Below are 54,923 nucleotides of genomic sequence, written 5' to 3'. Positions count from 1 at the left end.
TGCCGCCGCCGGTCGTCGGGCCGGACGTGGTGGCGGGCGGCTCCGGGCGGGACTGCTGCGGCGCCTCGCCGCCCTGGCCGGCGCCCTGGGTGGCGGTGGGCCGCTGCTCCTCGACGCGGCCGGTCTCGCGGACCGTCCCGGTGGGGCCGGCGGTGCGGCCCTCCTCAGGCTCCTCGGTGGCCGACGCGGAGGCCGACGGGGTGCTGGACGCCGAGGACGACGGCCGCGGCTCGCTGGGGGCCGCCTCGCGGGACGGGGAGCCCTCGCCCTCCGGCTCCTGCGGCAGGGGGCGGCCCGGCAGGTGGTTGGTCGGGTCGGCGTTCGGCCCCGGCACCGTGATCAGGTCGGAGGAGCGCACGGCTCCGCCGAGCAGCGACCCGACGAGCAGGGTCAGTCCGACGACCACCGCGGTAGCGATCGCGCCGCGCCGCAGGACGCGGCGGCGCAGCGCCCACAGCGCGGAGCGCGGTCCGAGGGTGCGCCACGCCTCGCCGGCGAGGCGGCCGTCGACGGAGTAGACGGGCGCCCCGGCGATGATCAGCGGGGACCAGGCGGCCAGGTAGATGATGTCGGGCGCGTCGTACGCGGGCACGGCCCGCCAGCTGACCGTCAGCAGCAGCGCCGCCGACAGCAGCGCACCGAACACGGCGGCGACCCGCTGCCAGAGGCCGAGGACGGTGAGGACACCGACGACGACCTGGGCGAACGCCACGCTGAGCCCGGCGCCCACGGGATGGGCGAGGGCGAAGTCCCGCAGCGGCTCGGCGAGCGGCCAGGGGTGCAGCGAGTTCAGCCAGTTGACCATGGAGCCGCGCTCGCCGCCGTCGAAGTAGACGGGGTCGCAGAGCTTGCCCATGCCGGCGTAGACCGAGATGAAGCCGAGGAACACGCGCAGCGGCAGCAGGACGCCGCCGAGGTTCATGCGGCGTCCCGGGTAGTAGGCGTGCCGCTGGTCGGCCTGGGCGGTGCGCTCGTCGTACGGGTCGTCGTCCGGGTGGCCGGCGGCGCCGTGCGGCTGCGGGTCGTCGAGCGGGGTGTCGTACGCGCCCTCGGCGCGCCGCATGGGCGGCAGCAGCGGGGACTCGGTGGCGTGCGGCCCGCGGGGGCCGCCGACGACCGGCGTGGGGCGGGTGTCGTCGTCGGCGAGGGCGATGCGCGGGATGACCTGCGTCGCTCCGGCGTCCCGCGGGGCGACGCCCGGGGGTCCGGCGAGCGCGTCGACGGCCGCGGAGTCCCGTACGGCCTGGAGGAGGCCCGTCGCGCCGGGGTCTCCGGGCGAGGACTTGCCGGACCACACGACGGGCCGCCGCCGGGCGGCGCCCGGCGCCGCGCCGCTGAGGGCGGGGACGCGGGCGGGGTCGGAGAAGCGGGGCTTCCGGACCGGGGCGAGCTGTACCCGGAAGCTGGCGTGGTTCACGATGACCTGCGCGGGGTCACTGTTCACCTTGACCATGCTCAGCGCAGGCTGATCATCGAACCCGGGCCGGGGCGTTCTGGTGTCCACACTCATCTAACCGAGTGATGAGCGTTTAGGACACTGCCTTGACAGCGGGGAAATGTCCGAGACCCGTCAAGATCATGACGGGTCCCGGCGGGACGGGCCGGGCGGCCCGGTCAGACGCGGCGCCTGGCCGCCTCGTAGAGGACGACACCGGCCGCCACACCGGCGTTCAGCGACTCCGCGCCGCCCGGCATCGGGATGGACACCCGGACGTCGCAGGTCTCGCCGACGAGGCGGGACAGGCCCTTGCCCTCGCTGCCGACGACGATGACGACCGGACCGCCGAGGGCCTCCAGCCCGGACAGCTCCACGTCGCCGTCCGCGGCGAGGCCGACGACGGTGAGGCCCGCCTTCTTGTACGCCTCCAGGGCCCGGGTCAGGTTGGTGGCGCGGGCGACCGGCGTACGCGCGGCCGTACCCGCCGACGTCTTCCAGGCCCCGGCGGTCATGCCGGCGGCGCGCCGCTCGGGCACGACCACGCCGTGGCCGCCGAACGCGGACACGGAACGCACGATGGCGCCGAGGTTGCGCGGGTCGGTGACGCCGTCCAGCGCGACGATCAGCGGGTCCTCGCCCTCGTCGAACGCGGCCGCCGCCAGGTCCTCCGGGTGCGCGTACTCGTACGGCGGGACCTGGAGGACGAGGCCCTGGTGGTTGAGGCCGCCCGTCATCCGGTCCAGCTCGGCGCGGGGGGCCTCCATGAGGTTGATGCCGCCGCGGTCCGCGGCCAGCTTCAGCGCGTCACGGACCCGCTCGTCGTTGTCGATGAACTGCTGCACGTACAGCGTGGAGGCGGGCACGCCGTCGCGCAGCGCCTCGAAGACCGGGTTGCGGCCGACGACCATCTCGGCCTGGCCCTTGCCGCCCCGGCGGGCGACGGGGCGCCGCTGGGCCTGCCTGGCCTTGGCGTTGGCGACGCGGTTCTTCGCGTGGCCCTTGCGCATGTGCGCGGGCGGCGTCGGCCCCTTCCCTTCGAGGGAGCGACGCCGGTTGCCACCGCTGCCGACCGTCGCGCCCTTCTTGTTGCTCGTGCGGCGGTTCCTGCGCTGGCTGTTCCCGGCCATGATGTCTACCTGTCGTCGTCAAGCTGTGAGCGTACGTGTCTACGTAAGTGTGCCGCCCGGGCGGGCCGGGCGGCACGTCAAGGGTGCGTCAGCGGGCGCCGAGCGTCCACCGCGGGCCGTCCGGGCCGTCCTCGACGACGAGCCCGGACTGCGCGAGCTGGTCGCGGATCGCGTCGGCGGTGGCCCAGTCCTTGCGGGCGCGTGCCGCCTGCCGCTGGTCGAGCACCACGCGCACGAGGCTGTCGACGACGCCGTGCAGGTCCTGGTCACGGTCCTGGTCGCCGGCCCACTGCGGGTCGAGCGGGTCGAGCCCGAGGACGCCGAGCATGGCCCGCACCTCCGCGAGCCGGGCGACGGCCGTGTCCTTGTCGTCCTCGGCGAGGGCGGTGTTGCCCTGCCGGACGGTGGTGTGGATGACGGCGAGGGCCTGCGGGACGCCCAGGTCGTCGTCCATGGCCTCGGCGAAGGCCGCGGGCACCTCGGCGGCGGGCTCGACGGTCCGCCCGGCCTTCTCCACGGCCCGCTGCACGAACCCCTCGATGCGGGAGTACGCCGCGTCGGCCTCGCGCAGGGCCTCCTCGCTGTACTCGATCATGGAGCGGTAGTGCGGGGTGCCGAGGTAGTAGCGCAGGACGACGGGCCGCCACTGCCTGACCATCTCGGACACGAGCACCGAGTTGCCCAGCGACTTGGACATCTTCTCGCCGCTCATGGTGACCCAGGCGTTGTGCAGCCAGTAGCGGGCGAACTCGTCACCGTACGCCTTGGCCTGAGCGATCTCGTTCTCGTGGTGCGGGAACACCAGGTCCAGGCCGCCGCCGTGGATGTCGAAGACCTCGCCCAGGTACTTGTGCGCCATGGCGGAGCACTCCAGGTGCCAGCCGGGCCTGCCGCGGCCCCAGGGGGTCTCCCAGGACGGCTCGCCGGGCTTGGCGGCCTTCCACAGCGCGAAGTCGCGGGGGTCCCGCTTGCCGGTCTCGCCCTCGCCGGACGGCTGGCGCAGGTCGTCGAGGTCCTGCCGGGACAGCTCCAGGTAGCCGGGGTAGGACCGCACGTCGAAGTAGACGTTGCCGTCCGCCTCGTAGGCGTGGCCCCGCTCGATGAGCCCCCGCATCATCTCGACCATCTCGGTGACGTGGCCGGTGGCGCGCGGCTCGTAGGTGGGCGGAAGGCAGCCGAGGGCCGTGTACCCGTCGTTGAACGCGCGCTCGTTCTCGTACCCGATGGACCACCAGGGGCGGCCCTGCTCGGCGGCCTTCGTGATGATCTTGTCGTCGATGTCCGTGACGTTGCGGACGAACGTCACGTCGTAGCCGCGGTAGGCGAACCAGCGGCGCAGGATGTCGAAGTTCAGCCCGGACCTGATGTGCCCGATGTGCGGGGCCGCCTGCACGGTGGCGCCACACAGGTAGATCGAGACGCAGCCCGGCGAGAGCGGGGTGAAGTCGCGGATCTGGCGGGCGCTGGTGTCGTACAGCCGAATAGTCACGCATCAAGAGTAGTGGGCACCCGTGCGTGCGGGTTTCACACGGGCGTCTCCAGGGGCCCGGCCGGCGGCGGGCGCGGGGCCGTCGCGGAACACCGGGGGCGTGTGGTCCGTGACCGTGCGCCCCCGGGCGCCGCGCGCCGCTACGGGACCCGGTACACCAGTGCGGTCGCGAGCGCCGCCAGGCCCTCGGCGCGACCGGTGAGGCCCAGGCCGTCGGTGGTGGTGCCGGAGACGGAGACCGGCGCACCGGCTGCCGCGCCGAGCGCCTTCTGCGCTTCCTCGCGCCGCTTGCCGATCTTGGGCCGGACACCGATGACCTGGACGGCGATGTTGCCGATCTCGTAGCCCTCGGCGCGGACGATGCGGGCGGCCTCGGCGAGCAGGGCCGCCCCGGAGGCGCCGGACCACTCGGGCCGGTCGGTGCCGAAGTGCGCGCCGAGGTCACCGAGGCCGGCGGCGGAGAACAGGGCGTCGCAGGCGGCGTGGGCGGCGACGTCGCCGTCGGAGTGGCCGGCGAGCCCGTATTCCTCCCCCTCCCACAGCAGGCCGGCGCACCACAGTGCGCGGCCGCGCTCGAAGGCGTGGACGTCGGTGCCGATGCCGACCAGCGGCATCACGGGCAGGTCAGAAGCCATCGGTGACCCTCCTGCGGGCGAGTACGGCCTCGGCCAGGACCAGGTCGAGGGGCCGGGTGACCTTGAACGCCTCCTCGTGGCCGGGGACGGCGACGACGGGCAGGCCGAGCTTCTCCACCATGCTGGCGTCGTCGGTGACGCCGTCGGTGACCTCGTCGTGGGCGCGGACGAGGGTCGCACGGTCGAAGCCCTGCGGGGTCTGGACGGCGCGCAGCCGGGCGCGCTCGGGCGTGCCCAGGACCGGTTCCGGGGCTCCGCCGGGGGCCGGGTCGACCTCCTTGACCGTGTCGGCCAGCGGCACGGCCGGGACGACGGCCGGCGCGCCCCCGTCCCGTACCGCCTCGATGACGGCGTCGACGGTGTCGACGGGCACCAGGGGGCGGGCGGCGTCGTGCACGAGGACGATGCCGACGTCGTCGGGGAGCGCGGCGAGGCCGAGCCGGACGGACTCCTGGCGGGTCGCGCCGCCGGGGACGACGGAGACCTCGGTGCGCTCGGGTGCCGGGTACTCGTCGAGCAGGGCCCGCACCCCGGCGACTCCGTCGGGCGGTGCCACCACCACGACGTGGGACACGGCGCGGGACGCGGACATGGCCCGGACGGCGTGGACCAGGATCGGGATGCCGCCCAGCGTGCGGAGCGCCTTCGGGGCGCCCGGGCCGAGCCGTACGCCGCGGCCGGCCGCGGGGATGACCGCGGCGGTACGGGCGGGACGTGCTGCGTCTGTCATCGTTGCACTCCGGCAGGTTTGTTCACTCGGCCGACATGGGTATGGACTGGGCGCGCCCCCGGCTGTACGACCGGGGGGAGTGCTGGGCGCGTCGCCTCGACCGGACCCTTCCGTGACGCTGGTGGGGGCGGGTGCACAGCAGCAGTGGTGCGGCTCCCTGGCCCGGACATGCCGCAGCGCCCGGCGACGATGCTGTGGGACACAGCATGTCATCGGGCACCGCGGCAATGATGGACCGATACGGGGAGGCGCCGGGCGCCGGGGCGTTCAGCGGTCGCGGCGGGCGGGTGCCCGCCGGTGATGCGGTGGCGTCGTTCGGCCGCCCGCGCCCTCGTCCGTGCGGATACTCAGGAGGCGAGGACCTCGTCGAGCAGGGCTTCGGCCTTGTCCTCGTTGGTGTTCTCGGCGAGCGCGAGCTCGCTGACCAGGATCTGGCGCGCCTTCGCCAGCATGCGCTTCTCTCCGGCGGAGAGACCGCGCTCACGCTCGCGGCGCCACAGGTCGCGTACCACTTCGGCGACCTTGATGACGTCGCCGGAGGCGAGCTTCTCGAGATTTGCCTTGTAGCGACGGGACCAGTTCGTCGGCTCCTCGGCGTAGGGTGCACGCAGCACCTCGAAGACCCGGTCCAGTCCGTCCTGACCGACCACATCGCGTACGCCGACGAACTCTGCGTTGTCCGCTGGCACACGTACCGTCAAGTCGCCCTGGGCGACCTTGAGCACCAAGTAGGTCTTGTCCACGCCTTTGATCTGACGAGTTTCGATAGCCTCGATCAGCGCGGCCCCGTGATGGGGATAGACCACGGTGTCGCCAACCTTGAACGTCATGTGACAGGTACCCCTTCCGTGGCTATCCAGGGTAACACGAGAACGGCCTCTTCTGAATGGCGTTTTCGCAGGTCAGGGCATATCTCGGGGCTTGACAACAGTGTCGCGAACGTGCTGCGGAGGCCGAGCGGAGGCGGGTATTCGCAGGTCGGAGCCACTCTGTGCACAGTCGGAAACGACCACGCTACGCGCGTCCGGAGCGCCACCTGCCAGGCGAAACATCCCGGTTTGTCTGGTTCGGAGTCGTCCAGTTCGCGTGCTCCGTTCGGATGTCGGTCACACGCACGGAGGAAGGAGCGATGAACTTTCCCGAATTTGATCACGCGTGGCTTTTCCGCGGGGAATGCGGGGGAGCCGTGGAATTGATCAAGCGGGCTTATCCCACCGGGAACACGAGCGGCGGACGAGGCGCCGCCGCGCGGTGCGGGGCGGGACGGCGGGCCTCGGGAGTGCGGGCGGCGGGATGGCGGGCTGCGGTGACAAAGGGGGCGGCACACGGCGAGGGCGGTGACGGCGCGGGGCAGCGGACGCCGGGCTCGTCCGGGAAGCAGCGGGCCGTGGAGCGGTGGGGCGGTGCGGCGCGGTGCTGCGGGTGGTGCGCCGGGAGACGTCCTGCCGCGGAGAAGCGGCGGGGCGCGCGGGACCGGCCCGGCCCCGCGCGCACGGCGCTTGCAGGGGTGACAGGGGCGGGTCGGGTGCGGGGCGGCAACCGGGGGTCGGTAACCTGAGGCCGCTACACCGACCGTGCCCCGTCAGTCCGTACGTCCTAGGAGTTGCCGCCGCCGTGAGCCGCAGCCTTCGACGCGGCGCCCTCGCCGCCACCGCCCTCGTGATCTCGCTCGCCTCGCTCACCGCATGCGGTGCGGGCAACGACGCGCAGACCCTCGGCATCAGGCCGGACAACGCCGCCACGTCCGTCGGCACGATCAAGGTGCAGAACGCCGTGGTCATCACCCAGCCGGAGGCGGGCGCCCAGGGCCCCTCCGTCGTGTCGGCGACCCTCTTCAACGACGGTGACAAGGCCGAGACCCTGGAGGCCGTCACCCTCCCGGGCACCGAGGCGACCGTGAAGCTGACGCCGGCGGAGGGCTCCGGCCCGGTGACCATCCCCGCGGGCGGCTTCCTCGTCCTCGGCGGCGAGGGCAACGCCGCCGCGCAGATCGAGAACGGCAGCGAGGTCACCAAGGACGGCGACGCCCAGGAAGTGGTCTTCCAGCTCAGCCGGACCGGTGACGTCGGGCTCCAGGCGTTCGTCGTGCCCGCGAGCGGCTTCTACAAGGACTTCGGCCCGTCGGGTGCGCCGAGCGCGGCAGGCACCACCTCGCCGTCGCCCGCCACTTCCCCGGCCACCTCGCCGAGCCCCGACGCGAGCACGTCGCCCGAGGGCTCCCCGGCCGCCACCGGCTCCCCGGCCGCGGGCGCCGAGGGCGAGGAGCACGGCGACGACCACGAGCACTGACGCTCGCCCCGTACAGACGCCGAAGGGCGCCGCACCGGCCGGTCCGGTGCGGCGCCCTTCGGCGTACGTGGCGTAGCGACCCCCGCGCGAAGGCGCCCGACGGCCCGCACGCGGGGAGACCGGCGTGCGTGGCCGTACGAGGGCCCGCGCCCCGCGGGCCCTCGGCAGACGGGCACGCGCGGCCCCTCAGGGGTCCTCCGGGGCAGGCGGCGTACGCGGCGGTGTCTACGGCTCGAACTTGTAGCCCAGGCCCCGCACCGTCACCAGGTACCGCGGCGCGCCGGGGTCCGGTTCGATCTTCGCCCGCAGCCGCTTCACGTGGACGTCGAGGGTCTTCGTGTCGCCGACGTAGTCCGCGCCCCAGACCCGGTCGATGAGCTGCATGCGGGTGAGCACCCGGCCCGCGTTGCGCAGCAGCATCTCCAGCAGGTCGAACTCCTTGAGCGGCAGGTCCACCTTGGTGCCGTCGACGGTGACGACGTGGCGGTCCACGTCCATCCGCACCGGCCCCGCCTCCAGGGCGGCGGGCGCGGTCTCCTCCGGCTCGCCGCGGCGGCGGAGCACCGCGCGGATGCGGGCGACGAGCTCGCGGGAGGAGAAGGGCTTGGTGACGTAGTCGTCGGCTCCTATCTCCAGCCCCACGACCTTGTCGATCTCGCTGTCCTTCGCCGTGACCATGATGACGGGGACGTTGGAGCGGCTGCGCAGCTGGCGGCACACCTCCGTGCCGGGCAGCCCCGGCAGCATGAGGTCGAGCAGGACGAGGTCGGCGCCGTTGCGCTCGAACTCGTCGAGTCCTTCCGGCCCGGTGGTCGCGACGGCGACCTCGAATCCCTCCTTGCGGAGCATGTAGGACAGAGCTTCGCTGAAGGACTCCTCGTCCTCGACGACAAGCACTCGGGTCACGGAAGGACCTCCGGGGCTGAGAGTGGTTCACGGTTGATCATGGAACTCGTGCGGTCCGGTCCGCCCGCGCCCGCGGGGGCGGACCTGCCGCGGCCGCGGCCGCGGGCCATGCCCGCCTCGGGGAGGCGGAGGGTGAAAGTGGAGCCCTGGCCCTCGCTGGACCAGACGGTGACCTCGCCCCCGTGCGAGGCCGCCACGTGCTTGACGATGGCCAGGCCGAGGCCCGTGCCGCCGGTGGCACGGGACCGCGCCGGGTCGACGCGGTAGAAGCGCTCGAAGATGCGCTCCTTGTCCTTGTCCGGGATGCCGATGCCCTGGTCGGTGACGGCGATCTCGATCAGGTCGCCGCCGGGCGCGGTCACCCGGCGGGCGGCGATGCCCACGCGGGTGTGGGCCGGGGAGTAGTTGACGGCGTTCTCGACGAGGTTGCCGAGCGCCGCGGCGAGCTGCCCGCGGTGGCCCCACACGTGGAGGTCCGCGGTGCCGCCGGCGGCCATGGTGATGTTCTTGGTGGTGGCGGTGTGCCGGGACCGGTCGATGGCCTCGGCGACCAGCTCGTCGACCCGTACGGGCTCGGCGTCCTCCAGCGGGTCGTCGTTCTGCACCCGGGAGAGGTCGATGAGCTCCTGCACCAGGTTGGTGAGCCGGGTCGCCTCGATCTGCATGCGCCCCGCGAAGCGGGTGACCGCCTCGGGGTCGTCGGCGGCGTCCATGACCGCCTCGGACAGCAGCGACAGGGCACCGACCGGCGTCTTCAGCTCGTGGCTGACGTTCGCGACGAAGTCGCGCCGCACCGCTTCGATGCGGCGGGCCTCGGTGAGGTCCTCGACCAGCAGCAGCACCAGCCGGGACCCGAGCGGTGCGACGCGCGCGGAGACGGCGAGGGCCTCGCCGCGGCCGGTGCCCCGGCGGGGCAGGTCCAGCTCCACCTGCCGTATCTCGCCGTCGCGGCGCGTCTCGCGGGCCATCTGGAGCATCTGGTCCACGGCGAGCTTGCCGCCCCTGACCAGCCCCAGGGCGTACGCCGCGGAGCTGGCCTTGACGACGGAGTCGCTCTCGTCGAGGACGACGGCGGAGGAGCGGAGCACGGACAGGACGGTGTCGACGCCGGGCGGCAGGACCGCCTCCGTGTGCAGTGAGCTGCGGGTGAACCGCGACTGCTCGCGCTCGCTCCAGCGGAACGCCAGCATGGCGATGACACCGGTGAGCAACCCGGCGATCGCTGCCGCTGCGGCGACCGCCGCGTTCACGTCCATGCGTCCAGGTTAGGCATGGCCAGCGACACTCTCCCAGCCGTCCGAGTCGCTGCTCGAACACTCGTCGCCCAGAGTTCACCGAGGGGACCGTGCCGGTTCACTTGGGAGGGAGGCGCCCGACTCGTCGGGACCCGAGCGTGAGAGCGTGGGGTCCGAGCCCCACCCGGACCCCGTACGTCAGGAAAGAGGGACACCCCATGCGGGACGCGTACCACGAGGAACTCGACTCGATCGGCGAGGCGCTCGTCGAGATGGCACGGCTGGTCGGGTCCGCGATCGGGCGCGCCACGACGGCGATGCTCGACGCGGACCTGAAGCTCGCGGAGGCGGTGATCGCCGCCGACCAGCGGATCGACGACCTCCAGCACGAGCTGGAGGCCCGGGCGATAGCACTGCTGGCCCGCCAGCAGCCGGTGGCGACGGACCTGCGGATCGTCGTCACGTCCCTGCGCATGAGCGCGGACCTGGAGCGCTCCGGCGACCTCGCCCAGCACGTGGCGAAGCTGGCCCGGCTGCGCTTCCCGGAGCGGGTCGTGCCGAACGACCTGCACGCCACGATCCTGGAGATGGGCCAGCTGGCGCAGCGCCTCATGGCGAAGGCGGCCGAGGTCATCATCACGAAGGACGTCGACCTGGCCCTCCAGCTGGAGCAGGACGACGACGAGATGGACCTGCTGCACCGGACGCTGTTCCAGCACCTGATGGACGACCGCTGGAAGCACGGCATCGAGACCGCCGTGGACGTCACCCTGCTGGGCCGCTACTACGAGCGCTTCGCCGACCACGCCGTGTCCGTGGCGAAGCGTGTGGTGTACCTGGTGACGGGCGAGCACGCCGACGAGCTCCAGCCGGACACCCCCGTCGAGGGCGTGTGACCGCACGGCGCCCCCGCCGGTCGCCGCCGCGCGCCCGGCGCACGGGAGCACCGAGCGCATCAGTGCGCCGTTGATGCGCCCTGCCGGGTGGGCATGCAATGGGTGAGGCGACGACGTCCGTACGCCGTGATGACGTACGACCGTTCAGGAGGAACCCATGGCAGATTCCCCCACGACCCACGCCGAGCACGACAAGGCACCTGTCGAAGTGCGCGACGCGCGGTCGGCACACCGGCTCCCCCTGCTCGGCGGCTGCGGCTGCGGTTCCGGCTGCGGCTGCGGCTGCCAGTCGGGCGGACCCTGCCAGTGCGGCGGCTGCTGCGGGTAGCTGGGCGCGCTGTGCCCCGCCGCCGGGGCCTGTCCGGCACGCACCGGACGGGCCCCGGCCGCGCGCCGGGCCCGAACCTGCGGCCGTCCTGGGCGGGGGCGGACGGTGGCGCTCAGTAGGTGAAGGCGAGGCACTCCGGGCCCGCCCTCGGGACCCGCTGTACGGTCCGGCGGCGCCACGGCAGCACTTCGACGTCCCGCCTGTCGGCGCAGACTGTGCGCAGCCTCTTCCTCAGCCGGGGGAAGCCGCCACGGTCCCAGAACAGCACGGCGGCACGGCCCCGCCTCACGGACCGGCTCCGGACCGCCTTCGTACCGGCCCGTCAGGCCCGCACGGCGTAGCGTGCTCGGATCCGCTTCAGCTGACCTGCCCAGAAGACCAGCCGCTCGTCCGCCGACGCGCTCACCGACAGAAGTCCCTGCTCCTTGGCCAGTTGGTAGAAACCGGAGCCGGCGTCGTTGGCGTTCAGGTAGATCACTAGCGCTGACAGCATCAACGGTGGGTCGGTGGGCTCGCGCCTCTGGTCGTCCTCCACGATCAGCCCCAGCAGGTGCCCCATGGCGGCGCGTTCGTCGGCCCGTTCGAAGTCGAAGGGACGGCAGCCGGTCCGCCGGGCCAAGGTCGCGTTCAGCTCGGTGTACGAGGTGGTCGTGTCGAGCTTGGCCCGCTCGATCAGGAACTTGCGCCCGGCCTGCACCAACTCGTCCCACTCGCTGTCCGCGCGACCGTACCCCGACATGCCACCGCCCCCTGTGCGACATCGTTCCGTAGCCGGGAAGGTACCCTCCGCGCCCACCCTCCGCAAAGGAGACGTCTTCGGGCAGTCTCCAGCTGTGCGGCTCGACGAGGAGGCGTGGAAACCAGCTCCGGCTGCGGTGGATGTTCGCCCCCGTGCCCGAGCAGCGGGACCGCACCCGCAAAGCCGTGGCTGCCGTCTTCGAGGGCGCATAGGCTCCCCGTCGCTGAGGAACGAGGGTGAGATGGCCGGCGAAGAGTCCACTGAGTACCACACGCTGCTCTGCGACGACCCGTCCCACGAGGTGGTGCTCGTCGACTGTGGGACCCGCGAGACGGAGGTGATGCTGGCAGTACGCAAGGTGACCGGGCAGAGCTTGTGGCACAGCCGGGCCCTGGCGCGCCAGGCGCCCGTCGCCCTCCTCGGGGGTCTGCCGGCATCCAGGGCCCGTTCCGCCGTCGCGGTGCTCGAAGGGGCCGGAGCCCGAGCGGAGTGGAGACATGAGCCAGCCCCCGGAGAGGGCACGGCTCCATCGCCCTGACAGCCCGGAGACAGCGAGAAGCCCCCCGTCGCGGGATCACCGCGGCAGGGGGCTCACGTGTGGGCGGTTACTTCTTCTTGCCCTGGGTCTCGCCAACCGGCTTTTCGAGCTGGGCATTTACTCAAGCGCAACGCTCTGAACTGCGGTCGAGTGGTTGTCATTGGTGAACGCTGGTGGCCTTCGAGGGCCCTTTGACGGCCCAGAGACGGCCCCGGGGACGGTGCCTACGCCCCCGTAAGAGCGCGGGCGACCTCACCCATATCGAGGACAACAACGTCCGCACCGACTGATCTGAGAGCTTCCTGCTTGCCCGGCTTGTTGGCATAACCGACACTCATTGCCCCGGCAGCCCCGGACGCCTCGATGTCCGTCACGGAGTCGCCGATGAGGACGGCCCGCCGCGCAGCAACGCCAAGCAGCGATGCGGCTTCGAACAGGAGATGCGGCGATGGCTTCATGCGATCCGGCCGCAGGATCGGCCTGCCAATCACCGCTTCGACGCTGTCCGACAGCCCCTGCGACGACAGGTAGGCGTGCACGCACTCGGCGGAGTTGTTGCTGACGACAGCCACCTGTCGCCCCGACTCGCGCGCGGCCTTCAGGGCTTCAGTGGCTCCGCTGGTCGGAACACCCGCAACGCTGACGGCGCGGACCTCCGCTGCGGTCAGCGCGGTCTCGACGGCGCTGAGGACGTCCTCCCCTCCCTGCCGCGAGAGCTGGTGGACCACCATCGGGTCCTCGGTCGCGCGCGCTGCGTCGCCAAGAGCTGGGGCGATCTCGGCGAGCAGGGCCGCTAGGTCCTTTGCGACGTCCGGTGCGGGGACCCCCCGAAAGACGTCGCAGATCGGACCATCGAAATCGAAGAGAACTGCGTCGCATTCAGCGAGCAGGGCGGTCAGAGCATCAGAGTGCATCCGGGGTGGCCTCCCTACCGATCGTCTCCCACACGCTGTCGAACCACATCTGCGCCTGTTCCACCTGCTGAGCTCCGCTGGACGCGTCGCCATCATTCATGGAGTGGTGGAACAGGATCGTGTCGATGCCCATCAAGTCGTAGATCTCGATGGCTTCGCCCTGCGCAACCACCTTGTTGGGCCGGATCGGGTAGTACCCGAAGAACACATCCTCCTTGTTGATCACGTAGAGCTTGAAGAACTGCGTACCGCTATGGAGCCGGACGCTCACGCTGCCTTCCTGGACCAAGCCCAGGTGCGCCAGCTCACTGATCGAGTCCGAGATACTGCGGGTGTAGCCGAGCATGATGTCGTGCATGCGGGCCCGCAGGCGGGGGTCGTCGGCGCCGTCCTCACGGCGTACAGGTGCCGCCTGCGGAACCGCCATGTCGGGAACGAGGATCCGGATTCGGATGCTCGCGGGTGTCAGGCGTCCGGTCCGGATCTTGTCGAGCGGCTCCCGCAATGCCCCATGGAGCGTCTCGCTGGAGAACCCGGCGAAGTCGATGGTCACGTTGCGGCTGGAGAATGCCTGCTCGACGTAGGGGCGCAGACCTGCCGGCCGCTCAGTCCGATGCCGGACGAAGACACCGCTGCCCTTGCGTGAGACGACGAGCCCTTCGTCTTCTAGGTCGCGAAGCGCTCGCTGAATCGTGGCGCGCGCGAACCCATAGTGCTCCGTCAGCTTGGCGTGCGACGGCAGTTTTTCCCCGGGCCCGAGCTTCCTGGTGCGGATTGCCGCGCCCAGGCTGCGGGCCACCTGCTCATACGGCGGTCGGTCGTCATCTGGGTCCAGCGGCTCAAGCTCGAAGGTCATGCCTTCGATGCTACGGCGAACCTGACTATCTGGACAGCCTGGATAGCCATGTATTGACGTGACTAGCCAGGATGGCTACGTTGTTCTCGTGCCCACCGGGCTAGCCAGGTAAGTCAGGCTAGGCGGCTGCGCTGTGGTGTCTTTATCGGCGCAGCTCAGGGGGCAAAGGGGCCCGGGACAGATCGGGCCGAGGGTGCCGGATAGCCGCAGCGGTTGGGCGGTCCTTGTCAGTCCGGACGGCAGATCTCTGCCTAAAGCGGGGCCCTAGCGGCTGTTCCTTGAACCGGCAGGCGCGTCCCCGAAAGAGATCACTGATCTACCCAACTCCGCAGCCACTCGGCTGCGGCCGGTTGCCTCCTCCGCCCGTCTCGTACGGGCGGGGCCGAGGGGAGCCGGAAACCCCGCTCCAACGGCGCGAGCCCCCGGTGTCCTACCACCGGGGGCTCTGTTCGGGCCGTTCCTGTGTGAGAGGAACACACCCAATGAAGTCCATCGCTGCACTTCAGGCCGTTGTTACGGCCACCTCGTTCGACGGTGAGCCGTCGGATGAGGAGCTGGACGCGATCGAGCAGGAACTCCCGCTGATCCTGGCAGAGGTTGACCTGCTCGACGCCCAGATCATGACGATCGACCGTCCGGCCACCGAGCTGGACGTCCGGCGGATCCGTCGGGCTCGCCACCGGGTCCTGACGGAGCGCCGGGACCTGACCAACCGCGCCGGCACGGTGCTGTCGGGCGGTGCGGCATGAGCAGGCTCACCGACCTCAGCGGCGACGTGACCGGACTGCTGACCGCGATCGTCGAAGCGCTGGACATGCCGGTGCCGTCGATCCAAGAGGCCGACGAACGGGAGCACTACCGGCTGCTGGAGCGCCGCTCGGCGGACGTGCGGATCGCCCTGGCGGTCCTGCTGCGCCACCCCGGCTCCGGTGCCCTGGACGACACCGCCCGGGACATCCGCGACCGGACGGCGTACGACCCCGTCACCTACACCACCCCGTACCGCTCCCAGGAGCGGGGGGCCGACGAGTGAACCGCGTCGGCAAGACCCTGCTCGTCCTCGCGCTGGTCGCCGTGGTCGCCATGGCGTTTCGGGTCTCGTGGAACGCGCTGCGGGACGTGGCCACCGCCGTCGGCGCGGACAAGACCGGGGCGACGCTCTACCCGTTCGTGGTCGACGGGCTGATGGCCCTGGCCCTGGTCGCCACCCTGGTGCTGACCGACCGGGCCGACAAGAAGTTCGCCCTGCGGGTCCTGGCCGCCTACACGGTCGCCTCGCTGGTGCTGAACTTCGTGCACGGGCTGGTGCCCGAGCTGCACGGCCGATCGGTCGACTGGACCCGACTGGCCGACTGGGACCCGGTCAACTGGCTGCTCGTCCTGCTCGCCACCTCACTTCCGGTCGGGTCGATCTACTTCGGCTCCGATCTGGTCGCCAAAGTCCTGCACCACCGATCGATCGACCCCGCACTTGCGGAGGAATCCACACAGACCGATACAGAACGGTCTACCCCTGACCTGCCCGCACCGGCCCTCACCCCGGTCCCGGCCCTGGCCGCGCAGGCGGAGGCCGATCGGGTCGAGCAGGTCGATTCTCCGGCCGAGACCGCCCCCGTCGATCCGGTCGCCGCCCGTGTCGTGGCGGCCGATCAGTCGGGCCCGCGTCGGGTGACCGGTCGGGTGCCCGACGCGGCTCGATCGACTCGCCCGCGCCGTACGGCCGATGAACTGATGTCCGAGGCACGGCAGGTGACCGAAGCATGGTCGGTCGAGCAGTTGACGGCCGAGGGCATCCGCAAGGCCCTGCGCACCTCGCCGGACAAGGCCCGGATGCTCCGCGACACCCTGCGCGCCGAACGCACCGCCAAGGCGGAGCCGCAGCCGCTCGGAGCCGCCTCATGACCGCCCTGCCCGTCTACCGCTGGCGCCTGGCCCCGGAGGGTCTGGCCACCTTTCGGCAGCTCCGCGCCCTGGGGCTGCGGCCGGGCGGTCAGCCGGTGGTGGCCCAGCTCGAACGGCCCCGCCGTCGGCGCGGTCCGCTGGTCGCCTACCTCTACCGCGTCGACCTGGCTCGCCCGGTCCGGCCGATGACCCCTGCCAAGCGGGCGGCGCTGGAGCGGGCGAACGCGGCCCGCCGGGTGTGCCCGGAGTGCGGGCGGGACGCCGGATACCGCATCCCGCCGACGCTCGGCATGTGCACCCCCTGCGCCTACCCCAACACCACGGCCGCGTGAGCGGCAGCAAGGAGAACCCCGTGTTCGCGACCGTGTTCGTGCTGCTCTACGTCGGTCACCTGCTGGCCGACTACCCGTTCCAGACCGACCACCAGGCCGCCCACAAGGCCGACCACAGCGCCGAAGGCTGGCGGGCCAACCTGGCCCACGCCACCACCCACGCCGCCGCCTGCGGCCCCGCCCTCACGGTCGTCATCGCCGTCCTCGACGTCACGGTCAGCCTTCCGGCCGTCCTGGTCGCGCTGGTGTGGATCGGCTCCACGCACGCGTTCATCGACCGCCGCTGGCCCGTCCGCTGGTGGATGAACCGGATGCGGCAGACCTCATGGGCCGAGCACGGCGGCGCCGCACACGTCGACCAGACCGCCCACATCCTCGCCCTCGCTCTCGCCGCCCTCACGCTGGCCGCCTAAACCCCGAAGGAGACGGTCATGAACCACCTCCCCGACCCGGTCCGGGTCGTCCAGCTCCCGGACGGCACCTATACCTACGCCGATCACCTCCCCACCCCCATCCAGCCCACCGCGACCCCGCAGGTGGTCCATCAGCACATCCACCAGGCGCCGCCCGACCGGACGGTTCAGCGGATCGCGCTCGGCTCCGGCATCGGCGCCGGCACGGTGGCGGCCGGGGTCTACTTCGGCCCCCTGCTCGTCGGCGCGCTCACCGCGATGGCCGCGAACCTCGCCCTGCTCGCCTTCCTCGCCGCCGTCCTGGCCTGGGGTGTCGTCACGGTCGTGAAGTCGATCGGCGGGCCGGAGGGGCAGGCCGCCGCCAAGTCCATCGGCAAGGCCCGCCGCTCCCGGAAGGGGAATTGACGTGGTCCAGGCCGGAGACACCGTATTGATCGTCGCGTGCGAGGACGACCCCCGCGCGATCGGCAAGACCGGCCGGGTCCTGGACGAGGTCCCGCCCGGCCCGCTCACGAACGGTCGCTGGACTGTGGACCGGATCGCGTTCTGGATCGCCCCGGTCCTGGTCCACGCCCACGAAATCCGGAAGGTGGGCTGACATGGCCGCCCAAGATCCGTACCCGAAGCTAACCGCCAAGGAGCACGCGCAGGTCGGTTGGTACGTCGCCCGCATGGCCAAGCGCTGCGTGGCCGGTGAGGACGTCGACCGGGCCGACCTGGAACGCAAGGTCGACCGCATCCTCGACAACGCCCGCAAGCGGGAGGCGAAGTGAGTACTCCTCGCATGACCTGGCGGTTCAAGCTCCAGGCGACTGACAGCAAGGGACGTCTGGGCACGCATCGTGGCCTGGTCGACTCCCACAGCGAGCAGGCCGCCCGCGAGGCCGTCATCGAGGCGGTGCAGGTCACCGGCTACCAGCCCTGCACCCCGGTGACCCTCAAGCGCCGCAAGTAGCTACGCCCCGGGGCGGTCGATCGCGGCCAAGCATCCCGACCGCCCCGGGCCTTTCCCCTCCACCCTTTCGAGCGGCAGGAGTACCCCCAGCATGACCGACAACGTCGTCCCCCTCTTCAAGGACCCCGACCCCGAACAGCCCACGGCGCCGCCCGCACCGTCCCTGACGAGCGTGCCGGAGCGCGCCGTCAAGCCGCGTCCGGTGCGGGTGTTCGCCCGCACCGGACGCGCCGTGGTCGGTGCGGTGAAGCACGAGCGGACCCGGCAGGTGGCCCGCGTCAGCGTCCGGCACGGTTCCTACGTGATCGGCGGCACGCGGATCGTGGCCCGCCGGGCGTGGGACGGGCGGACCGGCGCCCGCTACGAACGCCTCCTCCGCGCGGCCGAAGCGGCCGGGAATTACGAAGCCGCAGGCGAGTGGGAGGAGCGGCTGCACCGCTTCCGCACCGAGCGTCACAAGCGGCGCATGGACCTGCTCACCGCCCCGGAGAAGCTGGTCAAGGGCGCCGCCTACGGCGCCGGCGGATCGATCGGCGTCCTGATCGCGATCGGCATCGCCCTGGCCATAGCGAACAAGGACGTCACCGACGTCATCACCCCGCTCATGGCCCTGGTGGAACTGATCCGGCTGCTCGTCACCCTGGTCACCATCCTCTGGGGCCCCCTCGTCGCCGTCGGCCCCTGGCTCGCCCTGGCCGGGGTGTGGGCGGTCGGACGCCACCGTGGCGCCGCACCGCAGTGGGCTCTTCCCGCCCACTCGCGCAGCGATGACGCCGGAGCGCCGATCACGCCGTCCATCGTGGTCACCGCGTTGCGGGACCTGGGGGTGGCGCCGCTACGCAAGGCCATCACCGAGATGGGCGACGCCGGTGCGGCCATGCTTGGGCCGATCCGGATTGCCGGATGCGGCGTCGAAGTCGATGTCACCCTCCCGTCCGGTGTCTCCACGCAGGAGGTGCAGGGGCGCCGCAGGAAGCTGGCGGAGAACCTGGCGCGGCATGAGCACGAGGTGTTCATCCCCCTGCCCACCGCCGCCCGCACCGTGCGGCTGTGGATCGCGGACTCCGGCGCCCTGGACGAGCCGATCGGCCCCTCCCCGCTGGTCACCGACGAGACGCTGACCGCCGACTACACCAAGGGCAAGGCGCCTTGGGGCCAGGACCTGCGCGGGGACGCGGCGGCCCTGAGCCTGTATCAGCGGCACCTGCTCATCACCGGCCTGTCCAACCAGGGCAAGACCGCCGCCCTACGCGCCCTCGCCCTGTGGCTCGCCCTGGACAAGTCCGTGGAGTTCCGGGTGGCCGACCTCAAGGGCGCCGGGGACTGGGCCATGTTCGACGAGCTCGCCACGATCCTCATTCAGGGCCCGACCGATGAGCACGTCATCGAGGCCACCGAGATGCTTGAAGGCCTGGTGGTGGAGATGGAGCGTCGTCTCCAGGCGCCGCCCGGAACGAAGTTCCACCCGCTGATCGGCCTGGTGGATGAGGCGCAGGTGGCGTTCATGTGCCCGGTCAAGGATGACGAGGGGCGGCCCTACGGCGGGTCGAAGGCCACGTCCCGGTACTTCATGGCCGCCCGCAAGGTCCACAACCAGGGCCGGGCGGTGAACGTCACCCTGTGGCAGGGCACCCAGGACCCCACCGACCAGAACCTTCCCAAGCTCGTCCGCGAAGGCGCCCACACCCGCGCCTCCCTCGCCCTGGGCACTGAGTCGCAGGCCCGGATGGCCCTTGGGGACAAGGCGGTCGACGGCGGCGCCGCACCCAACCTGCTCCGCCCCGGCCTCGACAAGGGCACGGTCGTGGTCGCCTCCGACGGCATCAAGATCCCCGCCGGACAGGCCTCCATCACCGTCCGCACCCACTACATCGACACCGAGACCGCAACCGCCATCGCGGAACGCGCGAAGGCCCTGCGGGACGGGGTCACCACCCTGCACGTCATCGACCAGGGCGAGGACCGGGACGCGCTCGCGGACATCTTCGGCGTCCTCGGGGACGCGCCCCGGGTGCTGACGGCCGATGTCCTCAAGCGGCTGTCCGCGCTCAGCGAGAAGACCTACGGCACCTGGACGCCGGGCGACCTCAAGCAGGTGCTGGAGGAGGCCGGGGCGGGGCCGTACAAGTCCGACGGCCGCATGGTCGTCGGCCGCGAACGGGTCGCCCGCGCCCTGTCCAACCGCGACGGATCGGGTTCCGCTTCCGCCGAAGCCTGACAGGGAAGCACCCCCCGAACCGGCAGGGAGGCAGGGAGAACTCCCTCAGCCCCTCCCTGTCCCGCCTCCCTGGATCTGACCTGCGAAAACATTGATTTAGGGAGGCAGGGAGGCACCCTGCCGCCACCTGCGGAAACCCTCGCCACGAGCCATCCGGCAGGGGGTGACCGTGCCTCCCTGAACGACCGCAACCAGCGATTCCGGTTGCGGTCTCCACGAACGCCGAGAGCGGCCCCACAAGTCCGCCAAGACCGGGCCGCTCTCGCCTTCCAGCACGCCTCAACGAACTGGAGAAACCCAGCATGCCTCATCCGAACCAGGCCCGACGAGACCGCGCGGGGGTGCCCGCGTGAACAGCATCCCCACCACCGCCTTGGGCCTCGCCAAGCAGGGTCTTCCGGTGCTGCCCCTGCGGGTCGACAAGCGCCCCTTCGGCAACTGCCGTGCCTGCGAGGACCTCGCCTGCGGGGGACGGCCGAACATGCGGGTCCCCGGGCCGTGCGTGTGCCCGTGGCCGTGCCACGGCTGGGCGGCGGCCACCACCGACCCCGCCATCGTCGGCTCCCCGCAGTGGGCGGCGGCATGGCGGCGGGCGCGGGCGATCGGCTACCACCCCGGCGGCGCCGGCGTGACCGTGGTCGACCTCGACAACCCGGCCGCCGTCGACTGGGCCCGCTCCGCCCTCCCGCCCACCACGACGGTGGCCTCCACGCGCGGGGAGCACTGGATCTACCGGGGCACCGTGCGATCGGTGAACGCCGTCCGCGAGGGCGTCGACATCAAGTCGGCCATGTCCTACGCCCGCTGGCTCGGCCCCGGCACCGGCACCATGACCGACATCCCGGCAGTCGTACACGAGCTGGTGAAGGTGAAGCCCCCCACCCGGCCCGCACCCCGCCCGGTGGCGGTGCCCACCCCGGCCGGGGGCGGGCGGTGCCCGCACCGCTCCCCCGTCTACCTGGAGCGCGGGATCGCCATGGCTGAGCAGCGCATCAGCACCGCCACCAGCGGAGTGCACACGGCGGTCTACCGGACCTTCCTGGCGGTGCTCTCCGTCCATGGCCGGTGCGGCTGCCTGACCGAAGCGCACATCGGGCGCCTGTTCACCGCCGCCCAGGCCAAGGGCGAGTCCGCCCGGCACTGCACCGACGCGTGGGCCAACGCTTCTACGGCTTTGGGGATGTAGCCATGTCCGAGGACGAGAAGAACCCGGCCCGCCAGATCATCAGCGACTACGCGCGGGAGCACTTCCGCTACTTCCGCACGGTCGACGGCACCGTCTACGCCCAAAAGAACGGGCACCCCGTCGCCCGTCCGATCCGCTCCCAGGGCACGACCGGGAGCCACCGGCAGGAACTCATGGTCGGCCTGTTCCGCGACGGGCTCGGCGTCTTCAACGGAACCGCCTTGAAGGAGGCACTGGACTTGATCGAAGCACTCGCGCTCACCGAGGACGTCCAGCCCATCCACATCCGCGTCGCCCCCGGCTTCGACGGCGCCACCTGGCTCGACCTCGGCCGCGACGACGGCCAGTCCGTGCGTATCCACCCCAACGGCTGGGAGATCCGCACCCCCGCCCCCCGCGAAGTCTGCTGGCGACGCACCCAGCTCACCGGCGAACTGCCCCTGCCGGTGAAGGGCACCGACGGCAAGGGCATCGACCGACTGATGCGGCTGTGCAACTTCGCCAGCGCCCAGGGCGAGGCCCTGGCCCTCGCGTGGCTCGTCGGCTGCCTCGGCCCCGACGCGCCTGTCCCCGCCCCGTTCCTCACCGGCCCGCAGGGGGCGGGCAAGTCCACGGCGGGGAAGATGCTGGTGCGGATCATCGAGGGTATGAGCGGCGACCTGCGGCGCGCGCCGAAGGACGAGGAGAACCTGATCACCGCCGTCGCGGCCGGGTGGATCACCGGCCTGGACAACCTCTCCCACCTCGGCCCGGACCTCTCCGACCTGATGTGCTGCATCGTCACCGGAGCGGAGAACATCAAGCGCGCGTTGTTCACCGACGGCGACGTGGTCCGCTCCCGCTACCGTCGGCCGATGCTGCTCACCGGCATCGACGTCGGCGTCATCCGCCCCGACCTCGCCGAACGCCTCCTGCCCCTGCGCCTGGAGCGGCCCCGGGTGCGGCGAACGGAGGCGGAGCTGTGGGGCGAGTTCGCCGAAGCCCTGCCGGTGATCCTCGGCTCCGTCCTCGACCTGGCCGTCGAGGTGCGTGCGGCGCAGGCCGACATCCCCACCGACCTGCGGATGGCGGACTTCGCCCACCTGTGCGCGCAGCTCGACACGGCCCGGAACTTCGGCGCCCTGGACGCCTACCGAGCGAGCCTGGACGACCTCAACGACGACGTCATCGAAGGCGACCTCCTCGCCCAAACCGTCCTCAAGCGCGCCGCCGACATCGAGCCCGGCACCGAGGTCCGCATGACGTCCGCCGAGTGGCTCCACAGCCTCACCCAGCTCTACACCGACGAAGGAGAGTTCCGCCCCCTCCCCAAGGGCTGGCCCACCACCGGCAAAGTCCTCTCCGACCGCCTCAAGCGCCTCCAGCCCGTCCTCGCCGCACGCGGCCTCCTCGTCGACTGGGGCCGCACCAAAACGGCCCGGTACATCGAGATGACCCGCCCCATGCCCCCGGCCGACGAGCAGCAGACCGCGTTCTGACCCGCCCCTGTCGCGACCGCTCGCGCACAAGCAAGAGGAGCACCCCGGCCCCTGGCGAGGCGGTGCTCCTCTTGCTCTTCGGCGGCTTGCCGCCGCTCAAAGGGCGTGCCGCTTTGCGGCTCCCCATTCGCGTCTGAAGGCGCGCACGACAACAGAAACGACCCCGTCTTTTTCCTAAGTAGAAAGACGCTGCGTCACCTACGTCACCACGGCCCCCGAAACCGCACCTGACCTGCACCGACAGGGGTGACGCAGAGCCCGAATCTCTGCGTCATCCTGCGTCATCTGCGTCACCCCGGTGACGGACGGCCGCGTCACGGGTGACACAGGCCTCCAACCCCTGCGTCACCTGAAACCGCAGGTCAGCCCCCCGAATGACGCAGATGACGCGATGACGCAGAAATCCTGACCTCGGACACACATCGCTCTCCCGACGCCAAGCCGACGCTCGGAGGACCCGTGAAACCCGACTCCGACCCCCGCGCCGTCCTCCGGGGCGGGCTCCCCGACCGCTACCTCACCCCTGAGGACATCGCCGCGATGTTCTCCGTCCCGATCGAGACCGTCTACCACTGGCGCAAGCAGCGCACCGGCCCGCCCGGCTTCCGCGTCGGCCGCCACGTCCGCTACGACCCCGCCGCCGTGCAGACGTGGGTCACTCAGCAGAGCGAACACGACGCCGCCTGACGCACTTCCCACCGGCCCGTGCCGCCCCCACCAGGGCGGCACGGGCCTTTCCGTACACCCGAAAGGACCCACAGCACCCCATGGCCGGTCACATCCAAGACCGCTGGTACAAGACCGAGACCGACCCCAACGGCAAGCCCCGCCGAACCAAGAGCGACCGCTACGGCATCGGCCTGCGCTACCGAGCCCGCTACATCGGCCCCGACGGCACCGAGAAGTCCAAAAGCTTCCCTGACAGGCAGAAGCGCCTCGCCGAGAAGTGGCTGTCGCACATCGAGTCCGACATGTCGCGCGGTCAGTACGTCGACCCGCAGGCGTCCCGGACCACGTTCCGGCAGTACGGCGAGAAGTGGCTGACGACCCAAGGGGGAGACCCCAACACCCGCGCGTCCATGGAGTCGCAGCTCCGGCTTCACGCCTTCCCGTACATCGGCTCTCGACCTCTCGGGTCCTTCCAGCCGGAGCACATCAGGGAGTGGTTGGCCAAACTCGAAGCGAGCGGCATCCGTGGCCCGTACGCCCGAACCATCTACTCCAATGCCCGCGCGGTGCTGAGCGCGGCTGTGGACGACGGCTACCTGCGTCGCAACCCGTGCTCCGCGCGGACCGTCAAGGCGCCGGCCGTCGAGCGGAAGCGGGTCGTGCCGTGGTCGGCTCCGCGTGTATTCGCCGTGCGGGGCGCGCTGCCGGAGCGGTACCGGGCCATGGTGGACCTGGGCGCCGGGTGCGGTCTCCGTCAAGGCGAGATCCTGGGCGTCGCCGTGGACGCGCTCAGCTTCGAGGGGGACGTCCTGCACGTCGTTCAACAGCTCAAGCTGAGCCGGAGCAAGCCCGTGTTCGCCCCGCCCAAGGGCGGGAAGCTCCGGGACGTGCCGCTTCCCGGGCCCGTCGCCGACGCGCTGCGAGCCCACCTGAAGCGGTTCCCGCCGGTTGAGGTCACGTTGCCGTGGGGAACGCCCGACGGGCCCAAGGTGACCAAGCACCTGATCTTCACCGGGCCGATGGGCAACCACGTCTGGCGCACGTCGCTGAACGAAGAGGCGTGGAAGCCCGCTCTCGTCACGGCCGGCGTCATCCCCGAACCGGAGACGAAGGAGGAGCGGTACGCCGCCGCGCGCGAACACGGCATGCACGCGCTCAGGCACTTCTACGCGTCGGCGTTGCTGGACGGCGGCGAGAACATCAAGGCCGTGAGCGAGTATCTGGGACACGGCGACCCCGGCCTGACGCTCCGGGTCTACGCCCACCTCATGCCGAGCAGCCAGGAGCGCACCCGGAAGGCCATCGCCGCCGTATACGGCACGGCCCGGTAGCCGGTCCGACGGCCCAGAGACGGCCCAGGGAACGAATCAGCCCCCTACCAGCGGAGAACCCGCAGGTAGGGGGCATGATCACATGGGCTACTTCTTCTTGCCCTGGTTCTTGACCGCCTCGATGGCGGCCGCCGCGGCCGCCGGGTCGAGGTACGTGCCGCCCGGGGTGACCGGGTTGAAGTCGGCGTCCAGCTCGTAGGCGAGCGGGATGCCGGTCGGGATGTTGAGGCCCGCGATGTCGGCGTCGGAGATGCCGTCCAGGTGCTTGACCAGGGCGCGCAGGCTGTTGCCGTGCGCGGCGATCAGGACGGTGCGGCCGGCGAGCAGGTCGGGGACGATGCCGTCGTACCAGTACGGCAGCATGCGCTCGACCACGTCCTTGAGGCACTCCGTGCGGGGGCGGAGCTCGCTCGGGATCGTCGCGTAGCGGGGGTCGTGGGCCTGGGAGTACTCGGCGTCATCGGCGAGGACCGGGGGCGGGGTGTCGTACGAGCGGCGCCACAGCATGAACTGCTCCTCGCCGAACTCGGCGAGGGTCTGCGCCTTGTCCTTGCCCTGGAGCGCGCCGTAGTGGCGCTCGTTCAGGCGCCAGGAGCGGTGCACCGGGATCCAGTGGCGGTCGGCTGCCTCCAGGGCGAGCTGCGCCGTGCGGATGGCGCGCTTCTGGAGGGAGGTGTGCAGCACGTCGGGCAGCAGGCCGGCGTCCTTGAGGAGCTCACCGCCCCGGACCGCCTCCTTCTCGCCCTTCTCGGTGAGGTTGACGTCCACCCAGCCGGTGAACAGGTTCTTCGCGTTCCACTCGCTCTCGCCGTGGCGGAGGAGGATCAGCTTGTACGGTGCGTCGGCCATGCGTACGAGCCTAATGGACGCCCCCGGCCCGTACCGGCCCCGAGGGGCCCCCGACGCTTGACGCCTGCCGTCAATTGAGTGGCAGCGGACCGCCGGTTCCCCGTAACTTCCCCTGACGAAGCCCACCACTTACCTGTCCTGTCCGGGGGAGCCCGCGTGCCCGTTGTTTCGATCATACGTTCGGTGCGCGCTGCGGGCTCCGGTCTTCCCCGGGGCTTCTGGTGGCTCTGGCTGTCGACGCTCGTGAACCGCACGGGCGCCTTCGTCCTGACCTTCCTGTCGCTCTTCCTGACCCAGGAGCTGGGCTTCTCCGGCTGGTACGCGGGTGTCGTCATCGCCCTGCACGGCCTGGGCGGCATCGCGGGGTCGCCGCTCGGCGGGATGCTCAGCGACCGGTGGGGGCGGCGGCCCACCATGCTGGCCGGCCACCTCGCGGGCGCGGCCTGCGCGGCGGCGCTCGCGGTGGTGACCAGCCCGTGGGCGGTGGCGACGGTGGTGCTGCTCATGGGCGTCGCCATGCAGGCGGTCCGGCCGGCGATCAGCGCCACCATCGCCGACCAGGTGCCCGAACACGACCGGCGGCGGGCGTACGCGCTGAACTACTGGGCCCTCAACCTCGGCTTCGCCATCGCCGCGACCGGCGGCGGCGCGGCGATCGTCTTCGGCTACCGGGCGCTGTTCGTCGCCGACGCGGTCGCCACGGTGCTGTGCGCGCTGATCGTCTTCCTGCGGCTGCCGGAGACCCGCCCGCAGGCCGCCCGGGAGACCGCTGCCGCCGACGGCGTCCCGACCGACGACGCCCCTGCCGCAGCTCCCCGGCTGTCCACTCGGGACGTGCTCCGGGACGGCCCCTTCCGGACCCTGGTCCTGCTGAACCTGCTGGTCTGCACCGTCTTCAGCACGCCGTGGGTGGGGCTGCCCCTGACCATGGCCGGTGAGGGCCTGGAGCCCGACGCGTACGGCCGGGTCATCGCCGTCAACGGCGTGGTCATCGTGGTCTTCCAGCTGCTGGTCAACAAGCTGACCGAACGCAGGTCGCAGGTCGCGCTGCTGGTGCTGTCGTCGCTGCTGTTCGCCGTCGGCACGGGCGCCACAGCGCTGGCGGGGACGCCCCTGATGTTCGCGGCGACCGTGGTGGTGTGGACCGTGGGCGAGATGGTGTACGTGCCGGTCACGGCCGCCGCCACCGCCCACCTCGCGCCGGTGCACGCCCGCGGCCGGTACCAGGGGCTGATGGGCATGTCCTGGTCGATGGGCGGCTTCGTCGCCCCGATCGCCGCCGGCTGGATCGTCGAGGGGCCCGGCCCGGAGGTGCTGTGGGCGTCGTGCGCGGTCATCGGCGTGGCAGCGGCGGCCGGGTACGCGCTGCTGCTGCGCCGGGCCCTGTCCGAGGACGCGCCGAAGCACGCGGCCGCGGCTTCCCCGCGGCCCTCCCGTGGCACACCGGCCACGCAGGACGATCCGGGCACACCAGGAATGGTGGGCACACAAGGAGCGGTGGGCGTGGCGGGCGCTCTGGCCGCTCCGGTCGCCGCGATGGTCCCCGTACCCGCGGATGGTCCCGGTGCCGGGGGCGCTCCGGTCGCCTTGGAGAAGGGGGACGCCCGTGGGAAGCGGGCCGGAGGAGCCGACTCCGTCGGCTAGCGGTGCGGGCGTCCGTTCAGGACTCCGGGGGCGTACGGACACGGGGGTGCCGTACGCCCCCGGTTCCCGTCCACGTCCCGGGGGTCTCGCTCCCCGGGCGGCGGCGGGCCCGGCCCGGTGGAAGCGGCGGGCTCACGGGCGGGGCAGAGCCGGGGCGGCGCGCTCGTACGCCTGTGGCCGGCATCGGAGCGGCCGGCCGGCAATCTCCTGCGGCCGGTGTCCGAGTGGCCGGTCGGTGGTTTCCCCTGCGGCCGGGGGTCACTTCGACGGCTGCGTCAGGTGGCTGAAGGCGTCGAGGTTCCGCGTGGACTCGCCGCGCGCCACCCGCCACTCGTACTCCTTGCGGATCGCCGTCGCGAAGCCGAGCTCCAGGAGCGTGTTGAAGGCTCCGTCGGCGGCCTCCAGGACGGAGCCCATGAGGCGGTCCAGTTCGTCGGGCGTGACCGCCGCCAGCGGGAGCTTCCCCGTCAGGTAGATGTCGCCCAGCCCGTCGACGGCGTAGCCGACGCCGTACAGCTTGAGGTTGCGCTCCAGCAGCCAGCGGTGGACGGCCGCCTCGTTCTCGTCGGGGTGGCGGATCACGAAGGCGTTCAGGGACAGCGAGTGGTTGCCCAGGCGCAGGGACAGCGTCGTGGAGAGCTTGTGGGTGCCGGGGAGCGTGACGACGTACGTCCCGGGTGCCGGGGACTCCCAGGGCAGGTCCGCGTCACGCAGCGCGGACTCGACGACCTGCCCCGCGTCGGACTGCCCGGAAGGCTTTCCCGAGGGTTTCCCCGAGGGCCTTCCGGCTCCGGGGCTCTGGGGCGGGTGGGGCTGCCGGGACGGCTCGGACTGCTCTGTCTGCTCTGCGTCAGCCATGGCCCGAGCGTACGCGACGGCGGTGATCGTGCATCGCAGCCGCGTACACGTCGGCCGTGGCGGACGCCGCCCGGTCCCAGCCGAAGCAGCGGGCGTGGCGGGCCGCGGCCTCGCCCAGGCGTGCGGTGAGTCCCGGCTGGTCCACGAAACGGCGCAGCACGCGCGCGTAGTCGGCCGGATCGTGCCCCTGCACCAGATAGCCGGTCTCACCGTCCCGGACCGCCACCGGCAGGCCCCCGACGGCCGCCGCCACGACCGGCGTGCCCGTGGCCTGCGCCTCCACGGCGACCAGCCCGAAGGACTCGCTGTGCGAGGGCATGACCAGCACGCTGGCCGCGCGGAACCAGTCCGCGAGCTGGGGTTGCGCGACGGGCGGGTGGAAGCGGACCACGTCCGCGATGCCCAGGGACGCGGCCAGCTTCTGCAGGCCCTCCGGCTTGGCGAGGCCGCTGCCGCTCGGCCCGCCCACCACGGGGACGACCATGCGGGAACGCAGGCCCGGGTCCTCCTCCAGGAGGCGGGCGGCCGCGCGCAGCAGCACGTCCGGTGCCTTGAGGGGCTGTATGCGGCCCGCGAAGACCGGGATGAAGGCGTCCACCGGCAGGCCCAGGCGCCGGCGGGCCGCCGCCCGGCCGTCGGCGGGCCGGAAGCGGTCGAGGTTCACGCCGGGGTGCACGACCGCCACGCGCGCCGGGTCGGCGTCGTAGTGGCGGACCAGTTCCCCCGCCTCACCCTCGGTGTTGGCGATGAGCCGGTCGGACGCCTGGACGATCCGGGTCTCGCCGATCACGCGGGAGGCCGGTTCCGGGGTGTCGCCGGCGGCGAGCGCGGCGTTCTTGACCTTGGCCATGGTGTGCATGGCGTGCACCAGCGGGGTGCGCCAGCGGTCGGCGGCCAGCCAGCCGACGTGGCCGCTGAGCCAGTAGTGCGAGTGGACGAGGTCGTAGTGGCCGGGGCGGTGCACGGCCCACGCGCGCATCACCTCGTGGGTGAACGCGCACAGCTGGGCCGGCAGGTCCTCCTTGTTGAGCCCCTCGTACGGCCCGGCCTCGACGTGGCGCACGAGCACGCCCGGTGCGAGCTCCACGGCCGGCGGCAGGCCGCCCGCGGTGGCGCGGGTGAAGATCTCCACCTCGACGTCGATGGCGGCGAGACGTTTCGCCAGCTCGACGATGTAGACGTTCATGCCGCCCGCGTCGCCCGTGCCGGGCTGGTGCAGCGGGGAGGTGTGGACGCTGAGCATGGCGACCCGGCGTGGGGCGCGGTAGCCGCGGTACGCCCTGGGGGGACCGGGCGGCCGGAGCCGGGGCGGCGGTACCAGGGTGCCGGCGAGCCGGGACACGTACTGGCTCACGTCGTCGGTCCTTCCGCTCGGGAGCAGGTCGGGCGCGGGCAGGGCACAGCGACGGAGAGGGCGGACGGCGGTGTCCGTGCTCCTCTCCGTAGGGGGGAGAACACCGCAGCGGCCCCTTTCATTTCCGCTTTGCCAATTCATTACGAGACCCGGTCGTCCACCGGACTGCCGGGCGGCTGCCGACCGCGTACGGCGGGGAGTCCGGCGGGTGGCGCCCTGCCCCCGTCACCCGGCCGGGGAGCCGGTCCCCCTGCCGGTCGCCCGGCCGCGGGGGCCGGTGAGCGGGTGCCCCGGCGGCCCGGCGACGACCGGGGTCGGTTCACCGCGGCCGGGCGACCGGGGTGGGGCGGCGCCCGCCGGACCACCGGGCGGCCGGGCGCCGCGCCGACCCCCGCGGCAGGACCGCCGGGCGACCGGGACCCGGGAGGCCCCGCGGTGGGGGCGGGTGGGTCGCTTAGGCTCGTGGGCATGGTTCCGCGCAGTTCCCGTTCCGCCGGCGGCCGCCCCGTCGGCACCGCCACCCGCGGGACCACCAACCCGAACCGGCTGCGCCGCATGGACCGGTGGATCGCCTCCGTGCACGGCCCGGCCCTGCGGCGTGCCGCCGACGCGCCCCTCGCGGTCGACCTCGGGTACGGGGCCGCTCCCTGGACCGCCGTGGAACTGCTGACGCGGCTGCGGCGGGACGCCGACCCGCGGGCACGCGTCGTGGGCGTCGAGATCGATCCTGAGCGGGTCACCGCCGCCCTGCCCTACGTCCGTGAAGGGCTCACGTTCGTCCACGGGGGCTTCGAGGTGCCGGTCGCCGGCCCGGTCGCCCTGATCCGGGCGGCGAACGTGCTGCGCCAGTACGAGGAGGACGAGGTCCCCGCCGTGTGGGCGCGGCTGTGCGCGCGCCTCGCGCCCGGCGGGCTGCTGGTGGAGGGCACCTGCGACGAGATCGGGCGGCGCCACGTGTGGGTCGCCCTCGGCCGCGAGGGGCCGCGCACCGTGACGTTCGCCACGCGGCTGGGCTCGCTGGAGCGGCCGTCGGACCTCGCGGAGCGGCTGCCGAAGGCGCTGATCCACCGCAACGTCCCCGGAGAGCCGGTGCACGCGTTCCTCCGGGACGCGGACCGGGCCTGGGCGGCGGCCGCGCCGTACGCCTCGCTGGGGGCCAGGCAGCGGTGGATCGCCACGGCGGCGGCCCTGGCGGCCGACTGGCCGCTGGTGGACGGGCGGCGGCGGGTGCGGCAGGGGGAGCTGACGGTGCGCTGGGAGGCGGTGGCCCCGCGGGGCTGGGCGCCGGGTTCGTTGTCGTAGGCGCCTGTTACTTTCGCTGGTGACATGGCACGATCGCCGGGGAGCCCACGTTACTGACGGTAAGTCAGTTCGGGGTGGCCGGTCGCTGCCAGGAGGGGGAGCCTGTGAACCGACGTCACCGTCGCGGCGCCGCCGCGGCCACCGCGGTGTGCGCCCTGATCGTGCTCGCGGCCCTGGTCCCGGCCGCGTCCGTCCAGGCGGCGCCCGCGCCCACGCCCAGCCGGTCCGGCGTGGCGGAGCAGCAGCCGGAGCGGAGCTTGGAGCAGGTGCGGGCCGAGATCGAGGACCTGTACCGGCAGGCCGCCGCGGCCACGGACGCGTACAACCTCGCCGAGGAACGGGCCGGGAAGCAGTCCGCCGAGGTGGCACGGCTGTCGCAGGCCATCGTGGCGGGGCAGGCCCGGATCGAGCAGCTGAAGCAGCGGGCCGGCGCGGCGGCCCGCGCCCAGTACCGCAACGGCGGCATACCGGACGAGGCCAGGCTGGTGCTCACCGACGACCCGGACCTGTTCCTGGACGGCGCCGGCCGTCTCGTCCAGGGGCTCAAGGCCACCCGTGACCTGCTGGCCGAGCTGGAGCAGCGGCAGACGGACCTCCGGACGTACACGCACGACGCCGGCACCGAGTGGAACCGGCTGGAGCAGCACCGGGCGGCCCAGGAGAAGGCCAGCAAGCGCATCCGGGAGAAGATCGCCGCCGCGGAGAAGCTGGAGTCCCGGCTGGAGGCGGAGGAGCGCAAGCGGCTGCGCGAGCTGGAGCGGCAGGCGCAGCAGCGGTCGCAGACGGCCTGGCTGGACTCCGGCGTCCTGAAGGACGTCGACCGGGCGGCCGGGCCGCAGGGCAGGAAGGCCATCGCGTTCGCGACGGCGCAGACCGGCAAGCCGTACGTGTGGGGGGCGGAGGGCCCGGACTCGTACGACTGCTCGGGGCTGACGCAGAGCGCGTGGGCGGCGGCCGGCCGGGCGATACCGCGGACCTCGCAGGAGCAGTGGCGGCTGCTGCCGCGCGTCCCGGTCGAGGACATGCGCCCCGGCGACCTGATCATCTACTACGCCGACGCGACCCACGTGGCGCTGTACATAGGCGACGGACTGATGGTCCACGCCCCGCGGCCCGGACGGGACGTGACGGTGGCGGGCGCGGGCTCGATGCCGATCCTCGGAGTCGTGCGCCCGGACATGTAGGCGGCCAGGAGGGCACCGGCCGCGGCGCCGCCGACGGGGACGTGCGGGGCGGGTGGTCGGCGGCCGGCGACCGATCGGTGCCGGGCTCCGTGGCCGGGGTGTCCAGGTCTCCGGCGGGCGGCGGACCCGGACGACGAGCGCCCAACGACGGGGACGGGTACAAGCGGTCGGGCCGGCTGGTCGCGGACAGGCGACGAACGGCCGGGTCGGCCGGCCACCGGCAGGCGGCGAACAGTCGGGTCAGCCCGTCACCGCAGGCGGCGAACGCCGAGCGGACAGCCGCCGGCGGGCAGTCGGCTGCGCACTCCCCGGCAGTCGGCAGCCCCGAGCTGCGGCGGACGGCCGCGCGGGGCGGGCCCCACCAGGCGGGCCGGACGGCGGGACGACAGCGCCGGGGCCACCGGCAGGGCGGCCCCGGGCCGCAGGGGCAGGGCGGGCGCACGCGGGGTGGCGGCCGGTCATAGGGGTTCCGGGCGGGAGGGCGGGCCATACCGCACGGAGGAGGCCCCGAAGCGTGATGTTCGTCATGGGGCCCTGCCCAACTACCTCCCCCTTGTGGGGCATATGCCATCTCCTCTTCGGTGATCACCATTCCGCTGGGGCCCCGGGTGCCGCTATGGTCCGGACCGGCGGGGCGTCGACCTGGCGCTCCCGCCGCACCCTCGGGGGGAGGGAAGGAAGCCTTACCGATGCCCGTACCCGCGCCCGTGCCCGCACAGCGACAGAGGGTGCACCCGCTCGACGTGTCGAGCGGTGACCTCACCCTGCTGGTGATCGAGGACGACCCGGCGGGCACGTTCACCGTCCCCGAGCTGGTCGACGCGGCCGGCAGCCGGGTGCGGATCCGCACGGCCAGGAACCTGACCGAGGCCGAGCGGCTGCTCACGGACGACGTGCACTGCGTCCTGCTCGACCTGGACCTCGCGGCGGACGCCCGGCGCGACGGCGACGACCCCCTGGAACCGCTGCACCGCATCCTCCGGCTCGCCCCCCGGCACCCCGTCCTGGTCCTGGCCCGGTCCGAGGGTGCGGAGCTGGCGGCGGAGGCGGTCCGGACCGGGGCGCAGGACCGGCTGTTCCGGGAGGAGTTGGACGGGCCGCTGCTGAGCCGCGCCATCCGGTACGCCGTAGAGCGCAAACGCGCCGACTCGGTGCAGGTGAAGCTGGCCGAGTCCCGGCTGCGGGCCCAGGAGAACGCCCGCCTTGAGCGGGGCCTGCTGCCGACGCCGCTGCTGGACGGCTCGGACCTGCGGTTCGCCGCCCGCTACCGGCCGGGCCGCTCGCGCGCCCTGCTGGGCGGGGACTTCTACGACACCGTGCGCACACCCGACGGCACCGTCCACGCCATGATCGGCGACGTGTGCGGGCACGGACCCGACGAGGCTGCGCTCGGAGTGGAGCTGCGCATCGCGTGGCGGGCGCTGACGTTCGCGGGGCTGTGCGGGGACGAGCTCCTGTCGACGCTGCAGCGGGTGCTGGAGCACGAGCGGGAGAGCGAGGAGATCTTCGCGACGCTCTGCACCGTCGACATCGCGCCGGACGGACGCCGGGCCGGCCTGTGCCTCGCCGGGCACCCCGCGCCGCTGATCGCCCGGCCCGGACAGGGGGCGCGGCTGCTGCCGCACGACGACGGGGGCCCGGCGCTCGGTCTGCTGCCGCACGCCCGTTGGCCGCGCCGCCAGGTGGAGCTGGGCGGCACGTGGAGCCTGATGATGTACACGGACGGGCTGATCGAGGGCCGGTCGGCGGGCCCGGGTTCGCCGCGGCTCGGCCAGGACGGCATGGTCACGATGGTGGAGTCGCTGCTGAACGGCGGCCTGCGCGGCGAGGAGCTGCTGGAGGCGTCCGTGGCGGAGGTGCGGGACCTGAACGGCGGAGAGCTCACGGACGACGTGGCGGTCCTGCTGCTGGACCGGCCGGGCCGCTGAGGTCCCCGTCAGCCGGGCAGCAGGCCGCGGCACCCGGCACCCGGCACCCGGCACCCGGCACCCGGCACCCGGAGCGGACCGTACTGCGCGGCATGCGCAGAGGTCCGTGGCCCTTGGCACAGGGACGCCCCGCGCAACGGCCCGGGCCGCCCCCTGGGGGCGACCCGGGCCTCGGCCTCGGCTGCGGGGTGCTCCTACCGACCGCCGTTGTACGGACCGTACGGCCCGTCGCTGCTGGAACCGCGGCGGCCGCGGCCGCCGCCACCGCCGGACACCTGCTGGAGGGCCGGGCGGACGTCGACCAGGAAGACGATGGTGGCGATGAGACCGGCGATCTGAAGGAACAGCATCGGCAGGAACAGGTCCACCACGACCGTGATGCCCAGGATGATCAGCCAGAACTGCTTGCTCTGCTTGTCTGCGGCCCGGTAGGCGTCCTCGCGTGCCACGACGGCGAAGACGAGCGCCACGACGGCCAGCACGAGCATGGCGAGGAACAGTAGCCCCATGAGGGAGTTGAAGCCGGCCATCAGCATGGTGAGCACCGCCTAGTGAAGTGGTTGGAGCGCCTCGTAGTCACCGTACCCGTACAACGCTCAGGTCCCCGTGAATGTGCCCGGCCGACCCCGGAGCGGCGTCGGCCGGGCCTCGCTGCGGTGCTTACGCGTCGGTGGCGGGCGCGGACTTCTTGGCCGTGCTCCTCCGGGCCGGGGCCTTCTTCGGTGCGGCGGCCTCCGGCGCGGTCGCCTCGGCGTCGGCCTTCGCCCCGGTCTGGCCGGCAGCCGCCGGCCCGGTCTTCGCCGCGGGCTTCGACTCGGCCTTCGGCTCCGGGTCGGGCTCGACGGCGACGGCGATCTCCGTGATCTCCTCGGCGGCGTCGCCCCGCCAGGTCTTCACGGCCTGCTCGCCGCGCTCGGCGACCTTCTCGTACGTCTCCCGTGCCCGCACCGCGTACTCGGCCGCGACGCCCACACCGCGCAGGGCGATGCCCTGGGCGGTCTCGCCCAGCTTCTTCAGGTCCGTGTCGAGGCCGCCCACGAGCTCGGCGAACTTCGTCTGGACGACCGTCTGGGCCTCCTTGGCCTGGGCGGTGACCTTCTGCTGCACGGCCTTGGGGTCGGTGGCGCGGACCTGCTCGATGCGGGCGGGGGCCTCCGTGGCGATCCTGCGCGCCTGCTGCACGGCGAGATCGGCCGTTCCGGCGGCGAAGTACAGGGGGGTGCGCAGCTCGTCGATGATGGCCATGGGGTTGGGTTCCTCCCGTGTAGCGCGGTCAGCGTTCGGTGGTTCCTGCGCCTGCTCCGGCACCGCCGTCGCCCTCCGGCGCGGGGTGGGCGTCGAACCCGTTCTCCTTGCGGAAGGAGTCGTAGATCTGGAGCAGCACCTGCTTCTGCCGCTCGTTGATCGACGGATCGGCGAGGATCGCGGCCCGCGTCTCGACCTCCTCGCGGTCCCGCTCGTCGAGGATCCCGGCGCGCACGTACAGCGTCTCGGCGGAGATCCGCAGCGCCTTGGCGACCTGCTGGAGCACCTCCGCGCTCGGCTTGCGCAGCCCGCGCTCGATCTGGCTCAGGTACGGGTTCGACACTCCGGCCGCCTCGGCAAGCTGCCGCAGCGAGAGCTGCGCGCTGCGCCGCTGCTCGCGGAGGAACTCGCCCAGACTGCCGACGTGAAGCGATGCCATGCCCCGATGCTGCCCCATCGCGCTAACAATTGCAAGCAGATGCTTGCAGTACAGCATGCAGACGTCCGGACGGCGACGGCAGGGAACGGTATGACGCGTCTCGCTGGAGACGATCCGCTCTCGGTCCACCCGAACCATGTGCAGCAGCATCCTCGGCACGAGGGCGCGGACAGGCGTGACTCCGTGCCGGGGCCCGGCGCGCGGACGCGTGCCGGCGCATATCCGGTCGCCCCGGCGGGCGGCGGTGCGTAGGGTCGCCGCATGTCGGTACGGGTCCCCATGCGTCAGGCACTGTCCGCGGCCATGCGCGCGCGGGACAAGGTCGCCGTGAACGCGCTGCGGGCTGCGCTCGCCGCGCTCGACAACGCGGAGGCGGTGCCGCCGGACGCCACCGCTCCGGCCGCCGGCGCCCTGGAAGCGGCGCCCTTCGGGGCCGGCGCCACCGAGGTCGCGCGCCGCGAGCTCACGGAGCACGACGTGCAGGCGATCCTGCGGGCCGAGGTGACGGAACGGCTCACGGTCGCACAGCAGTTGACTGCTCCCCCGCACGCCGAGAGGGCGGATCGGCTGCGCGCGGAGGCCGGGGTGCTGCTGCGGTTCCTCGACGGGGGGCGGGCGGCCCCCGCGTGACACCGCAGCCCACGGGGGCGCGCACCGCGCCACGGGCGCCGAGCCTCGCGGCCTCCGCGCCACGCGGCTCCGAGGGGCTCCGCGCCGCACGGCCGCACCCCGCCCTGGGGCGCGCACGGCCGTAGCCACCTTTTTGCGGGTACTTGTGGGTTCCGTGGGGCCGGGCGACTCTGGTGGTGAGCCGCCCAGCACGAATGAAGGGTGACGGAGCCTCAGGAAGCCTGTTCGCGGGCCCCGGTGAGACGCTCCAGGCGGCGGTGCCCCCAGTCAGCGAGGGGCCCGAGGGCTTCGGACAGTTCGCGCCCGAACGGGGTCAGCGAGTACACGGTCTTCAGCGGCAGTTCCTCGTACACCTCCCGGTGCACCAGGCCGTCGGACTCCATCTCGCGCAGCGCCTGGGTCAGCACCTTCTCGCTGAGGCCCGGTGCGAGCCTGCGCAGCTCCCCCGGTCGGCGCGGCCCCGACTCCAGCAGCCACAGCAGCAGCGTCTTCCACTTGCCATCGATCACGGCGACGGCGGCGGTTACGCCGCACACGTCCGTCTCCTGCGCCCGGCCGCGGGTCATCATCGGTCCTCTCATCGGTGCGTGCTCCGCCGTCGGCGGGCACGCCGCGCGCTCCGCCCGACACTCCACCTGCGTCCTTCTTGTCTTTCTTTCCAACGGAGTTGAGTCATGCCTGCTTCCCCGTCGTCTTCCGCCGCCGCGTCCGTCACGGTGCTCGGGCTCGGCCCCTGGGCCGCGCCCTCGCCGGTGGCTTCCTCGCCGCCGGGGTGCGCACCACCGTGTGGAACCGTACGCCCGGAAAGGACCGCGAGCCGGTGGAGCGGGGCGCGGTCAGCGCCCCGTCCGCCGAGGCCGCCGTCGCCGCGAGCCCGCTGACCGTCGTGTGCGTCGTCGACTACGAGGCCGCCGACGCGGTGCTGCGCCGCGACGCGGTGGCCGCCGCGCTCAAGGGCAGCACGGTCGTGAACCTCACAGCCGACGCCCCGGGACGGGCCCGCGCCACCGCCGCCTGGGCCGCCGACCACGGCGTCCGCTACCTCGACGGCGCGATCATGACGCCCGCGCCGAGCATCGGGACACCCGGCGCGGTGTTCCTCCACAGCGGCCCGAAGGACCTGTACGAGGAGCACCTGCCCGTCCTCCGGGCGCTGGGCGGCACCCACAACCATCTCGGCGAGGACATCGGGCGGGCCGCGGCCTACGACATCGCGCTGCTCGACGTCTTCTGGACCGCGATGGCCGGCTACGCCCATGCCCTGGCCGTCGCGCAGGCGGAGGGCGGCTCCCCGACGGAGCTGGCGCCCTTCGCGCAGGGCATCGCCGCGATCCTGCCGCCGCTCTTCGAGGAACTGGCCGGGAACGTGGAGAGCGGGAGCTTCTCCGGGGCGATCAACCCGATGACCTCGGCGGTGTCCTCCATGTCCCACATCGTCGAGGCGTCCGAGGCCCACGGCATCGACGCCGGCGTGATGCGCGCGGCCGAAGGCATGACGCGCCGCGCCATCGGGCTGGGGCACGGCGGTGACGGCATCATCCGGGTCGCGGAGGTCCTGGGCCGCGGATGAGAGCGGCGGCGGGCGGCCCGACCCCGGCGCGGGCCCCGGTGCGGGGGCCGGCTCCCGGGTGCGTGCCCCTCGGATCCGCCCTCGCCTCGTGCCCGGCCCGAGGGCCGGTCCTCGGGCCGGGCCGGCTCGGCCACAGGGGCGACCGGCACCCGGGTCCGCCGACGCGGCAGGTACCCACCCGCGTCTGAGGAGTCGTACTCAGGCGCGCCGGCTCCCCCGTTCGGACACTGGAAGCCGGACGAAGGGGGAGGGTGTCGTGGGACGACTGCGATCGCGCGCCGAAGTGTGGGTTCCGGCCGGCTACTTGGCCGTGGTGGTCGGACTGGTGGTCTGGGTGGGCGGGCTCGCTTGGACGGGGGAGGCCGGTCTCGCCGCCGTCTGGCCGATCCTGGCCACCGCGCCGCTCAGCCTTCTGGTCCTGCCGCTGCTCGTCCCCGCTCCCGATGCGGGGGGAGCGCCGGAGGCCGTGCCCGTCCACACGGGCCCGAACCCGCCGCCCGAGCCCCCCGCCCACGACGCCACGGCCCCCGAGCCCCTGCCCACCGGGCTGCCCGTGCCCGAGCCGGGCGCCTACGACCCGGCGGGCGCCGAACTGCTGGACCTCGGGGCGGTGTTCGGTCTCGCCGGTGTGCTCCTGGCCTGCGCTCTGGTCAACGCCGTGGCGATCTGGGCGCTGGTGCGCGGCCTGACCGGTGCTTTCGCAGGCCGCCGGCACCACGCCGGCCGGGTCTGACACGGTGGTGCGTGCGCGGGCCCCGCTGCCGCCGGATGCCCGCTGTCGACGCCGACGCGGGGCCCGTCCCACCCGGGCTCATGGTCCGCGCCCCCACGCGCCGGACCCCAGGAGCCGGCGCGGGCTGCGGCGCCGCGGCCCGCGCACGCCGCAGTCCCGCCTGCGTCGGAGCCGTGACCGTTCATGGACGGGAGGGGTCCGGCGGTGCGTCGTCGGGGCACGTCGTCACCGCGGGGCGGGCCAGCAGGTCCGCGACCGCCGCAGCGCAGGCGTCCGGTCCCCCGGGGGCGGCGATCAGGGCCATGCCGAGACGGTCGGCGGAGGAGCGCAGCGGCTGTACCGGGTCGCCGGGCTCCACCTGCACCTCCCAGGTGACGACCCGCGCCGACCCGGAGAGCCCCGGCGGGGGCGACACCGCCGTCACGCGGCCGGGCGGCGCCGTGAGGAACACCGTGGCCGCCGCAGCCACCGGGGGCGCCCCCTCCACCGGGGCCGCCGCAGCCGCCCTCCGTACCCCTCGGGCCGCCGCGGCTCCGTCCCGCGGCGGCCCCGCCGCCTCCCGGGGCCCCGCGGCCGCCGCCGGCCCCGTTGCCGTCCCGGCTTCCGGAACGTCCGGTTGCTTCACGACGGCCGGCAGGCGCTCGCCCACCGCCCAGCCGAGGGCGGCGCGGCGCCAGTCGATGCCGGTCGTGAGGCGGACGAGGTCGGCGATCCCGTCCCCGCCGGGGCGGTTGTGGGTCTCGATGACGGTGACCCGGCCGTCCTCGCCCAGCTTCACCTCCGTGTGGCTCGGTCCGTCGACCAGGCCCACCGCGTCGAGCAGTCCGGCCACGGCCCGCTCGACGCGCCTGCCGTCCGCCTCCGTCAGGCCGGGCGGCGGCATCAGGTGCGCCAGCTCCACGAAGCCGTCCGGTGAGGTCCGCTTCTCCGCGATGCCCAGCATCCGGTGGCGCCCGCCCCCGGACAGCGACTCGACGCTGAACTCCCGCCCGGGGACGTACCGTTCGAGCATCGTGCCGGGGTTCCGCCTGCTGTCGGGAAGGTCCTCGGGACGCCGGAGCAGGGACACGGCGAGGCTGCCGGTCCCGGCGACCGGTTTGGCCACGACGGCCGCGTTGCCGGTGAACAGCGCGCCCACCACGTCCGGCGGGGCGTCGCCCGGCGCGTACGGGGGGTTCAGGTGCGGCGCCGCACGGTCCAGGAGGCGCCGCATCCGCAGCTTGTCGCGGGTGTCCCGGACGGCTTGCAGGGGCACGCCGGTGACACCGAGCCGCTCCGCAGCCGCGGAGGCCGGTTCGAGCCCGAGCTCGGTGAGGGACACCACCGCGGTCGGCGCCAGGGGCGCAAGGACCTCGTCCACGAAGGGCAGGAACGCGGGCGGGTGCTGGTAGTCGACGTCGTACACGACGGCTGTGGCGTCCACGGGGCGCGGCGCGCCCGGCAGACGGACGTGCACGACCTGGACCGGGAGCGTGGCCGCCGCGGCCGCCACGTCTCCGCTCGCCCCGAGCACCACGAGCGGACCGGACACTCCCCCACCCCCGGCATCCTCAAGTCCCCGTATATCCGGCGGACCTGATCGTAGCGGCGGCCCCGTCCCCGCGGAGCGGAGTCGCCCGTCCGGGCGCGACGGTCTCGTCCTACCGCGGCGGGCACCGGACATCCGCCGCCCACCGGCCCGCTCGTCACGTCGCTGCGCACTCGGCTGCCCGCCCACCCGCCGGAACCGCACCACGGACCGCGTCCACCCCACCCGCCGGTACCGCACCACGGGCCACGCCCGCCCCACCCGCCGGAACAGCACCACGGGCCACGCCCACCCCACCCGCCGGAACAGCACCACGGACCACGCCCGGCTGGTCCGCGGGCCTTCCGGCGGTGTGCGTCGCCCCCGTCGGGTACGCGCTCCCGCGTGCGGACCCGCTGACCGTGGCGGCCGCCCGGGGCACGGCGGCCGGGGTCACCGCCCGCGGTCCGCCGCACGCGGCAGCAGGGGCCACTCCGCGGGCGCAGCCGCGCCGGACGGCGCGGGCCGCTCAGAAGATGTCCGGGCACCACGCGCGCCGTGCCGCCCGCAGCATCAGGTCGGCCGCGGCGGCAGCCCCGGGGCGGGCCTCCTCCACCCGGCCCAGCGCCGCCAGTCGCACCGCCGACTCGTCGCCCAGGTACAGCGCGCCCAGTTCCGCGACATCCAGCACGAGGTCCGCGGACGCCGTGGTGGGCGTGCAGGACGCGCCCTCCGGTGACGCCTCCAGCAGGAACCTCCCCCCGCTGAACCCGGCCGCGTCCCGCACGTCCAGCACCAGTGACCCCGGCACGGCGTACGTCCGCGCCTCCAGCGCCCGCGGCACGTCGAGGATCCGCAGCCACAGCATGTCCGCGTGCGTCAGCACCCGGGCCGCACGCGGGTCGGGCAGCAGGAGCGGCAGCAGGTCGTCCGGCGCACGGTAGCCGCTGCGCACCCGCGTCACCCAGTCGATCGCGCACACGTAGCGCCACAGCGCCAGTTCGGCGTCCGGGGTGGCCGCGAGCAGTTCGTGGACGGTCACCGTGTTCACCGGCTGCTTGGCGTCGTCCCACTTGTCGTCCGAGGCGTACGCCACATAGCCCTCCACCTCCCCGGCCGGGGACCGGTACGCCGCGTAGAACGGCTCCTTCCACCCGTCGCCCGGATGCGGGTCCAGCCCGGTGCTGCGTTCCCACATGCGGGTGGAGCGGCTCACCATGCCGTGCCGCAGCGCCCGTACCCGGTCGTGCAGGGCCGGGCCGAACGCGCGGACGGCCGCCCCGTCGACCAGATCGACGCGGCCGCCGTCGGACGGGCCGGACCAGCGCGGGTCGAGCCCGGCCCGCAGCAGGTCGACCTCCCACACGGTCGACCAGGTGGCGGGCCCGAAGCCGTACCGCCCGTAGATCGGGTACTCGGCGGCGATCAGCGACGCGAGGACGTCACCGCGCCGCCGTGCGTCCGCGAGGCCCTCGGCCATCATCCGGCCGAGCAGCCCGCGCCGCCGGTGGGTCGGGGACACCGTCACTCCCGACACCGCGCTGGTGGGCACCGCCGCACCGCCGACCGCGGTCACCTCCTGGGCGAACGTGTGGTACGTCGCGACGCAGCGCCCGCCGTCGAACGCGCCCCACGTGCGGTCCGGTTCGAAGGCGCGCAGCCGGATCGTCACCTCCTCGTCCGACACGACCGGTGGATTCAGGAAGCCGGTCTTCTTGGCGCGGACCCAGTCCGCGAACTCGGCCTCGCCGACGGTGCGGACGACTGCGGAGGGCTCGGCGCCGGAGGAGCCCGCGGCGGGGGCGGAGGGGCCGGCCGGGCTGTCCGAGGCACGGGGGTCGTCCGAAGCAGCGGGGGCGCCCGGCGCGGGAGTGGTGCCCGAGGTCGGAGGGGCACCGGGCGGGGGAGAGGCGGACGAGGCCGGATGGGCGCCTGCCGCTGCGGAGGCACCGGACGCCGGCGGGCCGTCACCCCCCTGCGGGGTCCCGGAGGCGGGGGTGGTGGAAGGAAGCGGGGCGGGAGAGACGTCCGAGGCGTCGGGGCTGTCCGAGGTGTGGGAGGCGTCTGAGCTCATGCGCGTCACGCTAGGCGGCCGCCTCCCCGGGCCGCACCCCGGTTTCCGCCGGGCGCGGGGATCAGGCCAGCAGGTCGTCCACCTGCGCCTCGCCCTCCCGGTACCGGCGGGCGATCTCCGCGCTGCACTCGTCCGCGGTGCGCTGGAGCTCCTGGCGCTGCCGCGACACCTGCTGCTCGTAGCGGGCCAACCGGCCCATCGCCTGCCGCAGTTCCTCGTCCGTCCGGGCCGCCAGGTCGGACAGCTCCACCTCGGCGAGCATCTCGGCGGCCAGCCGCCGGTACTCCTCGCTCCGCGGCGTCGACAGCGTGAGGTGCCGTGCGGAGCTGCGTCGGGCGCCCCTCGGCGACGGGCTGTCCAGCAGGATCTCCGACAGGCGGTGCACCACGGGCACCTCGGGGTCCGCCCGTCGCGCCAGCTCGGCGCGCAGGATGTCGATCCGGCCCTGCAGCAGCCTCCGCACGTAGCTGAGGTCCGCTTCGTCCGTGTGCGAGTCGCGGCGCAGGGCGCGCAGCTCCGTCAGGCACAGCGTCCGCAGTGCCCCGGGGGCGTCCGAGGCGGCCCGGCCGCACGGGGCCGCGGAGCCTCCCGCCGTGCCGGACGGGGCCCGCTGGACCGGTGGGCGGGTCCGTTCGACAGCCTTGCCGGATTCGGCGCAGGTGGTCGACACGGAACCGGGGCGCTGCCCGGCGCCAGGTGTGCTCATGTGAATCCGTCCCCTCGACCGGTGCTCACGGGCACCGCCTGACACGCATGGTGCCATTCCCGCATGCCGTGTGCAGGTGCTCTGCACCCGTTCGGCCCTCGGTAAGTTGGGTGGCATGCGAGCAGTGGTACAGAGAGTCGACGGGGCACGGGTCGACGTGGCCGGCGAGACGGTCGGCGAGATCGTGGGCGAAGGGCTGTGCGTCCTCGTCGGGGTCACGCACGGCGACACGCGGGAGCAGGCCGCGCAGCTGGCCCGCAAGCTGTGGTCCGTCCGCATCCTGGACGGCGAGAAGTCGTGCTCCGACGTGAATGCACCCTTGCTGGTGATTTCCCAGTTCACCCTGTACGGGGACGCCCGCAAGGGCCGCCGCCCCACGTGGAACGCCGCGGCCCCGGGGCCGGTGGCGGAGCCGCTGGTGGACGAGGTCGTCGCTCGGCTGCGGGAGTTGGGCGCCACCGTGGAGACGGGCCGGTTCGGTGCCGAGATGCGGGTGTCGCTCACCAACCACGGCCCGTTCACGGTGCTGCTGGAGGTGTGACCCGGGCCCGGGACCGGTCCGGGCGTCGCCCGTCAGGGTCCGGTCCGGCGCACCCGCCGGGCCGGGGAGCCCGGCCCGGCGGGTGCGCCGGGTGCGGACCGGGGGCGCCGGCCGGCCCCGGGCGGTCAGTCCTGCGGGACGCCGGCCGGGGGCCGGGCGGTCAGGGCTGGACGACGGTCTCCTGCGCGGCCGCCGTGCCGCCCGCCAGCAGCGGCGCGTCGACCGGCACGTTCCGCTTCACCAGGGCGAGCGCGATGGGGCCGAGCTCGTAGTGGCGTACGGCGGTGGTGACGAAGCCGACCTGGCGGCCGTCCGGGCCGTCCGCGGCCAGCCGCACGGGCGCGCCGTGCTCCGGCAGGTGCACCTCGCTGCCGTCCAGGTGCAGGAACACCAGCCGGCGCGGCGGCTTCCCCAGGTTGTGGACGCGGGCCACGGTCTCCTGACCGCGGTAGCAGCCCTTCTGCAGGTGGACGGCGGAGCCGATGAGGCCGATCTCGTGCGGGATCGTCCGGTGGTCGGTCTCGAAGCCGAGACGCGGCCGGTGCGCCTCCACCCGCAGCGCCTCGTACGCGAGGACGCCGGCGGGGGGCCCGTGCCGCTCCGCGTACGCCTCCAGGTCGGCGCGCGGCAGGAACAGGTCGCGGCCGTGCGCGGTCTCCCGGACGACGACGCCGTCGGGGGTCTCGGCGAGGGAGCCCGCCGGCAGGTGCACCACGGCGGTGTCGCCGGTGCGGTCGGCGACCTCGACGCGGTAGAAGAACTTCATCGACTCCAGGTAGCCGATAAGGGCTTCCTGCGTGCCGGGTTCGACGTGCGCCCAGACCGTCTCACCGTCGTCGACCAGGTACAGCGCGTGTTCGATGTGGCCGTTCGCCGACAGGACCAACGCGTCGGCGGCCCGGCCCGCGGGCAGCTCGCTGACGTGCTGGGTGAGCAGCAGGTGCAGCCAGCTGAGCCGGTCGTCACCGGTGACGGTGACGACGCCGCGGTGGGACAGGTCGACGAGGCCGTCGCCCGCGGCGAGGGCGCGCTGCTCGCGGAACGGGTCGCCGTAGTGGCCGGCGACGCCTTCGTCGCGTCCCTCGGCGGGGACCGCGCCGGGCAGGGACAGCAGAGGGCTCTTCATGGCGTCCAGCCTAAGGCCCCGCGGGCGGGGCACCGGGGGCGCGGGCACGAGGAAGCGGGTCCCCGCGGCGGTCACACGGGACGGGAGGCCTACGGCGTGCCGCCGGTACCGCCGTCAGGCGCGTCGGCGGCACGGCCCTCGGCGGCGCCTGCGGCCCCGGCAGCACGGTCGGCGTCGGCGGCCTTGCGGGTGCAGTCCGCGCAGCGCCCGAAGATCGCGAAGTGCTTCATGTCCGTGTCGAAGCCGAAGGAGGCGCGCAGCTTGGCGGTGAACTCGGCGGCCACGTCGACGTCCGCCTCGATGACCTCGCCGCAGTCACGGCAGACGAGGTGCAGGTGGTGGTGGCGGGCGGCGAGGTGGTAGGTGGGCGCGCCGTGCCCGAGGTGGGCGTGGCTGACGAGCCCGAGTTCCTCCAGCAGCTCCAGGGTCCGGTAGACGGTGGAGACGTTGACCCCGGAGGCGGTCTTGCGGACCTCGTTGAGGATGTCGTCGGGGGTGGCGTGCCCCAGCACGTCGACCGCCTCCAGGACCAGCTGGCGCTGGGGCGTCAGCCGGTAACCGCGCTGCCGAAGATCACTCTTCCAGTCGGTGCTCACCACGCGCTCCAGTGTAGGAGGACGGAGCCGGTTTCCCGGGGGCTACCGGAAGAACGGTGCCCTTTCCGCGGGTCCGGCGCTCCCCCGGGCGAGGGCCGGGGCCCCGTGCCGGGGGCGCGGCCGGCTCGGGACGGCGAACGCCGCCGGGCGGCCGCTCCGTGCGGCGGCCATCCGGCGGCGTCGAGGTCCTGCTCGGCGTCGACGGCCTACTTGAAGAAGGCGATGCCGTCGTCGGGGAGGTCGCCCAGGCTCTTGGCCAGGGCCTCGACCTCCTCGGGGGTGACGACCTTCTTCAGGTGCGCCGACATGTAGGGCCGCAGGGGGACCTCCGGCGTGGCCTTCTCGCCCACCCACATGAGGTCGCTCTTCACGTACCCGTAGAGGCGCTTGCCCCCGCTGTACGGGCCGGCCGCGGCGGTCCGGGCGACGGCGTCCGTGGCCAGGTCGATCTGCGGCTTCTTCTCAGCGAGCTCGCCGTACCAGACCTCGACGACGCCCTGGTCGCGGATCATGACGACCTCGACCTTGCGGTCCTGGGCGACGCGCCAGTAGCCGCTCTCGGTCTCCAGCGGGCGGACCTTCTTGCCCTCGGCGTCCAGGACCCAGGACCGGGAGACGTACTCCAGGAAGTCCCTGCCGTCATGGGTGAAGGTCACGGACTGGCCGAAGTTGCACTTCTCGTCACCGGGGAAGTCGAAGACGCCGGCTCCCTCCCACGTCCCCAGCAGGAACGCGAGCGGAACGAGGTCGGGGTGCAGGTCGGACGGAATCTGGATCATGGTGTCTGGCTGCTCTGCAGATCTGTGCGGCGGCGGGGGGCGGAGGCTGCGGCGGCGGACCCGGCGGGGGTCAGCGCTGGCCCTGGTACAGCTTCTTCACGGTCAGCCCGGCGAAGGCGAGGACGCCGACGCAGACCAGGACCAGCAGGGCGGAGAAGAATGCCTCAAGCACGGGGTGCTCCTCGATGGGCGGTGGGCGGACGGAAAGGGGCCGGGTCCCAGCGTAATGGGTGACGTCCGGGCCCCGGCGTGTGAGGTGGCGCTCAGCCGGGCCGGGAAGCGGTGCCTACTGCGGACCCGAGCCCGGTTTCCGCTTGCCGTCCAGCTCGTCCCACCACGCGTCGGACTGCGCGTCGCCGGTCGGGTCGTCCCACCAGCGGTCGTCCGGGCCACGCCGGTTCGCCACCCACGAGGCGATCGGCGGCAGCAGGGCGGCGGCGAACGCCAGGGCGACGGCGGCCTCCGTCGACCAGAGGCGCACGAAGGTCCACGCGCTCACGAAGAGGACCAGGCAGGCCCCCATGATCGCGAAGTAGGCGCGCCTCCGCCGTTCGTACACGCCTTCAGCGTACGGCCGGTGCGCCGCCCGCGTCCGGCGGCGCCGCAGCATTCACGGGGCCGCGCGTCGGGCGCGCACGTGCGGCGGTTGCGGGCGCGGAGCAGGGCGCCGGGCGGGACGGGGTCGCGCGGCCAGGGGCCCGCGGGCCACTCGCCGCGGGCCGTGCGGCGGCACGGGCGGCGGGTGCGCCGGTAGCCGCCAGGCCGGCGGGGTGTACGCGGCTCGCCGGTGAAGGGGCGCGGGACCCCGGGTCCGTCGGCCTGCGCGAAGACCGAAGGACCGCACCTCAAGTCCCGGAAAGCGTCCAACCCCCAGGAGGTGCGGCCCTTCGGCCGTTCAGGAGACGCGGTCTCAGACCGCGATCGCGACCTCGGCGAGGCCGCCCGTCTGGACGACCACCGTGCGGTCGGCCGCCTCGGCGCCCGGCACGAGGGCGCGGAGCGTCCAGGTGCCCTCGGCCGCGTAGAACCGGAACTGGCCGGTCGCGGAGGTCGGGACCTCGGCGGTGAACTCGCCGGTCGAGTCCAGCAGGCGGACGTAACCGGTCACCGGCTCGCCGGCGCGGGTCACCTGGCCCTGAATGGTCGTCTCACCGGGCTTGATCGCGGAGGCGTCGGGGCCGCCGGCCTGTGCTCCACACATGGTGCATCTGTCCTTCGTTGTCGCAGGTCGACGGATTACTTGGCGGGGCCGAGCTCGATCGGCACGCCGACGAGGGAGCCGTACTCGGTCCAGGAACCGTCGTAGTTCTTGACGTTCTCCTGGCCGAGCAGCTCGTGCAGCACGAACCAGGTCAGCGCGGAGCGCTCGCCGATGCGGCAGTACGCGATGGTGTCCTTCTCCAGGTCGACCTGCTCGGCGGCGTAGAGGGCCTTGAGCTCGTCGTCCGACTTGAAGGTGCCGTCGTCGTTGGCGTTCTTGGACCACGGGATGTTGCGGGCGGACGGCACGTGGCCGGGGCGCTGCGACTGCTCCTGCGGAAGGTGCGCCGGGGCGAGCAGCTTGCCGCTGAACTCGTCGGGCGAGCGCACGTCGACCAGGTTCTGGCTGCCGATCGCGGCGACGACGTCGTCGCGGAAGGCGCGGATGGAGGTGTCCTGGGCCTTGGCCTTGTACTCGGTGGCGGGGCGGTTCGGGACCTCGCTGCCGTCGACCAGGTCGCGGGAGTCCAGCTCCCACTTCTTGCGGCCGCCATCGAGGAGCTTGACCGACTCGTGGCCGTACAGCTTGAAGTACCAGTAGGCGTACGAGGCGAACCAGTTGTTGTTGCCGCCGTAGAGGACGACCGTGTCGTCGTTGGCGATGCCCTTCGCGGAGAGCAGCTTCTCGAAGCCCTCCTGGTCGACGAAGTCGCGGCGGACCGGGTCCTGGAGGTCCTGCTTCCAGTCGATGCGGACGGCGTTCTTGATGTGGTTCTTGTCGTACGCGGACGTGTCCTCGTCGACCTCCACGATGACGACCTTCGGGTCGTCGAGGTGGGCCTCGACCCAGTCGGCGTCTACCAGGACGTCGCTGCGGCTCATGCTGTCTTCTCCTCCGGGGCAGTGTGCGGCGGGATGATGCTGGTGCTGACGGTGCACGGACCGCGCCGGGCGCTCTCCGCTGGCGCACTCGGATACGAGGGTGCGGGGCGGCTGCGGCGCGGGGAAGGCCCTCCGGCGCGGAAGGGCCGAAAAGCGCGGGGTGCTCGGAGGCGCCCCGCTCAGACAGTGCGACAGAGCATGGCGGCGACGCGGCACAGGTCTACTGCCCGCCGCTTCGTGAGGTCCGCCTGTCGCTTCATCATGGCCCCGATCGTAGGGACGGATGGGCGGCCGTGTCACCGGTGTGTCATATATCGAGACGGGATCATCCGCATGGCGGGATAGAAGGTGGGTCGGCACCCCCTTCCGGACGGCGCCCACCGGAGCGTTTCGGCCTTTCGTCTAGGGTGCGGACGGCTGCGTCTCACCATGTGGCCGAAGTGGCCAGGAAGGCCGCCCTGAGGCCGCCTGCGACGAACGCCCCGCGCCCCTGCCGGCCGGGCGGACGCGCGACCGCACCGCCCCCGGCCGGCGGGGCGGCCCACCGCGCGGCGCGGCCCCCGGCGGACGGCGGTGGGGCGGGGCGGCAGGCGGGCGCCGCACCCCGGGAGGCGTCCGAGGAGCCGTCCCGTCCCCGTGCCGGGCCTTCACCGCTCCAGGACGACGTCCGCCCCGCCCACGCTCACCATCAGGCCGTCGGGCGCGGCCTCGACGTGCCGTATCTCCAACCCGGCGGGGAAGCCCGTCACGTCCCGCTCGAAGTCGGTCCGCTGCCGGACCAGTTCCTCAAGGCCCGGGAAGCCCTGGCCGGGCACCTCGTCGGCACGCACCCGGATCGTGTCCCCGTCGACGGCGCTCACCGTGGAGACCACACTGCGGGTGATCTTCTGCCCGAGCAGTTCCACGCTTCCCGTGACCTTGATCTTGCCGTCGCCGCCGTACCCGATGGTGACGTCGCTCTCCGAGACCTTTGCCAGCTCGTCGTAGGGGACGCGCGCGGTGCCGGTCGCGGTCGCGGCGACGGCCCGCGTGTAGTCGCCCTCCACCCGAACGCCGTGCAGTTCCGCGGTGAGTTCGCCGAGCCGCACCTGCTTGCCCCCGACGGTCGCGGCCGCGCCGGTCATCGCCAGGTCGACCTGCTCGAACCGCCCGTCCAGGAACTGCGTCAGGAACGGGAAGCCCCGGATGGACACCTCCGGCTGCGCGCTCAGCCCCTGCGCGGCCCGCAGCCGGTCGGCGGCCTCCGACTCGGCGGCGCTCACGGCGAGCCGGTCCCCGACGGCCAGCAGACCGCCCAGGACGACGGCGATGGTCAGCAGTATCCGCAGTGCTCGCAAGTCGGCGCTCCCCCGCTGCTCGTACGGCCGGTTCCGGACGGTCCGGGCCCGGTCACCCCCACGGGTATACGGCCCCGGGTCACCGATTGGTTCCCCCGACAGCTCCTGCGTCACACACGCCACACCCGGCCGGCCCCCGAGGGGACCGGCCGGGACGGCTCAGCCCAGCGCTCGCCCCAGCAGGTACAGGACGGGCGCCGCCAGCGCCAGCGGCAGCGCGACACCGGCCGTCATGTGCACGAACCGGGACGGGTAGTCGTAGCTGGCGACCCGCAGGCCGATCAGCGCGCAGGCCCCTGCGACGAGCCCCAGGCCCGCGCTCACGAGGCCCGTGCCCGTGCCCACCGCCGTGCCGGCCGCGACCCCCGCGCCGGCTGCCGCGAGCAGCGCCGCGGCCAGGGAGCCGGGACCGGGCAGCGGCAGCGCGCGGGCCGCGGTCGCGGCGGCCACCGCGAGGGCGCCGACGAACGGAGCGTCCGACCCGGCGGCCAGGAAACCGGCGCACACGACGGCCAGCGCCGACGAGGCGACCGTCGCCATCAGCCCGTACATCCGCTCCTCCGGCGCCGCGTGGCTGCGCAGCTGGAGGACCAGGACGAGCAGCACCCACACGCCGAGCGTGCCGAGGATCGCGGCCGGGGCGTGCTCGCGGCCCGCGGCCAGCAGCACGGCGTCCGCGACGACACCGCCGAGGAAGGCCAGCGCGATGCCCTGCCGCGCCGGCCACATGCCGTTGAGGCGGAACCAACCGGCGGCCGTCACCGCCTGCAGCAGTACGACCGGCACCAGCAGGGCGTACGGGCCGACGGCCGCGCCCGCCGCGAGCAGGACGCCCAGCAGCACGGTCAGCCCCGCGGGCTGGATCCCGGGGGCGATGATCGGCGACCGCCCCTCGGCGCGGGCCCGCTGCGCGTCCGTGACGCGGGCGTTGCCGAGGGTGGTGGGAGCGCCGTACGCGGGCCCGGGCCCGCCCTGCGCGGTCTCCGGTGCGGGCGGGTACGGGGAGGGCCCGGCGGGGCCGGCCGGCGAGGGGTCGGTGTGCCCCGGCTCCGCCGCGTACGGGTCCGGGCCGTACCCCGCCGGCGCGTCACCGGCCGGTCCCGGCCCCGGCGCGTACGGGTCCGGGCCGTACCCGGCCTGTGCGGCCCCCGCCGGGTGGGCGGCGGCACCGTACCCGGCCGCGCCCCCCTCCGGTCCGTGGCCCCGGCGGTACGGGTCCGCCCCGTACCCGTCCGGCGCGGGCTGCGCGGGCCCCGGGGCGTACACCGGGGAGCCGTGGCCGGGGTGCGCGGGCGCCGGGTCCGCCACCGGCGGCAGGTAGGCGGTCGGCGCGTCGTACGCCGCCGGTGCCGGGCCGGTCTGCTGCGGCGGCAGGTACGCGCCGGTGGCCGGGCCGGTCTGCTGCGGCGGCACGGCGGGCTGGTAGTGGGTGTCCCAGGTCTGGCCCTCCCAGGTCTGCGAGACGCCCTGGTCGACGGGTCCGTCCTGCGGCCCGTCGCGGTGCCCGCCCCCGTGGGCACCGTGGTACGGGTACTGCTGATCGCTGCTCATGCTGCTGGGGTTCACCCTCCTGCGAACGGCGGGAGCACCTCGACCGTGCCGCCCTCGGCCAGCCGTACGGTCTCATGCGCGCGCGTGCCCACGGGGTCGCCGTCCACCAGGAACGAGCACCGCTTCAGCACCCGCTCCAGCTCCCCGGGGTGCCGCTCGCGGGCGGCGTCGAGCGCCTCGGCCAGGGTCTGGGCGGCGTACGGCTCCTCGGCGGTACCGGCGGCGGCCTTGGCCGCGGCCCAGTAGCGGATGGTTCCCGCTGCCATGGGGGCTCCTTTCGTCAGGGTTCCATCATGGGCCACGCGTCCCGCGGGCCCGCCGTCAGCCAGTGGCCGATACGGCCCAGCAGGGCGTCGTCCGCGGCGTTCTCGGCGTGCCCCATCCCCCGCTCCAGCCACAGCTCGGCGGCCCCGCCCGCCGCCTCGGCCAGCGCCAGCGGGTGGTCGAGCGGGAAGTACGGGTCCCGGTCTCCGTGCACCACGAGCAGCGGCACCGCGGGGACAATCAGCGGCACCGCCTCCACCGGCGACAGCGGCACCGGGTCCCAGTCGCGGTCGTGGATCCGGGTCCGGAAGCCGTAGCGGCCCACCAGCCTCCCCGCGGGCCGCGTGATCAGCCAGTGCACCCGCCGCATCGGAGCCGTACCGCGGTAGTACCAGCGCGCGGGCGCACTGACGGACGCCACGGCGTCGGTCCGCGCCTGTGCGCTCCCCCCGCGCCCCGGCTCGTACAGGGCGGCGTGCCGCAGTACGACCGACCCGCCCATGGAGAACCCGACGGTCACCACGCGGTCGTACCCCAGCTCCCGCGCCCACGCCACGGCGGCCGCCACGTCGAGGACCTCCCGGTCCCCCACCGTGGAACGGCCGCCGGAGCGGCCGTGGCCGCGGAACGAGAAGGTCACGACGGCCGCGCTGCGGGCCAGCACCCGGGCCGCGCGCCGCAGCGCCGGGCGGTCCACGGAGCCCGTGAAGCCGTGCGCGACGACGATCGCGGTGCCGCCGCCGCCCGGAGGGCGGGCCGCCGTGCAGGGGTCGTGGCGCGCGTCGACGGGCACGCCGTCAGAGGTGCGCAAAAACCTCCGCAAGGTTGCGCGGGGACGGCCGCCGGACGACGAGGGGAAGACCACACTGTGAAACGGACCCTCTGTCCCCGAAGTCATGTGGGCTATTCTGGCGGGCAGAGGATCCGGGCAGAGCAGCCCCCGGGTCCTTTTGTGTTTTCCGGCCGGTGTTACAGGCGGGTGAACAAGGGCTCTCAGGGCGCGGGAGCCGCAGGGAAAGAGCCAGTGCCGCAACGTCCTCGCAGGGACCGAGGAGGAACCGACGTGATGGGCCAGCCGACCGTGCACGACCGCAGGACGCCGAACCCGGCATGGGGGCTCCCCCTGCTGCAGCGCAGTACGGAGTGCGGAGGAGGCACCCGATGAGCTCTCTGCTGCTCCTGACCAACGCCCTCCAGCCGTCGACCGAGGTGCTTCCGGCGCTCGGCCTGCTGCTGCACAACGTGCGGGTGGCCCCGGCGGAGGGGCCGGCGCTCGTCGACACCCCGGGAGCCGACGTCATCCTGGTGGACGGCCGCCGCGACCTGCCGCAGGTCCGGTCGCTGTGCCAGCTGCTGCGCTCCACGGGCCCCGGGTGCCCGCTGCTGCTGGTGGTGACCGAGGGCGGGCTCGCCGCCGTCACCGCCGACTGGGGCGTCGACGACGTGCTCCTCGACACGGCGGGCCCCGCCGAGGTGGAGGCGCGGCTGCGGCTGGCCCCCGGCCGCCAGCAGCTCACCGTCGACGACTCCCCCATGGAGATCCGCAACGGCGACCTGTCCGTGGACGAGGCCACGTACAGCGCGAAGCTGAAGGGCCGGGTCCTGGACCTGACCTTCAAGGAGTTCGAGCTGCTGAAGTACCTGGCGCAGCACCCGGGCCGGGTCTTCACCCGCGCCCAGCTGCTCCAGGAAGTGTGGGGGTACGACTACTTCGGCGGCACCCGCACGGTCGACGTCCACGTGCGGCGGCTGCGGGCCAAGCTCGGCCCGGAGCACGAGTCGCTGATCGGCACCGTCCGCAACGTCGGCTACCGCTTCGTGGCCCCGGAGAAGGTGGAGCGCGCGGCCGAGGAGGCCCGGGCGGAGGCGCGCGCCGGGGCGCACACGCAGCGGGCCGTCCCCGACGTCCTCCGTATGGAGCAGGCGGAGGAGGCGCAGGAAGCCGCCGTACGCCCTGCCCGCAGGTAGGTCACCCCGCGTAGACTGCCGCGCGTGGCCAAGGTGACGCGGGACGACGTGGCACGACTTGCGGGTACTTCGACCGCGGTCGTGAGCTACGTCATCAACAACGGACCCCGGCCGGTCGCCCCGGCCACGCGCGAGCGTGTCCTCGCCGCCATCAAGGAGCTGGGCTACCGGCCCGACCGGGTGGCCCAGGCGATGGCGTCGCGGCGGACCGACCTCATAGGCATGATCGTGCCCGACGCGCGGCAGCCGTTCTTCGCGGAGATGGCGCACGCGGTGGAGCGCGCCGCCGCCGACCGCGGGAAGATGGTGCTGGTCGGCAACTCCGACTACCGCAACGAGCGCGAGCTGCACTACCTGCGGGCGTTCCTCGGGATGCGGGTCGCCGGGCTGATCCTGGTCAGCCAGGGCCTGAGCAAGCAGGCCGCGGCGGAGATCGAGGCGTGGGACGCGCGGCTGGTGCTGCTGCACGAGCGCCCGGAGGCCATCGACGACGTGGCCGTCGTCACCGACGACATAGGCGGCGCCCAGCTCGCCACCCGCCACCTGCTGGAGCACGGCCACCCGTACGTGGCCTGCATGGGCGGTGTCGAGGGCACCCCGGCGGTGGGCGACCCGGTGACCGACCACGTGGAGGGCTGGCGCCGCGCCATGCAGGAGGCCGGGCTGTCCACGGAGGACCGGCTCTTTCACGCCCCCTTCAACCGCTACGACGCCTACGAGGTGGCCCTGAAGATCCTTTCGGGCCCCGACCGGCCCCCGGCGGTCTTCTGCTCCACGGACGACCAGGCGATCGGCGTGCTGCGCGCGGCCCGCGAGCTGCGGCTCGACGTGCCCGGCGACCTGGCGGTGGCGGGCTTCGACGACGTGAAGGAAGCGGCCCTCACGGACCCGCCGCTGACGACGGTCTCCTCCGACCGCCCCGCGATGGGCCGCGCGGCGGTGGACCTGGTCCTGGACGACTCCCTGCGCGTCGCCGGCTCGCGCCGCGAGCGCGTGAAGCAGTTCCCGTCGGCCCTGGTGGTCCGCCGCAGCTGCGGCTGCGACGGAGCCTGAGGCCTGCCGGCCCGGGAGCGGGGACGTGCAGATTCCTGTACGTGAAGCGGGAGGCCGCCATGAAGACGACGTCCTGCAGTGAGCCCCGGAAGCGCTACGCGGAGACGCTGATCCCGGTCGTCGACGACGGGGAGGCAGTGGCCGTCACCCGCGCCGGGCACGAGCCGGTCGTCATGGTGGCGCTGGACGACCACCAGGCTCTGAAGGAGACGGCGTACCTCCTCAGGAGCCCGGAGAACGCCCGGCGCCTGCCCGCCTCCGTCGAGCGCCTGGAGAACGGCGGCGGCACAGTGCGGGAGCTCACGGAATGAAGCGTGTCTGGGACGAGTCCGCGCGGGAGGACTACGTCTGGTGGCAGGTCCAGGACCGGAAGGTCCTCAAGCGGATCGACACACCGCCCCGGGATGTGGCGCGCAGCGGAGACGAGGGGATGGGCACACCGGAGCCGCTCAGGCACGGCTTCCACGGCTACTGGTCGCGCCGCGTCACCGATGAGCATCGCCTGGTCCACACGGTCGTCGACGACGAGGTCCGCGTCGCGGCCTGTCGCTACCACCACGGCCGGTAGGCACGCCCTCCACCGGTGGGCCGGCGCGGTTCTGCCGGGGCTTTCAGGCGGCGCTCAGGCTCCTCTCATCTGCGCGCCCCACAGTGGTACCCATGACGGACCACCACCGCCGCCACGACGGCCTCCCGCGCTACGGGAACGACGACGCACCGGACCGGTACGCGGGGTTCGACGACCCGGTCCACCCCCTGCCGACGGTCTACGGGCAGCCGGAACCCCGGCAGCACGCGTACGGTCGGCACGCCTACGGGCAGCCCCCGTACGTCCCGTCCGCGGACCGGCAGCAGGCAGCCGGGGAGCCGACGCACCCGCAGCCCGCGTACGGGCAGCCGGCGCACGCGGTGTACGCCGCCGGGCCCGGGGACCACGGGGACGGCTCCGGCGCCCCGGCGGGCCCCCCGCTCCCACCGGTGCCCCCGGCGGTACCGCGG

Annotated in this window: 60 protein-coding genes and 2 pseudogenes (1 of these 62 running past the window's edge); 30 read left to right on the top strand and 32 right to left on the bottom strand. The window is 73.4% G+C overall.

The genetic code is table 11. The features are described from left to right. The 6 genes from BJP40_RS13615 to BJP40_RS13590 all read right to left on the bottom strand — a co-directional run. On the bottom strand, positions 1-1,510 hold the 5' portion of the coding sequence (locus BJP40_RS13615; protein ID WP_071280590.1) for a DoxX family membrane protein. The gene continues 125 nt to the left of window position 1, outside the view; the window shows 1,510 of its 1,635 coding nt (coding positions 1-1,510); the start codon lies at positions 1,508-1,510; its stop codon lies off the left edge, out of view. A gap of 104 nt (positions 1,511-1,614) precedes the next feature. Then, entirely contained in the window at positions 1,615-2,565 is a 951-nt protein-coding gene (rlmB, locus tag BJP40_RS13610; protein WP_071280589.1) for a 23S rRNA (guanosine(2251)-2'-O)-methyltransferase RlmB, read from the bottom strand. Between the two features lie 88 nt (positions 2,566-2,653). Then, the gene (cysS, locus tag BJP40_RS13605; protein ID WP_071280588.1) at positions 2,654-4,054 is read right to left on the bottom strand and encodes a cysteine--tRNA ligase; all 1,401 of its coding nucleotides are present in this window, start codon (positions 4,052-4,054) and stop codon (positions 2,654-2,656) included. A 140-nt stretch (positions 4,055-4,194) separates the two neighbouring features. After that, on the bottom strand, positions 4,195-4,689 hold the full coding sequence (ispF, locus tag BJP40_RS13600; RefSeq protein ID WP_071280587.1) for a 2-C-methyl-D-erythritol 2,4-cyclodiphosphate synthase: 495 nt from the start codon (positions 4,687-4,689) through the stop codon (positions 4,195-4,197). Continuing rightward, complete coding sequence (ispD, locus tag BJP40_RS13595) at positions 4,679-5,419, bottom strand: 2-C-methyl-D-erythritol 4-phosphate cytidylyltransferase (protein WP_071280586.1); 741 nt, start codon at positions 5,417-5,419, stop codon at positions 4,679-4,681. The genes ispF and ispD overlap by 11 nt, the downstream gene beginning before the upstream one ends. Positions 5,420-5,766: 347 nt before the next feature. After that, entirely contained in the window at positions 5,767-6,249 is a 483-nt protein-coding gene (locus tag BJP40_RS13590) for a CarD family transcriptional regulator (protein ID WP_003953493.1), read from the bottom strand. Positions 6,250-7,033: 784 nt separating this feature from the next. Here BJP40_RS13590 and BJP40_RS13585 point away from each other — a divergent pair. After that, positions 7,034-7,708, top strand: coding sequence for a DUF461 domain-containing protein (locus tag BJP40_RS13585; RefSeq protein ID WP_071280585.1), 675 nt, complete (start codon positions 7,034-7,036; stop codon positions 7,706-7,708). Between the two features lie 225 nt (positions 7,709-7,933). On the opposite strand, the gene BJP40_RS13580 is transcribed toward BJP40_RS13585, so the two are convergent. Together BJP40_RS13580 and BJP40_RS13575 are read right to left on the bottom strand one after the other, a co-directional pair. Next, positions 7,934-8,614 (bottom strand): response regulator transcription factor, encoded by a 681-nt coding sequence (locus BJP40_RS13580; protein WP_071266870.1) that lies wholly within the window; start codon positions 8,612-8,614, stop codon positions 7,934-7,936. Beyond that, positions 8,611-9,870, bottom strand: coding sequence for a cell wall metabolism sensor histidine kinase WalK (locus BJP40_RS13575; protein WP_071266868.1), 1,260 nt, complete (start codon positions 9,868-9,870; stop codon positions 8,611-8,613). The genes BJP40_RS13580 and BJP40_RS13575 overlap by 4 nt, the downstream gene beginning before the upstream one ends. A gap of 197 nt (positions 9,871-10,067) precedes the next feature. Here BJP40_RS13575 and phoU point away from each other — a divergent pair, with 197 nt between their 5' ends. Together phoU and BJP40_RS34265 are read left to right on the top strand one after the other, a co-directional pair. Further along, positions 10,068-10,745, top strand: coding sequence for a phosphate signaling complex protein PhoU (phoU, locus tag BJP40_RS13570; protein ID WP_071266866.1), 678 nt, complete (start codon positions 10,068-10,070; stop codon positions 10,743-10,745). Between the two features lie 157 nt (positions 10,746-10,902). Next, positions 10,903-11,073 (top strand): hypothetical protein, encoded by a 171-nt coding sequence (locus BJP40_RS34265; RefSeq protein WP_175499863.1) that lies wholly within the window; start codon positions 10,903-10,905, stop codon positions 11,071-11,073. 322 nt (positions 11,074-11,395) lie between these two features. Here the strand turns inward: BJP40_RS34265 and BJP40_RS13565 are convergent, their stop codons facing one another. The 3 genes from BJP40_RS13565 to BJP40_RS13550 form a co-directional block, all read right to left on the bottom strand. Next, positions 11,396-11,812, bottom strand: coding sequence for a hypothetical protein (locus tag BJP40_RS13565; RefSeq protein ID WP_175499862.1), 417 nt, complete (start codon positions 11,810-11,812; stop codon positions 11,396-11,398). A 762-nt stretch (positions 11,813-12,574) separates the two neighbouring features. Continuing rightward, positions 12,575-13,264: an HAD family hydrolase gene (locus BJP40_RS13555; protein ID WP_071280584.1), complete on the bottom strand. Its 690-nt coding sequence runs from the start codon at positions 13,262-13,264 to the stop codon at positions 12,575-12,577. Beyond that, positions 13,254-14,120 carry a winged helix-turn-helix domain-containing protein gene (locus BJP40_RS13550; protein ID WP_071280583.1) on the bottom strand — a complete coding sequence of 289 codons (867 nt, stop codon included), beginning with the start codon at positions 14,118-14,120 and terminating at the stop codon, positions 13,254-13,256. Before BJP40_RS13550 ends, BJP40_RS13555 begins: the two co-directional genes overlap by 11 nt. A gap of 482 nt (positions 14,121-14,602) precedes the next feature. On the opposite strand from BJP40_RS13550, the gene BJP40_RS13545 reads away from it, so the two are divergent. The 14 genes from BJP40_RS13545 (at position 14,603) to BJP40_RS13490 (ending at position 24,604) form a co-directional block, all read left to right on the top strand. Then, positions 14,603-14,869, top strand: a complete 267-nt coding sequence (locus BJP40_RS13545; protein ID WP_071280582.1) for a DUF6284 family protein — start codon at positions 14,603-14,605, stop codon at positions 14,867-14,869. Then, a complete protein-coding gene (locus BJP40_RS13540; RefSeq protein ID WP_071280581.1) occupies positions 14,866-15,153 on the top strand; it encodes a hypothetical protein in 288 nt (95 codons plus the stop codon). The genes BJP40_RS13545 and BJP40_RS13540 overlap by 4 nt, the downstream gene beginning before the upstream one ends. Continuing rightward, positions 15,150-16,022: a DUF2637 domain-containing protein gene (locus BJP40_RS13535; RefSeq protein ID WP_071280580.1), complete on the top strand. Its 873-nt coding sequence runs from the start codon at positions 15,150-15,152 to the stop codon at positions 16,020-16,022. Before BJP40_RS13540 ends, BJP40_RS13535 begins: the two co-directional genes overlap by 4 nt. Next, positions 16,019-16,354 (top strand): RRQRL motif-containing zinc-binding protein, encoded by a 336-nt coding sequence (locus tag BJP40_RS13530; protein ID WP_071280579.1) that lies wholly within the window; start codon positions 16,019-16,021, stop codon positions 16,352-16,354. The genes BJP40_RS13535 and BJP40_RS13530 overlap by 4 nt, the downstream gene beginning before the upstream one ends. Further along, complete coding sequence (locus tag BJP40_RS13525) at positions 16,351-16,767, top strand: DUF3307 domain-containing protein (protein ID WP_371258636.1); 417 nt, start codon at positions 16,351-16,353, stop codon at positions 16,765-16,767. The genes BJP40_RS13530 and BJP40_RS13525 overlap by 4 nt, the downstream gene beginning before the upstream one ends. Before the next feature lie 18 nt (positions 16,768-16,785). Beyond that, a complete protein-coding gene (locus BJP40_RS13520) occupies positions 16,786-17,172 on the top strand; it encodes a DUF6251 family protein (protein ID WP_071280577.1) in 387 nt (128 codons plus the stop codon). A 1-nt stretch (position 17,173) separates the two neighbouring features. Next, a complete protein-coding gene (locus tag BJP40_RS13515; RefSeq protein WP_071280576.1) occupies positions 17,174-17,365 on the top strand; it encodes a hypothetical protein in 192 nt (63 codons plus the stop codon). A 1-nt stretch (position 17,366) separates the two neighbouring features. After that, entirely contained in the window at positions 17,367-17,540 is a 174-nt protein-coding gene (locus tag BJP40_RS34260; protein WP_177204377.1) for a DUF6257 family protein, read from the top strand. Continuing rightward, positions 17,537-17,722 carry a hypothetical protein gene (locus tag BJP40_RS33630; protein WP_143065944.1) on the top strand — a complete coding sequence of 62 codons (186 nt, stop codon included), beginning with the start codon at positions 17,537-17,539 and terminating at the stop codon, positions 17,720-17,722. The genes BJP40_RS34260 and BJP40_RS33630 overlap by 4 nt, the downstream gene beginning before the upstream one ends. A gap of 91 nt (positions 17,723-17,813) precedes the next feature. Further along, entirely contained in the window at positions 17,814-19,940 is a 2,127-nt protein-coding gene (locus tag BJP40_RS13510) for an FtsK/SpoIIIE domain-containing protein (RefSeq protein ID WP_071280575.1), read from the top strand. Between the two features lie 349 nt (positions 19,941-20,289). Then, entirely contained in the window at positions 20,290-21,126 is an 837-nt protein-coding gene (locus BJP40_RS13505) for a bifunctional DNA primase/polymerase (protein WP_071280574.1), read from the top strand. Positions 21,127-21,128: 2 nt separating this feature from the next. Then, positions 21,129-22,604: an ATP-binding protein gene (locus BJP40_RS13500; RefSeq protein WP_071280573.1), complete on the top strand. Its 1,476-nt coding sequence runs from the start codon at positions 21,129-21,131 to the stop codon at positions 22,602-22,604. A gap of 459 nt (positions 22,605-23,063) precedes the next feature. Continuing rightward, positions 23,064-23,291 (top strand): helix-turn-helix domain-containing protein, encoded by a 228-nt coding sequence (locus tag BJP40_RS13495; RefSeq protein WP_071280572.1) that lies wholly within the window; start codon positions 23,064-23,066, stop codon positions 23,289-23,291. An 80-nt stretch (positions 23,292-23,371) separates the two neighbouring features. Further along, positions 23,372-24,604 (top strand): site-specific integrase, encoded by a 1,233-nt coding sequence (locus tag BJP40_RS13490; RefSeq protein ID WP_071280571.1) that lies wholly within the window; start codon positions 23,372-23,374, stop codon positions 24,602-24,604. A gap of 87 nt (positions 24,605-24,691) precedes the next feature. On the opposite strand, the gene BJP40_RS13485 is transcribed toward BJP40_RS13490, so the two are convergent. After that, a complete protein-coding gene (locus BJP40_RS13485; RefSeq protein ID WP_071266862.1) occupies positions 24,692-25,453 on the bottom strand; it encodes a phosphoglyceromutase in 762 nt (253 codons plus the stop codon). A gap of 183 nt (positions 25,454-25,636) precedes the next feature. On the opposite strand from BJP40_RS13485, the gene BJP40_RS13480 reads away from it, so the two are divergent. Then, positions 25,637-27,097 (top strand): MFS transporter, encoded by a 1,461-nt coding sequence (locus tag BJP40_RS13480; RefSeq protein WP_226962593.1) that lies wholly within the window; start codon positions 25,637-25,639, stop codon positions 27,095-27,097. A 258-nt stretch (positions 27,098-27,355) separates the two neighbouring features. On the opposite strand, the gene BJP40_RS13475 is transcribed toward BJP40_RS13480, so the two are convergent. Both BJP40_RS13475 and mshA read right to left on the bottom strand, forming a co-directional pair. Further along, positions 27,356-27,955, bottom strand: a complete 600-nt coding sequence (locus tag BJP40_RS13475) for a YbjN domain-containing protein (protein WP_079169069.1) — start codon at positions 27,953-27,955, stop codon at positions 27,356-27,358. Further along, positions 27,948-29,309, bottom strand: coding sequence for a D-inositol-3-phosphate glycosyltransferase (gene mshA / locus BJP40_RS13470; protein WP_071266860.1), 1,362 nt, complete (start codon positions 29,307-29,309; stop codon positions 27,948-27,950). Before mshA ends, BJP40_RS13475 begins: the two co-directional genes overlap by 8 nt. Before the next feature lie 468 nt (positions 29,310-29,777). On the opposite strand from mshA, the gene BJP40_RS13465 reads away from it, so the two are divergent. The 3 genes from BJP40_RS13465 (at position 29,778) to BJP40_RS13455 (ending at position 33,723) form a co-directional block, all read left to right on the top strand. After that, complete coding sequence (locus BJP40_RS13465) at positions 29,778-30,611, top strand: class I SAM-dependent methyltransferase (RefSeq protein WP_071266858.1); 834 nt, start codon at positions 29,778-29,780, stop codon at positions 30,609-30,611. Positions 30,612-30,715: 104 nt separating this feature from the next. Further along, entirely contained in the window at positions 30,716-31,795 is a 1,080-nt protein-coding gene (locus BJP40_RS13460) for a C40 family peptidase (RefSeq protein ID WP_071280569.1), read from the top strand. Positions 31,796-32,484: 689 nt separating this feature from the next. Further along, entirely contained in the window at positions 32,485-33,723 is a 1,239-nt protein-coding gene (locus BJP40_RS13455) for a PP2C family protein-serine/threonine phosphatase (RefSeq protein ID WP_079171152.1), read from the top strand. Positions 33,724-33,917: 194 nt separating this feature from the next. On the opposite strand, the gene BJP40_RS13450 is transcribed toward BJP40_RS13455, so the two are convergent. The 3 genes from BJP40_RS13450 to BJP40_RS13440 form a co-directional block, all read right to left on the bottom strand. Beyond that, positions 33,918-34,259: a DUF2516 family protein gene (locus BJP40_RS13450; RefSeq protein ID WP_071269074.1), complete on the bottom strand. Its 342-nt coding sequence runs from the start codon at positions 34,257-34,259 to the stop codon at positions 33,918-33,920. Between the two features lie 124 nt (positions 34,260-34,383). Beyond that, positions 34,384-34,968, bottom strand: coding sequence for a hypothetical protein (locus tag BJP40_RS13445; RefSeq protein ID WP_071269071.1), 585 nt, complete (start codon positions 34,966-34,968; stop codon positions 34,384-34,386). A 28-nt stretch (positions 34,969-34,996) separates the two neighbouring features. Beyond that, positions 34,997-35,407, bottom strand: coding sequence for a helix-turn-helix domain-containing protein (locus tag BJP40_RS13440; RefSeq protein ID WP_071269070.1), 411 nt, complete (start codon positions 35,405-35,407; stop codon positions 34,997-34,999). A gap of 303 nt (positions 35,408-35,710) precedes the next feature. Between BJP40_RS13440 and BJP40_RS13435 the strand changes: the two genes are divergently transcribed. Further along, positions 35,711-36,037 carry a hypothetical protein gene (locus tag BJP40_RS13435; protein WP_071280633.1) on the top strand — a complete coding sequence of 109 codons (327 nt, stop codon included), beginning with the start codon at positions 35,711-35,713 and terminating at the stop codon, positions 36,035-36,037. A gap of 212 nt (positions 36,038-36,249) precedes the next feature. Here the strand turns inward: BJP40_RS13435 and BJP40_RS13430 are convergent, their stop codons facing one another. Then, positions 36,250-36,603 (bottom strand): helix-turn-helix domain-containing protein, encoded by a 354-nt coding sequence (locus BJP40_RS13430; RefSeq protein ID WP_071269072.1) that lies wholly within the window; start codon positions 36,601-36,603, stop codon positions 36,250-36,252. A 108-nt stretch (positions 36,604-36,711) separates the two neighbouring features. Between BJP40_RS13430 and BJP40_RS13425 the strand changes: the two are divergent. Both BJP40_RS13425 and BJP40_RS13420 read left to right on the top strand, forming a co-directional pair. Further along, positions 36,712-37,607 (top strand): annotated as a pseudogene (locus BJP40_RS13425) (NAD(P)-dependent oxidoreductase). A gap of 256 nt (positions 37,608-37,863) precedes the next feature. Continuing rightward, on the top strand, positions 37,864-38,340 hold the full coding sequence (locus BJP40_RS13420) for an SCO4225 family membrane protein (RefSeq protein WP_143065943.1): 477 nt from the start codon (positions 37,864-37,866) through the stop codon (positions 38,338-38,340). A 181-nt stretch (positions 38,341-38,521) separates the two neighbouring features. Here the strand turns inward: BJP40_RS13420 and BJP40_RS13415 are convergent, their stop codons facing one another. The 3 genes from BJP40_RS13415 to BJP40_RS13405 form a co-directional block, all read right to left on the bottom strand. Continuing rightward, positions 38,522-39,871 carry an ATP-grasp domain-containing protein gene (locus BJP40_RS13415; RefSeq protein WP_071280567.1) on the bottom strand — a complete coding sequence of 450 codons (1,350 nt, stop codon included), beginning with the start codon at positions 39,869-39,871 and terminating at the stop codon, positions 38,522-38,524. Between the two features lie 505 nt (positions 39,872-40,376). Then, the gene (locus BJP40_RS13410) at positions 40,377-41,921 is read right to left on the bottom strand and encodes a GNAT family N-acetyltransferase (protein ID WP_079171151.1); all 1,545 of its coding nucleotides are present in this window, start codon (positions 41,919-41,921) and stop codon (positions 40,377-40,379) included. 61 nt (positions 41,922-41,982) lie between these two features. Beyond that, positions 41,983-42,627 (bottom strand): ABC transporter substrate-binding protein, encoded by a 645-nt coding sequence (locus tag BJP40_RS13405; protein ID WP_071273592.1) that lies wholly within the window; start codon positions 42,625-42,627, stop codon positions 41,983-41,985. Between the two features lie 115 nt (positions 42,628-42,742). Between BJP40_RS13405 and dtd the strand changes: the two genes are divergently transcribed. Further along, positions 42,743-43,168 carry a D-aminoacyl-tRNA deacylase gene (gene dtd, locus BJP40_RS13400; RefSeq protein ID WP_071273595.1) on the top strand — a complete coding sequence of 142 codons (426 nt, stop codon included), beginning with the start codon at positions 42,743-42,745 and terminating at the stop codon, positions 43,166-43,168. A gap of 160 nt (positions 43,169-43,328) precedes the next feature. Here dtd and BJP40_RS13395 read toward each other — a convergent pair whose 3' ends face one another. From BJP40_RS13395 to BJP40_RS13350, 11 genes are all read right to left on the bottom strand, one after another. Continuing rightward, positions 43,329-44,294: a folate-binding protein YgfZ gene (locus BJP40_RS13395; protein ID WP_071269509.1), complete on the bottom strand. Its 966-nt coding sequence runs from the start codon at positions 44,292-44,294 to the stop codon at positions 43,329-43,331. Between the two features lie 89 nt (positions 44,295-44,383). Then, positions 44,384-44,893 (bottom strand): Fur family transcriptional regulator, encoded by a 510-nt coding sequence (locus BJP40_RS13390; RefSeq protein ID WP_071269511.1) that lies wholly within the window; start codon positions 44,891-44,893, stop codon positions 44,384-44,386. A 203-nt stretch (positions 44,894-45,096) separates the two neighbouring features. Further along, on the bottom strand, positions 45,097-45,669 hold the full coding sequence (locus BJP40_RS13385) for an FABP family protein (protein ID WP_071280566.1): 573 nt from the start codon (positions 45,667-45,669) through the stop codon (positions 45,097-45,099). 286 nt (positions 45,670-45,955) lie between these two features. Further along, entirely contained in the window at positions 45,956-46,228 is a 273-nt protein-coding gene (locus tag BJP40_RS13380; protein ID WP_071280632.1) for a DUF3099 domain-containing protein, read from the bottom strand. Positions 46,229-46,579: 351 nt separating this feature from the next. Further along, on the bottom strand, positions 46,580-46,870 hold the full coding sequence (locus tag BJP40_RS13375) for a DUF1416 domain-containing protein (RefSeq protein WP_071269517.1): 291 nt from the start codon (positions 46,868-46,870) through the stop codon (positions 46,580-46,582). 35 nt (positions 46,871-46,905) lie between these two features. Continuing rightward, positions 46,906-47,751: a sulfurtransferase gene (locus tag BJP40_RS13370; RefSeq protein WP_071280565.1), complete on the bottom strand. Its 846-nt coding sequence runs from the start codon at positions 47,749-47,751 to the stop codon at positions 46,906-46,908. A gap of 179 nt (positions 47,752-47,930) precedes the next feature. Then, entirely contained in the window at positions 47,931-48,011 is an 81-nt protein-coding gene (locus BJP40_RS36295; RefSeq protein ID WP_350203226.1) for a putative leader peptide, read from the bottom strand. Positions 48,012-48,398: 387 nt separating this feature from the next. Beyond that, positions 48,399-49,088 carry a DUF2993 domain-containing protein gene (locus tag BJP40_RS13365; RefSeq protein ID WP_071280564.1) on the bottom strand — a complete coding sequence of 230 codons (690 nt, stop codon included), beginning with the start codon at positions 49,086-49,088 and terminating at the stop codon, positions 48,399-48,401. A gap of 159 nt (positions 49,089-49,247) precedes the next feature. After that, the gene (locus tag BJP40_RS13360) at positions 49,248-50,639 is read right to left on the bottom strand and encodes a hypothetical protein (RefSeq protein ID WP_071280563.1); all 1,392 of its coding nucleotides are present in this window, start codon (positions 50,637-50,639) and stop codon (positions 49,248-49,250) included. A gap of 11 nt (positions 50,640-50,650) precedes the next feature. Continuing rightward, the gene (locus tag BJP40_RS13355; RefSeq protein WP_071264444.1) at positions 50,651-50,905 is read right to left on the bottom strand and encodes a MoaD/ThiS family protein; all 255 of its coding nucleotides are present in this window, start codon (positions 50,903-50,905) and stop codon (positions 50,651-50,653) included. Positions 50,906-50,919: 14 nt separating this feature from the next. After that, a complete protein-coding gene (locus BJP40_RS13350; RefSeq protein ID WP_079171149.1) occupies positions 50,920-51,801 on the bottom strand; it encodes an alpha/beta hydrolase in 882 nt (293 codons plus the stop codon). Positions 51,802-52,064: 263 nt separating this feature from the next. Between BJP40_RS13350 and BJP40_RS13345 the strand changes: the two genes are divergently transcribed. The 5 genes and pseudogenes from BJP40_RS13345 to BJP40_RS13325 all read left to right on the top strand — a co-directional run. Next, positions 52,065-52,871, top strand: a complete 807-nt coding sequence (locus tag BJP40_RS13345) for a response regulator transcription factor (protein ID WP_071280561.1) — start codon at positions 52,065-52,067, stop codon at positions 52,869-52,871. 24 nt (positions 52,872-52,895) lie between these two features. After that, a complete protein-coding gene (locus BJP40_RS13340) occupies positions 52,896-53,924 on the top strand; it encodes a LacI family DNA-binding transcriptional regulator (protein ID WP_071280560.1) in 1,029 nt (342 codons plus the stop codon). A gap of 59 nt (positions 53,925-53,983) precedes the next feature. Continuing rightward, positions 53,984-54,235 (top strand): type II toxin-antitoxin system Phd/YefM family antitoxin, encoded by a 252-nt coding sequence (locus tag BJP40_RS13335; protein ID WP_071280631.1) that lies wholly within the window; start codon positions 53,984-53,986, stop codon positions 54,233-54,235. After that, entirely contained in the window at positions 54,232-54,492 is a 261-nt protein-coding gene (locus BJP40_RS13330; RefSeq protein ID WP_071280559.1) for a Txe/YoeB family addiction module toxin, read from the top strand. The genes BJP40_RS13335 and BJP40_RS13330 overlap by 4 nt, the downstream gene beginning before the upstream one ends. A gap of 92 nt (positions 54,493-54,584) precedes the next feature. Further along, a pseudogene (locus tag BJP40_RS13325) lies at positions 54,585-54,923 on the top strand (hypothetical protein); the annotation flags it as partial.

It is taken from the genome of Streptomyces sp. CC53 (assembly GCF_001865245.1).
Lineage (GTDB): Bacteria > Actinomycetota > Actinomycetes > Streptomycetales > Streptomycetaceae > Streptomyces.
Note: the sequence above shows the minus strand (reverse complement) of the source record. Positions and strands in the feature narration are given on the sequence as shown.

Coding starts and splice junctions, on each gene's coding strand:
- rlmB (WP_071280589.1), bottom strand. CDS start 2,565: ATGGCCGGGAACAGCCAGCGCAGGAACCGCCGCACGAGCAACAAGAAG.
- ispF (WP_071280587.1), bottom strand. CDS start 4,689: ATGGCTTCTGACCTGCCCGTGATGCCGCTGGTCGGCATCGGCACCGAC.
- ispD (WP_071280586.1), bottom strand. CDS start 5,419: ATGACAGACGCAGCACGTCCCGCCCGTACCGCCGCGGTCATCCCCGCG.
- BJP40_RS13590 (WP_003953493.1), bottom strand. CDS start 6,249: ATGACGTTCAAGGTTGGCGACACCGTGGTCTATCCCCATCACGGGGCC.
- BJP40_RS13575 (WP_071266868.1), bottom strand. CDS start 9,870: ATGGACGTGAACGCGGCGGTCGCCGCAGCGGCAGCGATCGCCGGGTTG.
- phoU (WP_071266866.1), top strand. CDS start 10,068: ATGCGGGACGCGTACCACGAGGAACTCGACTCGATCGGCGAGGCGCTC.
- BJP40_RS34265 (WP_175499863.1), top strand. CDS start 10,903: ATGGCAGATTCCCCCACGACCCACGCCGAGCACGACAAGGCACCTGTC.
- BJP40_RS13565 (WP_175499862.1), bottom strand. CDS start 11,812: ATGTCGGGGTACGGTCGCGCGGACAGCGAGTGGGACGAGTTGGTGCAG.
- BJP40_RS13555 (WP_071280584.1), bottom strand. CDS start 13,264: ATGCACTCTGATGCTCTGACCGCCCTGCTCGCTGAATGCGACGCAGTT.
- BJP40_RS13550 (WP_071280583.1), bottom strand. CDS start 14,120: ATGACCTTCGAGCTTGAGCCGCTGGACCCAGATGACGACCGACCGCCG.
- BJP40_RS13545 (WP_071280582.1), top strand. CDS start 14,603: ATGAAGTCCATCGCTGCACTTCAGGCCGTTGTTACGGCCACCTCGTTC.
- BJP40_RS13540 (WP_071280581.1), top strand. CDS start 14,866: ATGAGCAGGCTCACCGACCTCAGCGGCGACGTGACCGGACTGCTGACC.
- BJP40_RS13530 (WP_071280579.1), top strand. CDS start 16,019: ATGACCGCCCTGCCCGTCTACCGCTGGCGCCTGGCCCCGGAGGGTCTG.
- BJP40_RS13520 (WP_071280577.1), top strand. CDS start 16,786: ATGAACCACCTCCCCGACCCGGTCCGGGTCGTCCAGCTCCCGGACGGC.
- BJP40_RS34260 (WP_177204377.1), top strand. CDS start 17,367: ATGGCCGCCCAAGATCCGTACCCGAAGCTAACCGCCAAGGAGCACGCG.
- BJP40_RS13510 (WP_071280575.1), top strand. CDS start 17,814: ATGACCGACAACGTCGTCCCCCTCTTCAAGGACCCCGACCCCGAACAG.
- BJP40_RS13500 (WP_071280573.1), top strand. CDS start 21,129: ATGTCCGAGGACGAGAAGAACCCGGCCCGCCAGATCATCAGCGACTAC.
- BJP40_RS13490 (WP_071280571.1), top strand. CDS start 23,372: ATGGCCGGTCACATCCAAGACCGCTGGTACAAGACCGAGACCGACCCC.
- BJP40_RS13485 (WP_071266862.1), bottom strand. CDS start 25,453: ATGGCCGACGCACCGTACAAGCTGATCCTCCTCCGCCACGGCGAGAGC.
- BJP40_RS13475 (WP_079169069.1), bottom strand. CDS start 27,955: ATGGCTGACGCAGAGCAGACAGAGCAGTCCGAGCCGTCCCGGCAGCCC.
- BJP40_RS13465 (WP_071266858.1), top strand. CDS start 29,778: ATGGTTCCGCGCAGTTCCCGTTCCGCCGGCGGCCGCCCCGTCGGCACC.
- BJP40_RS13455 (WP_079171152.1), top strand. CDS start 32,485: ATGCCCGTACCCGCGCCCGTGCCCGCACAGCGACAGAGGGTGCACCCG.
- BJP40_RS13450 (WP_071269074.1), bottom strand. CDS start 34,259: ATGCTGATGGCCGGCTTCAACTCCCTCATGGGGCTACTGTTCCTCGCC.
- BJP40_RS13445 (WP_071269071.1), bottom strand. CDS start 34,968: ATGGCCATCATCGACGAGCTGCGCACCCCCCTGTACTTCGCCGCCGGA.
- BJP40_RS13440 (WP_071269070.1), bottom strand. CDS start 35,407: ATGGCATCGCTTCACGTCGGCAGTCTGGGCGAGTTCCTCCGCGAGCAG.
- BJP40_RS13435 (WP_071280633.1), top strand. CDS start 35,711: ATGCGCGCGCGGGACAAGGTCGCCGTGAACGCGCTGCGGGCTGCGCTC.
- BJP40_RS13430 (WP_071269072.1), bottom strand. CDS start 36,603: ATGACCCGCGGCCGGGCGCAGGAGACGGACGTGTGCGGCGTAACCGCC.
- BJP40_RS13410 (WP_079171151.1), bottom strand. CDS start 41,921: ATGAGCTCAGACGCCTCCCACACCTCGGACAGCCCCGACGCCTCGGAC.
- BJP40_RS13405 (WP_071273592.1), bottom strand. CDS start 42,627: ATGAGCACACCTGGCGCCGGGCAGCGCCCCGGTTCCGTGTCGACCACC.
- dtd (WP_071273595.1), top strand. CDS start 42,743: ATGCGAGCAGTGGTACAGAGAGTCGACGGGGCACGGGTCGACGTGGCC.
- BJP40_RS13395 (WP_071269509.1), bottom strand. CDS start 44,294: ATGAAGAGCCCTCTGCTGTCCCTGCCCGGCGCGGTCCCCGCCGAGGGA.
- BJP40_RS13385 (WP_071280566.1), bottom strand. CDS start 45,669: ATGATCCAGATTCCGTCCGACCTGCACCCCGACCTCGTTCCGCTCGCG.
- BJP40_RS13375 (WP_071269517.1), bottom strand. CDS start 46,870: ATGTGTGGAGCACAGGCCGGCGGCCCCGACGCCTCCGCGATCAAGCCC.
- BJP40_RS13370 (WP_071280565.1), bottom strand. CDS start 47,751: ATGAGCCGCAGCGACGTCCTGGTAGACGCCGACTGGGTCGAGGCCCAC.
- BJP40_RS36295 (WP_350203226.1), bottom strand. CDS start 48,011: ATGAAGCGACAGGCGGACCTCACGAAGCGGCGGGCAGTAGACCTGTGC.
- BJP40_RS13360 (WP_071280563.1), bottom strand. CDS start 50,639: ATGAGCAGCGATCAGCAGTACCCGTACCACGGTGCCCACGGGGGCGGG.
- BJP40_RS13355 (WP_071264444.1), bottom strand. CDS start 50,905: ATGGCAGCGGGAACCATCCGCTACTGGGCCGCGGCCAAGGCCGCCGCC.
- BJP40_RS13350 (WP_079171149.1), bottom strand. CDS start 51,801: ATGACTTCGGGGACAGAGGGTCCGTTTCACAGTGTGGTCTTCCCCTCG.
- BJP40_RS13345 (WP_071280561.1), top strand. CDS start 52,065: ATGAGCTCTCTGCTGCTCCTGACCAACGCCCTCCAGCCGTCGACCGAG.
- BJP40_RS13335 (WP_071280631.1), top strand. CDS start 53,984: ATGAAGACGACGTCCTGCAGTGAGCCCCGGAAGCGCTACGCGGAGACG.
- BJP40_RS13330 (WP_071280559.1), top strand. CDS start 54,232: ATGAAGCGTGTCTGGGACGAGTCCGCGCGGGAGGACTACGTCTGGTGG.